53 protein-coding genes, 1 pseudogene and 2 riboswitches (1 of these 56 only partly in view) are annotated in these 56766 nt (G+C 68.4%); of the genes and pseudogenes, 33 read left to right on the top strand and 21 right to left on the bottom strand.

Annotation, left to right across the window (positions count from 1 at the left end; genetic code table 11):
• From AB0B64_RS13120 to AB0B64_RS13070, 11 genes are all read right to left on the bottom strand, one after another.
• Positions 1–615 carry the 5' end (the start) of a N,N-dimethylformamidase beta subunit family domain-containing protein gene (locus tag AB0B64_RS13120; RefSeq protein WP_358177033.1) on the bottom strand. It extends 1452 nt beyond the left edge of the window, so only the first 615 of its 2067 coding nucleotides appear in the window; its start codon is at positions 613–615; its stop codon lies beyond the left edge, outside the window.
• A 4-nt stretch (positions 616–619) separates the two neighbouring features.
• A complete protein-coding gene (locus AB0B64_RS13115; RefSeq protein ID WP_358177030.1) occupies positions 620–1843 on the bottom strand; it encodes an ABC transporter permease in 1224 nt (407 codons plus the stop codon).
• Complete coding sequence (locus AB0B64_RS13110; RefSeq protein ID WP_358177027.1) at positions 1840–2976, bottom strand: ABC transporter permease; 1137 nt, start codon at positions 2974–2976, stop codon at positions 1840–1842. The genes AB0B64_RS13115 and AB0B64_RS13110 overlap by 4 nt, the downstream gene beginning before the upstream one ends.
• 29 nt (positions 2977–3005) lie before the next feature.
• Positions 3006–4025 carry a BMP family ABC transporter substrate-binding protein gene (locus AB0B64_RS13105; RefSeq protein WP_357941670.1) on the bottom strand — a complete coding sequence of 340 codons (1020 nt, stop codon included), beginning with the start codon at positions 4023–4025 and terminating at the stop codon, positions 3006–3008.
• 68 nt (positions 4026–4093) lie between these two features.
• Complete coding sequence (locus AB0B64_RS13100; RefSeq protein WP_358177024.1) at positions 4094–4876, bottom strand: HAD hydrolase family protein; 783 nt, start codon at positions 4874–4876, stop codon at positions 4094–4096.
• Positions 4873–5775 (bottom strand): ATP phosphoribosyltransferase, encoded by a 903-nt coding sequence (gene hisG, locus AB0B64_RS13095; protein WP_357941667.1) that lies wholly within the window; start codon positions 5773–5775, stop codon positions 4873–4875. Before hisG (AB0B64_RS13095) ends, AB0B64_RS13100 begins: the two co-directional genes overlap by 4 nt.
• A 9-nt stretch (positions 5776–5784) precedes the next feature.
• Positions 5785–6270: an NUDIX domain-containing protein gene (locus tag AB0B64_RS13090; protein ID WP_357941665.1), complete on the bottom strand. Its 486-nt coding sequence runs from the start codon at positions 6268–6270 to the stop codon at positions 5785–5787.
• Positions 6267–8045, bottom strand: a complete 1779-nt coding sequence (locus tag AB0B64_RS13085; RefSeq protein ID WP_357941663.1) for an ABC transporter ATP-binding protein — start codon at positions 8043–8045, stop codon at positions 6267–6269. The genes AB0B64_RS13090 and AB0B64_RS13085 overlap by 4 nt, the downstream gene beginning before the upstream one ends.
• A complete protein-coding gene (locus AB0B64_RS13080; RefSeq protein WP_358177021.1) occupies positions 8042–9790 on the bottom strand; it encodes an ABC transporter ATP-binding protein in 1749 nt (582 codons plus the stop codon). Before AB0B64_RS13080 ends, AB0B64_RS13085 begins: the two co-directional genes overlap by 4 nt.
• Before the next feature lie 28 nt (positions 9791–9818).
• A complete protein-coding gene (locus tag AB0B64_RS13075) occupies positions 9819–10868 on the bottom strand; it encodes a Gfo/Idh/MocA family oxidoreductase (protein WP_358177018.1) in 1050 nt (349 codons plus the stop codon).
• Positions 10861–12111: an aminotransferase class III-fold pyridoxal phosphate-dependent enzyme gene (locus AB0B64_RS13070; protein ID WP_357943092.1), complete on the bottom strand. Its 1251-nt coding sequence runs from the start codon at positions 12109–12111 to the stop codon at positions 10861–10863. The genes AB0B64_RS13075 and AB0B64_RS13070 overlap by 8 nt, the downstream gene beginning before the upstream one ends.
• Positions 12112–12413: 302 nt before the next feature.
• On the opposite strand from AB0B64_RS13070, the gene AB0B64_RS13065 reads away from it, so the two are divergent.
• From AB0B64_RS13065 to AB0B64_RS13035, 7 genes are all read left to right on the top strand, one after another.
• Positions 12414–13115, top strand: a complete 702-nt coding sequence (locus tag AB0B64_RS13065) for a phosphoribosylaminoimidazolesuccinocarboxamide synthase (RefSeq protein WP_357941657.1) — start codon at positions 12414–12416, stop codon at positions 13113–13115.
• Positions 13102–13806, top strand: coding sequence for an SDR family NAD(P)-dependent oxidoreductase (locus tag AB0B64_RS13060; RefSeq protein WP_357941654.1), 705 nt, complete (start codon positions 13102–13104; stop codon positions 13804–13806). The genes AB0B64_RS13065 and AB0B64_RS13060 overlap by 14 nt, the downstream gene beginning before the upstream one ends.
• A 16-nt stretch (positions 13807–13822) precedes the next feature.
• Positions 13823–14713, top strand: coding sequence for an ATP phosphoribosyltransferase (gene hisG, locus AB0B64_RS13055; protein WP_358177015.1), 891 nt, complete (start codon positions 13823–13825; stop codon positions 14711–14713).
• Positions 14707–15132, top strand: a complete 426-nt coding sequence (locus AB0B64_RS13050) for a hypothetical protein (RefSeq protein ID WP_358177013.1) — start codon at positions 14707–14709, stop codon at positions 15130–15132. The genes hisG (AB0B64_RS13055) and AB0B64_RS13050 overlap by 7 nt, the downstream gene beginning before the upstream one ends.
• Positions 15133–15146: 14 nt before the next feature.
• Positions 15147–16385, top strand: a complete 1239-nt coding sequence (locus AB0B64_RS13045; RefSeq protein WP_357941648.1) for an MFS transporter — start codon at positions 15147–15149, stop codon at positions 16383–16385.
• 30 nt (positions 16386–16415) lie between these two features.
• Complete coding sequence (locus AB0B64_RS13040) at positions 16416–17876, top strand: cation:proton antiporter (protein WP_358177010.1); 1461 nt, start codon at positions 16416–16418, stop codon at positions 17874–17876.
• A gap of 127 nt (positions 17877–18003) precedes the next feature.
• The gene (locus tag AB0B64_RS13035; RefSeq protein ID WP_358177007.1) at positions 18004–18996 is read left to right on the top strand and encodes an aldo/keto reductase; all 993 of its coding nucleotides are present in this window, start codon (positions 18004–18006) and stop codon (positions 18994–18996) included.
• Positions 18997–19046: 50 nt separating this feature from the next.
• Here the strand turns inward: AB0B64_RS13035 and AB0B64_RS13030 are convergent, their stop codons facing one another.
• A complete protein-coding gene (locus AB0B64_RS13030) occupies positions 19047–20537 on the bottom strand; it encodes a nucleoside hydrolase-like domain-containing protein (RefSeq protein WP_358177004.1) in 1491 nt (496 codons plus the stop codon).
• Positions 20538–20764: 227 nt separating this feature from the next.
• On the opposite strand from AB0B64_RS13030, the gene AB0B64_RS13025 reads away from it, so the two are divergent.
• The 9 genes from AB0B64_RS13025 (at position 20765) to AB0B64_RS12985 (ending at position 30699) form a co-directional block, all read left to right on the top strand.
• On the top strand, positions 20765–21796 hold the full coding sequence (locus tag AB0B64_RS13025; RefSeq protein ID WP_357941640.1) for a sugar phosphate isomerase/epimerase family protein: 1032 nt from the start codon (positions 20765–20767) through the stop codon (positions 21794–21796).
• Positions 21793–22701, top strand: coding sequence for a transketolase (locus tag AB0B64_RS13020; protein ID WP_358177001.1), 909 nt, complete (start codon positions 21793–21795; stop codon positions 22699–22701). The genes AB0B64_RS13025 and AB0B64_RS13020 overlap by 4 nt, the downstream gene beginning before the upstream one ends.
• A complete protein-coding gene (locus tag AB0B64_RS13015; protein WP_357941636.1) occupies positions 22698–23651 on the top strand; it encodes a transketolase C-terminal domain-containing protein in 954 nt (317 codons plus the stop codon). Before AB0B64_RS13020 ends, AB0B64_RS13015 begins: the two co-directional genes overlap by 4 nt.
• Positions 23651–25132 carry an FGGY family carbohydrate kinase gene (locus AB0B64_RS13010; protein ID WP_358176998.1) on the top strand — a complete coding sequence of 494 codons (1482 nt, stop codon included), beginning with the start codon at positions 23651–23653 and terminating at the stop codon, positions 25130–25132. The genes AB0B64_RS13015 and AB0B64_RS13010 overlap by 1 nt, the downstream gene beginning before the upstream one ends.
• The gene (locus tag AB0B64_RS13005) at positions 25129–25779 is read left to right on the top strand and encodes a DUF2291 domain-containing protein (protein ID WP_358176995.1); all 651 of its coding nucleotides are present in this window, start codon (positions 25129–25131) and stop codon (positions 25777–25779) included. The genes AB0B64_RS13010 and AB0B64_RS13005 overlap by 4 nt, the downstream gene beginning before the upstream one ends.
• Positions 25776–27311, top strand: a complete 1536-nt coding sequence (locus tag AB0B64_RS13000; RefSeq protein WP_358176993.1) for a sugar ABC transporter ATP-binding protein — start codon at positions 25776–25778, stop codon at positions 27309–27311. Before AB0B64_RS13005 ends, AB0B64_RS13000 begins: the two co-directional genes overlap by 4 nt.
• A complete protein-coding gene (locus AB0B64_RS12995) occupies positions 27304–28479 on the top strand; it encodes an ABC transporter permease (protein ID WP_358176990.1) in 1176 nt (391 codons plus the stop codon). Before AB0B64_RS13000 ends, AB0B64_RS12995 begins: the two co-directional genes overlap by 8 nt.
• Before the next feature lie 127 nt (positions 28480–28606).
• Complete coding sequence (locus AB0B64_RS12990) at positions 28607–29617, top strand: D-ribose ABC transporter substrate-binding protein (RefSeq protein ID WP_357941627.1); 1011 nt, start codon at positions 28607–28609, stop codon at positions 29615–29617.
• 113 nt (positions 29618–29730) lie between these two features.
• Positions 29731–30699, top strand: coding sequence for a sugar-binding domain-containing protein (locus AB0B64_RS12985; protein WP_357941625.1), 969 nt, complete (start codon positions 29731–29733; stop codon positions 30697–30699).
• Positions 30700–30783: 84 nt separating this feature from the next.
• Here AB0B64_RS12985 and AB0B64_RS12980 read toward each other — a convergent pair whose 3' ends face one another.
• Positions 30784–31338 carry an RICIN domain-containing protein gene (locus AB0B64_RS12980; protein ID WP_358176987.1) on the bottom strand — a complete coding sequence of 185 codons (555 nt, stop codon included), beginning with the start codon at positions 31336–31338 and terminating at the stop codon, positions 30784–30786.
• Between the two features lie 361 nt (positions 31339–31699).
• Between AB0B64_RS12980 and AB0B64_RS12975 the strand changes: the two genes are divergently transcribed.
• Positions 31700–33067, top strand: a complete 1368-nt coding sequence (locus AB0B64_RS12975; protein ID WP_358176984.1) for a M20/M25/M40 family metallo-hydrolase — start codon at positions 31700–31702, stop codon at positions 33065–33067.
• Positions 33068–33130: 63 nt separating this feature from the next.
• Here the strand turns inward: AB0B64_RS12975 and AB0B64_RS12970 are convergent, their stop codons facing one another.
• Positions 33131–33820 carry an alpha/beta hydrolase gene (locus AB0B64_RS12970; protein ID WP_358176981.1) on the bottom strand — a complete coding sequence of 230 codons (690 nt, stop codon included), beginning with the start codon at positions 33818–33820 and terminating at the stop codon, positions 33131–33133.
• A 206-nt stretch (positions 33821–34026) separates the two neighbouring features.
• Positions 34027–34788 (bottom strand): DUF2637 domain-containing protein, encoded by a 762-nt coding sequence (locus tag AB0B64_RS12965; RefSeq protein WP_358176978.1) that lies wholly within the window; start codon positions 34786–34788, stop codon positions 34027–34029.
• Positions 34789–35128: 340 nt separating this feature from the next.
• Between AB0B64_RS12965 and AB0B64_RS12960 the strand changes: the two genes are divergently transcribed.
• Positions 35129–36388 (top strand): ROK family transcriptional regulator, encoded by a 1260-nt coding sequence (locus AB0B64_RS12960; RefSeq protein ID WP_358176975.1) that lies wholly within the window; start codon positions 35129–35131, stop codon positions 36386–36388.
• A 669-nt stretch (positions 36389–37057) separates the two neighbouring features.
• On the opposite strand, the gene AB0B64_RS12955 is transcribed toward AB0B64_RS12960, so the two are convergent.
• Both AB0B64_RS12955 and AB0B64_RS12950 read right to left on the bottom strand, forming a co-directional pair.
• Entirely contained in the window at positions 37058–37483 is a 426-nt protein-coding gene (locus AB0B64_RS12955; protein WP_358176972.1) for a hypothetical protein, read from the bottom strand.
• A 49-nt stretch (positions 37484–37532) separates the two neighbouring features.
• Positions 37533–38477: a C45 family peptidase gene (locus AB0B64_RS12950; protein ID WP_358176969.1), complete on the bottom strand. Its 945-nt coding sequence runs from the start codon at positions 38475–38477 to the stop codon at positions 37533–37535.
• A 751-nt stretch (positions 38478–39228) separates the two neighbouring features.
• Between AB0B64_RS12950 and AB0B64_RS12945 the strand changes: the two genes are divergently transcribed.
• Entirely contained in the window at positions 39229–39660 is a 432-nt protein-coding gene (locus AB0B64_RS12945) for a hypothetical protein (protein ID WP_357941608.1), read from the top strand.
• Between the two features lie 19 nt (positions 39661–39679).
• Here the strand turns inward: AB0B64_RS12945 and AB0B64_RS12940 are convergent, their stop codons facing one another.
• A complete protein-coding gene (locus AB0B64_RS12940; RefSeq protein ID WP_357941606.1) occupies positions 39680–40318 on the bottom strand; it encodes a hypothetical protein in 639 nt (212 codons plus the stop codon).
• A 566-nt stretch (positions 40319–40884) separates the two neighbouring features.
• On the opposite strand from AB0B64_RS12940, the gene AB0B64_RS12935 reads away from it, so the two are divergent.
• The 5 genes from AB0B64_RS12935 (at position 40885) to AB0B64_RS12915 (ending at position 44901) form a co-directional block, all read left to right on the top strand.
• Positions 40885–41235 carry a hypothetical protein gene (locus tag AB0B64_RS12935; RefSeq protein WP_358176966.1) on the top strand — a complete coding sequence of 117 codons (351 nt, stop codon included), beginning with the start codon at positions 40885–40887 and terminating at the stop codon, positions 41233–41235.
• Between the two features lie 61 nt (positions 41236–41296).
• Positions 41297–41956 (top strand): DUF305 domain-containing protein, encoded by a 660-nt coding sequence (locus AB0B64_RS12930; protein ID WP_358176964.1) that lies wholly within the window; start codon positions 41297–41299, stop codon positions 41954–41956.
• A gap of 526 nt (positions 41957–42482) precedes the next feature.
• A complete protein-coding gene (locus tag AB0B64_RS12925; protein ID WP_358176961.1) occupies positions 42483–43427 on the top strand; it encodes a C40 family peptidase in 945 nt (314 codons plus the stop codon).
• Positions 43428–43576: 149 nt separating this feature from the next.
• A complete protein-coding gene (locus AB0B64_RS12920; RefSeq protein WP_357941598.1) occupies positions 43577–43948 on the top strand; it encodes a BlaI/MecI/CopY family transcriptional regulator in 372 nt (123 codons plus the stop codon).
• The gene (locus AB0B64_RS12915; protein ID WP_357941596.1) at positions 43945–44901 is read left to right on the top strand and encodes a M56 family metallopeptidase; all 957 of its coding nucleotides are present in this window, start codon (positions 43945–43947) and stop codon (positions 44899–44901) included. The genes AB0B64_RS12920 and AB0B64_RS12915 overlap by 4 nt, the downstream gene beginning before the upstream one ends.
• 338 nt (positions 44902–45239) lie before the next feature.
• Here AB0B64_RS12915 and AB0B64_RS12910 read toward each other — a convergent pair whose 3' ends face one another.
• Together AB0B64_RS12910 and AB0B64_RS12905 are read right to left on the bottom strand one after the other, a co-directional pair.
• Positions 45240–45971, bottom strand: a complete 732-nt coding sequence (locus AB0B64_RS12910; protein WP_357941594.1) for a CHAP domain-containing protein — start codon at positions 45969–45971, stop codon at positions 45240–45242.
• Between the two features lie 14 nt (positions 45972–45985).
• Positions 45986–46140: riboswitch (cyclic di-AMP (ydaO/yuaA leader) on the bottom strand.
• A 177-nt stretch (positions 46141–46317) separates the two neighbouring features.
• Complete coding sequence (locus tag AB0B64_RS12905; protein WP_358176958.1) at positions 46318–46758, bottom strand: NlpC/P60 family protein; 441 nt, start codon at positions 46756–46758, stop codon at positions 46318–46320.
• Between the two features lie 558 nt (positions 46759–47316).
• A riboswitch (cyclic di-AMP (ydaO/yuaA leader) is annotated at positions 47317–47463 on the top strand.
• A gap of 12 nt (positions 47464–47475) precedes the next feature.
• Between AB0B64_RS12905 and AB0B64_RS12900 the strand changes: the two genes are divergently transcribed.
• Positions 47476–48147 carry a CHAP domain-containing protein gene (locus AB0B64_RS12900; protein ID WP_357941590.1) on the top strand — a complete coding sequence of 224 codons (672 nt, stop codon included), beginning with the start codon at positions 47476–47478 and terminating at the stop codon, positions 48145–48147.
• Between the two features lie 222 nt (positions 48148–48369).
• Here AB0B64_RS12900 and AB0B64_RS12895 read toward each other — a convergent pair whose 3' ends face one another.
• Positions 48370–48777 (bottom strand): four-helix bundle copper-binding protein, encoded by a 408-nt coding sequence (locus AB0B64_RS12895; protein ID WP_358176955.1) that lies wholly within the window; start codon positions 48775–48777, stop codon positions 48370–48372.
• 220 nt (positions 48778–48997) lie between these two features.
• Between AB0B64_RS12895 and AB0B64_RS12890 the strand changes: the two genes are divergently transcribed.
• The 8 genes and pseudogenes from AB0B64_RS12890 to AB0B64_RS12855 form a co-directional block, all read left to right on the top strand.
• Complete coding sequence (locus AB0B64_RS12890; protein WP_358176952.1) at positions 48998–49360, top strand: BlaI/MecI/CopY family transcriptional regulator; 363 nt, start codon at positions 48998–49000, stop codon at positions 49358–49360.
• A complete protein-coding gene (locus AB0B64_RS12885) occupies positions 49357–50307 on the top strand; it encodes a M48 family metalloprotease (protein WP_358176949.1) in 951 nt (316 codons plus the stop codon). Before AB0B64_RS12890 ends, AB0B64_RS12885 begins: the two co-directional genes overlap by 4 nt.
• Before the next feature lie 18 nt (positions 50308–50325).
• Complete coding sequence (locus tag AB0B64_RS12880) at positions 50326–50763, top strand: hypothetical protein (RefSeq protein ID WP_358176946.1); 438 nt, start codon at positions 50326–50328, stop codon at positions 50761–50763.
• Positions 50764–50832: 69 nt separating this feature from the next.
• A complete protein-coding gene (locus AB0B64_RS12875; RefSeq protein ID WP_358176943.1) occupies positions 50833–52074 on the top strand; it encodes a VanW family protein in 1242 nt (413 codons plus the stop codon).
• Positions 52068–52337, top strand: coding sequence for a hypothetical protein (locus tag AB0B64_RS12870; protein WP_358176940.1), 270 nt, complete (start codon positions 52068–52070; stop codon positions 52335–52337). The genes AB0B64_RS12875 and AB0B64_RS12870 overlap by 7 nt, the downstream gene beginning before the upstream one ends.
• Positions 52338–52490: 153 nt before the next feature.
• The gene (locus tag AB0B64_RS12865; protein ID WP_358176937.1) at positions 52491–54929 is read left to right on the top strand and encodes a heavy metal translocating P-type ATPase; all 2439 of its coding nucleotides are present in this window, start codon (positions 52491–52493) and stop codon (positions 54927–54929) included.
• A 171-nt stretch (positions 54930–55100) separates the two neighbouring features.
• Positions 55101–55874, top strand: a complete 774-nt coding sequence (locus AB0B64_RS12860; protein ID WP_357941578.1) for an SDR family NAD(P)-dependent oxidoreductase — start codon at positions 55101–55103, stop codon at positions 55872–55874.
• A gap of 702 nt (positions 55875–56576) precedes the next feature.
• Positions 56577–56766 (top strand): annotated as a pseudogene (locus AB0B64_RS12855) (hypothetical protein); the annotation flags it as partial.

Genomic DNA, 56766 nt, shown 5'->3' with positions numbered 1-56766 from the left:
GTCGAGCAGCGGAGCGCACGTGGTGATCAGGCCGCTCGTCAGCATCGGCAGGGCGATCCGCCCCACGAAGGAGCCCGCTCCGAGCCGCACCTCTCCGGTCCCGTGCGGCAGCGCCAAGCCCGCGGCCCGCGCACTCACACCAGGAGCGCGGCCAACGGCCAACCGCACGGTGGTCGTCGACGGCGTCGCCTCCCAGGCCACCACCAGCAGCGACCAGGATCTCCGCTCAACGGCGGTGTGCCCATGGCAGGTCAGGAGTCCCGATGTCGTCTCCAGACTCGCCTCGGCCCGGTTCTCCTCGTCCAGCGCGAGCAGCAGTCGCCAGCCGGGCGTGCCCAGTTCCGCCACGACCTGGCGGGTGCCGAGCCGGTGCGGGCGAATCCACAGCGCGACGCTCCCCCTGGCGGGCACCGGGACGGAGGCTTCCAGGTGGGAGCCGGTCTTCAGAGGTTGTGGCGCGAGGGAGATCGGTTCGGCCGGGGTGCGGCCGGCTTCGTCTATCAGGTCGACCAGGTCCACGGTCCCGGCTCCCGGCGGGCCTGCGGCGTACAAGGTCAGCTGTTGTCCGGGGACGGCGGACCAGCGGTCGGCGTACCCCATCAGACGCGGTTCCATCCGCTCACGCACCTCCTCGGCGGTACGGGACGCCGACACAGGCCGGCATGCGCAGCCGCTGGGCGACCGTGACCAGCACCAGCAGGGTGACGAGGTACGGCGTGGCGTAGATGAGCTGCGTGGGCACCGAATCGGTGCTCTGGAAGACCACGAAGGCGGCCGCGCCGAGCAGCGCCAGGGTCAAGGGCAGGCGGGGCCGCCGACGGACGAACACGATCGCCGCCGTCCACAGCAGCACGGCGGCCAGGAGCAGCAGTACGTGTACGGCACTCGGCTCCCGCAGTTGCAGGGCGTCGGCGTACCCGAACAGCAGGGCCCCACCCGCCGTGCCGGCCGGGCGCCAGTTGCCGAAGATCATGGCGGCGAGCCCGATGAAGCCCCGGCCGCCGGTCTGGCCCTCCCGGTAGATGGTGGAGGAGACGGTGACCAGGTACGCCCCGCCGAGTCCGGCGAGCGCACCGGACACCAGCACCCCGTAGTACCTCATCCGCTGGACCGGGACGCCGAGCGAGTCCGCCGCGGCGGGGTGCTCGCCGACGGAGCGCAGGCGCAGCCCGAAGGCGGTCTTCCAGAGCACCACGAAGCTGACCGGGATCAGCGCGACGGCGAGCACGGTGAACCAGGAGACCTCGTGCAGGAATCCCCGCAGGATGCCGCTGACGTCGGCCAGGAGGAACCACCGGCTCCGCTCCAGTTGTCCGAGCAGGTCCGGCGTGCCCCAGCCGCCCGCCAGGAACGGCATGCTCACGGTGCCGATGGCACCCGTGACGGGAGGCGACTGGGTGGCTCCCGCCCCCGGCAGGCCGCTGAAGGCGATGACGGACAGGAAGCGGGCGACACCCACGGCCAGGATGTTGACGGCGATGCCGCAGACCACCTGGTCCACGCCGAATGTCACGGTGACGACCGCATGGAGCAGGCTGGCGATGACGCCGCCGAGCGCACCGGCGAGCACCCCGGCCCAGACACCGTAGAAGTGGCCGGCCCAGGCCCCGCACACGGTCCCGATGATCATCATGCCTTCGATGCCGAGGTTGACGACGCCCGCGCGTTCGCTCCACAGGCCGCTGAGGGCGGCCAGCCCGATGGGGACCGCCAGCCGCAGCGCGGCGCCCATCGCGCCGGAGCCGGTGAGGGCCTCGGCTCCGGTGAAGGTTCTGACGGCCGACATCGCGAGCAGGAGGATGAGTACGGCGAGCACCCAGCCGCGCGGATTCTTCATGGTCATGTCGCGGGCCTCACCGGCTCGGGCGTGACGACCGGGACGCTCTCCTCGCGCATGAGCCGGGCGGCGCGCCTGAGGTCCATGCGGCGCACCACTTCATGGGCGCCCACGACGCTGATCACGATGACGCCCTGCATGATCGTGACGATCTCCTTGGGCAGGCCCTGGATGTCGAGGATCAGCGCCGAGCGCTCCAGGAAGCCGAAGAGCAGCGCGGACAGCGCGATGCCGACCGGGGTGTTGCGGCCGAGCATGGCCACGGCGATCCCGGTGAATCCCGCCCCGGAGGGGAAGTCCACGCCGTAGCTGTAGGTGTTGCCCAGCAGGTCCGGCAGCCCGGCCAGGCCGGCCAGCCCACCCGAGACGAGCATCGTGAGGAGGATCATGCGGCGTGGCTCGATGCCGTGGACGTGGGCCGCCGCCGGGTTCAGCCCGCTGGCCTTCAGCTCGTAGCCGTACCGCGTGCGCGTGAGCAGCAGATGCACCGCCACCCCCAGCACGACCGCGCCCAGCGCGGCCCCTCCGAGGTGGGTGCCCGCGGGCAGCGAGAGCCCGAACAGCGACACCAGCCCGTCGAGTTCGGGCAGCCGGGCCGACGGCGGGAGCTCCGGCGTCGATCCGGAGGCGCTGCCGGCCGCGAAGAAGTCGGCCAGCAGGTAGGCGATGACGGCGGTGGCGACGTAGTTCAGCAGGAGCGTGGACAGCACTTCCGAGACCCCGCGCCACACCTTGAGCACCGCGGCGATCCCGGCCCAGAGGGCACCGGCGAGCACGGCGACCAGGCCGACGAGGGCCAGGTGCAGCGGACCTGGCAGGTTCACGGACGCGCCGACGACCGCGGCGAACAGCGCGGCGACGCGGTACTGGCCTTCGACCCCGATGTTGAACAGCTTCATGCGGAAGGCCACGGCCACGGCGAGACCGGCGAAGAAATAGATGGCCGACCTGTTGACCGCGGAGACGAGCGAGTCCGGCCGGAGCCCGAACTCCAGCATCGTCAGGTACGCCCGCCCCGGCGAGGCGCCCACCGCGGCGAGGAGCGCCGTGGTGACCGTGAGCGCGATCAGCAGCGCGAACGCAGGAGCAGTGAGCGCGCTCAACATCCGCCTGGTGAGCGAAGCTGCGCGGGGGGACATCGGGCCTCCTCTCCTCCTGGGTCGGTCGGTCAGGGGACGACGGGGACGGTGATCCCGCCTGAGATGATCTTTTTGCGGATCTCCTCAAGACGCGGCTCGACGTCGGTGAGGCCGCCGCCGCTCGTGGCGTAGCCCACCCCGTCCTCCTTGAGCCCGAACTCGCGCAGCCCGGAGATCGTCTTGCCCCGCACCGCCTCCTGGATGATGCGCAGGACCGCGACGTCGAGCTTCTTGGTGGCGCTGGTGAGGATCACCTGGGAGAGCCCCTGGTCGACCGTCTTGCGCTGGTCGACGTCGACCCCGATCGCCCACTTGCCCGCGGCCTTGGCCGCCTGGAACACCCCGATCCCGGAGGCGCCGGCGGCGTGGTAGACGACGTCGGCGCCGCCGTCGTACATGCCGCGAGCCGCTTCCTGGGCCTTGTCCGGCGCGGAGAATCCGCTGAAGTCGGGCGGCTGGCTCATGAACACGCTGGAGAGCTGGATCTTGGGGTTGGTCGCTCGGGCGCCGGCCGCGTACCCGGCCAGGAACTTCTGCTGAGGCGGCGTCTGCACGCCCCCGATGAAGCCGATCCGCCCGGTGCGCGACTTGAGCGCCGCGGCCACGCCGACCAGGTAGCTGGCCTGCTCTTCCCGGAACACCACGTTGGTGACGTTCGGCAGCTTCACGGTCGCGTCGTCGATGATGACGAACTGCGTGTGGGGGAAGGCGGGCGCGATCTTCGTCAGTGGCTGGGCGTAGAAGAAGCCGACGGCCAGTACGGGGTTGTGGCCCGTCTCGGCCAGCAGCCGCAGGACCTCCTCCAGGTCCGACCCGGCCGAGTTGGGGCTGAGTTCCTTCACCGACACGCCCAGCTGTGCCTTGGCCTGGTCCACCGCGGACCCGACCGAGTCGTTGAAGGACTTGTCACCGCGTCCACCGCGGCTGTAGGCCACGCCGACCGCGATGGCGGAGTCAGCGGCCGCGCCGTTCCTACCGGGAGCCGGGTTCACGGTGGCACAGGCCACGAGCGAACACAGCACAAGGCAGAGGGTGACTAATCGGGACATGCGCACCTCCGAGGGAATCCCGGCTCAGCGCCCATCGTGAATACTCATCAGACAAGTGTCAAGGGTTCTCAGATGAGTTGCTCCAGCCGCTCGGCGACCCCGTCGTCGTCGTTGGACGCGGTCACCTCGTCGGCCGCCGCGAGCACCGCCGCATGGGCGTTGGCGACGGCCACCGCCGTTCCCGCCCAGGTCAGCATGGGCAGATCGTTCGGCATGTCGCCGAACGCGATGACGTCCGCGCTGCCGAATCCGAGCCGCCCCGCCATCGACTCCAGGGCGGCCGCCTTGGTGACACCGGCGCGCATCACCTCGCAGAACACGTCCGCCGAGATGGTTACCTCGCACCCGGAAAGGAGCGCGCGTACGCCCTCGTAGTACTCGCGGGCGTTCCCCTCCAACTGCACCATGAGCTTGCCGACCTCGTGCCGGGCAAGCGCCTCCTCCAGGCGTGGCACCCGCCGCGCGCTCCGTGACAAGGGGTCGGGCAGTTCGAAGGCGTCCTCCAGCAGCAGCTCCATCCGGCACTCCGCGCCCAGACGCACGCCGGGAAACCGGTCGCGCAACACCGACAGCGCCGTCACCAGGCGCGTCTCGGCCAGCGGGCAGTAGTCGACCACCTCCTCCCGGACGAAGTCGAAGGTGATGGAGCCGTTGCCGCAGACCGCGATGGGCGCGCCACCGACCGCCGCCGCCACGTGCCGCGTGTCACGGACCGGCCGGGCCGTCGCGATGACGAACACGTGCCCCGCGTCCTGTACGCGGCGCACGGCCGCCCGCGTACGTTCCGACACCAGGCCACGGGAGTCCAGGAGGGTCCCGTCGAGGTCGCACACGATCATCCGGCGCTTCACAGCGGCTGCTCGGTCAGGTGCGGCGTCACCCATTTCGCGACCTGCGATTCGATGACGTCGAGGGCACCCGCCGTCAGGACGCCGTCGATGGTCTCGGCCAGGTTCCGCCGTGGCGCCAGCCCCTGGAGGACCACCAGGTCGGCGTCCGCGAGGCCGGTGCCGGCCCGCCAGGACGGCTCCGGCATGGATCTGGCCACGCGCGGCAGGTCGCGCGCGGAGGTGCGCACTGTCAGCAGCGCACATGCCGCGCCCGCGCCGACCGAACCCAGGAGCCGGGCGACCTTCTGAATTCTGGTCCGCCTGTCCGCGTCACGCCAGGCGGCCGGACTGGCGATGAGGTGGGGGACGCACGAACGTAGTGTGCAAATAATCCGCATATGGTGGTGCGCCATTGCCGAATCGGGTCCGTCGACGTCGATGACGGCATCGGCGAGTTCGGGAATCTTGGCCTCTCCGGCGCCGAAGGAATGAATCACCTCGGCCGGCAATGACCGGCTCTCGAAGAATTGCCGGGCGATTTTCGGATACTCGGTGACGACCCGGATTCCGGGCAGCAGATCGTCGGCGCTCTCCGCCGGATGATCGCCCGGAACGGCGAGCACCATCCGCCAGGGCGGATCCGCCCCCACGACGTGCGTGAACGCCTCCACGAACTCGACCTTCGCGCCGGTCTCCTCGATCCAGTCGGTGCCGGTCAGGCCGAGGTCGAAGGCGCCGCTCTCGACGACCAGCGGTATTTCGCGCGGTTTGTAGAAGGCCACTTTCAGGCGATCGCCGTACTCGATACTCGCCCGATAACTGCGGTCCGAGGTTCTGCGCACGTCGAGACCGGCGGCGGTGAAAAGGCTCAGGATCGGCCGCTCAAGATACGACCCCTTGGGCAGCGCGAGCGAGACCATGCAGTCCTCCTAAGCCTGTTTCATGAGAGCTCGCAGGGCGAGGTCGATCATGCCGGTGTCGGTGGCGGCCGACGCCATGCGCCGCAGCGTGGCCCGATCCATCCAGCGGGCCTCGACGAACTTGTCCTGCTCGATCCGGGGCCGGGTCAGGTCGCCCGCGACGGTGGCGAGCACGTCGATCTCGCGTCTGCGCGCTCCGTCGCCATCGCTCCAGTCGAAGACGTCCACCACGCCGTCCACCTCGACCAGTCGCCACCTCGTCTCCTCCTCGATCTCCCTCGCGAGTGCCCCGCACAGCGTCTCCCCCTCTTCGACGTGCCCTCCGACGATGTCCCAGCAGCCCGGAAACAGCCGCACGTGGGGCGCGCGCCGCTGCATGAACACCGCACCGGCCGAGTTGACGAGAACGGCGCCCACCACGCACCGCACGCCTTCCGCCGCCGCCTCCCGCTGGACGCGCTCGAACTCCACCGGATGCGGAGCACAGCCGCTCATACCGCCTCCTGGTGCGCGTAGTAGGTCGCGTACAGGGCGGCGAACGGGCCGTCGCGCCGCAATAGCTCGTCGAAGCGGCCCTCCTCGGCGACCTCGCCCTGGTCGAGGACCAGGACGCGATCGGCCCGCCGGATGGTCGAGAGCCGGTGGGCGATCACCAGCACCGTCCGGCCGGTGAACAGCCGGGACAACGCGTCCTGGATGCCCCGCTCGGTCAGCGGGTCGACGCTGGCCGTCGGCTCGTCCAAGAGCAGAATGTCCGGTTCGCGGAGGAACATCCGGGCCAGGGCGATGAGCTGCCGCTGCCCGACCGACACCCCCCGGCCGCCAGCGCTCAGGTGGTCGTCCAGGGACATCGGCATGCTCCGCGACCACACGTGGTGCCCCATGCGCTCGATGGCGCGTTCGGTGTCCGCGCGGCTCGCCCCTGGCCGGCCGTACGCGATGTTCTCCGCGAGCGTGCCCGCGAAGACGAACGGGTGCTGCGGGACGACACCCACCCGCTGCCGGTACGCCCGCAGGTCGAGCGAGCGGATGTCGCGGCCGTCGACCAGCAGCTCGCCGCCTTGGAACTCATAAGCCCTGGCGATCAGCTTGGCCAGCGTGGACTTGCCGCCGCCGGTGTGCCCGACCACGGCGACCGTCTCCCGTGCGGCGAGCCGTACCTCGAAATCCTCGAACACCGTGCTGCCTGGCCCATAACCGAAGCGCAGGCCGCGCGCCTCGATCTCACCGGCCAGGGCGGTCACCGGCTCGTTCCCGCGCTGGACGACGGCGTGCTCGCTGTCGATCAGCGCGAAGACCCGCTCGGCGGCCGCGAGCCCCTGCTGGAAGAGGCTCCAGAAGGCCGCCGCCTGCGTGACCGGCTGCCACAGCATGCCGAGCGCCTGCAGGGCGAAGTACCACTCCCCCGGCGAGAGCCCGCCGAGCACCGCGAACCGGCCGCCCTGGTAGAGCACCACGGCCGTGGCCAGACCGGCCAGCAGCGTCAGGACCGGGAGGATGACCGCGTAGATGAGGCCCTGCCTGACGTAGACCTGGTAGGACAGCCGGTTGACCGCGTCGAAGTCGCGATAGACCGTCTGTTCCCGGCCGAAGCTCTTGGCGACCGAGATGCCCATCATCGTCTCGTGCACGTTGGCGTTGACCCTGGCCATCACCCGGCGCGTGGCCGCCGCCGCCGTCCTGGCCACCCTGCGGAAGGCCAGGGCCGCGGCGAGCAGGATCGGCAGCGCCGCCAGGATGATCAGGCCGAGGTCGACGTCGATCCAGAACACCGCGCCGCCGAGCAGCAGCACCAGGAGCATCTGGCTGAGCAGGTTCAGGGCGAGGGTCATCACCGAGCCGAAGCCCTCGGTGTCGCCGGTGACGCGGCTCAGCACCTTCCCGACCGAGTTCTCGTCGTAGAACGCGACGTCCTTGGCCAGCGCGGCGTCGGCGGCCTCGCACTGCAGGCGGTAGACCATCCTGCCCACCAGCCGGGCGGTGATGGCCTGGCGGGCCCAGTTCATCGCCCAGGCCAGCGCCGCCGCGGCGACCACGAACACGCACAGCTGAAGGCCCAGCCCGGCTCCCCCGCCGATCTGGTCGATCATGCGGGAGATGACGATCGGCACCGATGCGGTCAGCAGGACCGACCCCACGACGAGGACGGCCGAGCCGAGCATGGCGCCGTGCTGGGCCCGCAGGTAGCGCAGGATTCGGGCCAGCAGCCGGCGGTTGCCATAGACGCGGTCGTACTCGTCGGCGTGCAGGCCCGCGAAGAGGTCGCTCACGTGTAGATCTCCCGGTACAGCGCACAGCGCGCGATCAGTTCGTCGTGCGATCCCTGGTCGACAACCCGCCCGCCGTCCAGCAGCAGGATGACGTCGGCGCGCCGGATCTGGCCGGGGCGGTGCGAGACCAGCACGGTGGTACGGCCGGCCGCCGCGCGCTCGATCGCCTCGGTGATGGCCGTCTCGGTCCGGGCGTCGACCGCGCTGGTCGCGTCGTCCAGGGTGAGGACGCGCGGCTCGGTCAGCAGCGCCCTGGCGATGGCCAGCCGCTGCCGCTGCCCGCCGGACAGCGTCGTCCCGCCCTCGTTGAGGATGGTGGCGTAGCCGTGCTCCATCTCCTGTACGAACTCGTCCGCGCACGCCTGCTTGGCGACGCGCAGCACGTTCTCGTACTCGGCCTCGTCCGGCGAGCCGAAGGCGATGTTGTCCAGCACGCTCTTGGCGAACAGGAAGATCTCCTGGTCCACGTGGCCGATCTGGCGGCGCAGCGCGCCCGGTTCCCACTCGCGCACGTCCCGGCCGTCGATCAGCACCCGTCCCTCGGTGGCGTCGTACATCCGGTTGACCAGCTTGACGAGCATGCTCTTGCCGCTGCCGGTGGGTCCGACGACGGCGAGGGTGCGGCCGGCGGGCAGGTGGAAGGAGACGTCGCGCAGGATGTCCTTGCCTCCGTGACGGAAGGACACGTGGTCGAAGGTGATCGCGCCGTTGATCTCCGTCACCGTGCCCCGGGCGTCCTCACGCTCGGCGGGGTCGCCCTCGATGATCTGCCGCATCCGGCCGGCGGCGACGAAGCCCTCCTGGATGACCGGAACGGCCTGCTCGGACATGGTGACCGGCTGCGCGAACAGCACCAGCCAGCCGAGATAGGTCACCACCTGGGCCAGGCCCAGCCCGCCCTGGGAGTAGAGGTAGAGGGAGTGGAGGGCGCCGATCGCCATCGCGAGCGCGAAGCTAAGCGCCGGCAGGTAGACGGCCTGCGCTCTGCCCCGCCTGACGAACGCGTCCCGGTAGGCGGCGGCGGTGTCCCTGAACGCTCGCCGTTCGAGGTCCTCCTGTGTGGACGCCTTGACGGTGGCGATGCCGGCGAGGGTGGCGGAGAAGCGTTCGTTGAGGTCGGCGAAGGTCTCGCGGGTGCGGATGACCAGCGGGTTCAGTCGGCGCAGGTGGTAGTACAGCGCGTACGCGAACACCAGCACCAGCACGCCGGGAGCCAGGAGCAGCTGGGCGTTCAAGGTGGCGATGAACAGGATCGGGACCAGCAGCGCCAGAACGCCGTTGGCGGCGGTGGCGACCCCGGGGCTGAGCATGTAGTCGACGAGTCTGGCGTCGTTGATGGCCCGCGCCAGGATGTCGCCGATGCGCTGCTGGTCGTGGAAGGACATGCGTTTGGCCAGCAGGCTGCGGTACAGCTCGTCGCGTACATCCCGTTTGACCCGCTGGGCGATGATCTCCATCGAGCCGTTGGACATCAGGTCGGCGGCGAACCGGCCGGCCGCCAGCAGGCCGGCCGTGATCGCCGCCGCCCCGACCGCGGCGAGGTCGTGGCGGGCGCCGGTGGCCTCGGCGAACGCCGCGCCGATCTGTACGGGGATGAGCGTCGAACAGAGGTTGGCCGCCACCGCCGTGATCGCGAACAGCAGCAGGAGCATCCTGTGCCGCCGGAGATGACCGGCGACCCACCCCCCTATGCTCCGGGACGCGGCCGGTGGGGCACCACCGGCCGGCCGCGTCTCCTCAGCCATGTCTCACTCCGCTCACCGCGACTTCCGCCTACGCCCACGCCTGGACCGGATGCTTCAGCAGGCCGGAGCCGTTCTCCCCCGCCGCGTTCAGTTCCTCCATCGCCCGGTCGCAGAGCACGGACGCCGCCAGGGCATCGGTGATCGACGGTGCGTCCTTGGCGTGGCCGTTCGTCTGGTGCCCGTCCCGCGTCGCACGGCAGGCGTCGACGAAGGCCTGGAGCTCCGGTCCGAACCCGCTGCGCGCCCAGCCGTGGTCCAGGTTGCGCGTGCTGTGCAGTTCCTGGCCGTACGGCAGGCCGTCGGACAGTTCGAGCGTCACCCGCTCCAGGGAAGGGGCGCTGTAGCGGCTGCCGTCCATGCCCTGCACCTCGACGCCCACCAGGAAACGCTTGACATGGTTGCCCATGCGCAGCGTCGAGAGTGAGCCGTCGTCGTGACGCAGGAAGAGGTTCACCTGGAAGCGGTCGGGCGCGCCGGGGATGGCGTGCGCGTCCACCTGGACGACAGGCGAGGGCACGAACCAGCAGGCCAGGTCGAGGGCGTGCACCCCGTTGTGCCGGATCCACGCCTCCAGGGTCGTGTCCACCCCCCACTGCGGAGCGGACGGGTGGCGGCTGTAGAAGTCGATGGTCACCGAGCACGGACTGGACCGGATGTCGGTGCTCAACTCGTGCAGCCGCTGGAGGGTTTCGGCGTAGCGGAAGTTGAAGCCCACCTGAACGTGCCGGCCGCTGCGGCACACCACGCGCTCCAGATCCTGGAGCGCGTCGGTGGACGGCCCGGCCGGCTTCTCGACGAAGCAGTCGACGCCGCGTTCGGCCAGCTGCCGGGTGAGCCGGTAGGAAGGCTCCGGTGGCACTGCGAGGATCGCCGCGTCCACGGTCTTGAGGTCGATCGCTTCGATGGAGTCGGCGCAGACCGCGCCGCGGGCCAAGGCCTGGACCTCGGCGGCCAGCGACAGGTCAGGGTCGACGCAGGCCACGACCTGGTAGCCACGGATCCGCTGCAGGAAGGGGAAGAGGTTCTGCTGCATCTGCCGGCCGCAGCCGACGAGCGCGAGGCGCAGGAGATCAGCCACGGTCGGCTCCGTTCCAGTCTTGGAAGGCGCGGCGCGCCCGGTCATGGAAGTCGCTCCAGTCGAGGTCACGATGGGCCAGGCTCACGAAGGACGGGTGCCCTTCGAGCAGGAGGATGCCGGCGCCGGTGAGAGCGCCGAGCAGCGCCTCACGCCGCTCCTTGTCGCCAAGGAGCGCTTCGTCGTGATAGACCAGCTCGAACATCCCGCCGCCGAGCACCGGGCGGGCGCCGAGCAGGTCCGCCACCCCCGCCTCCTTGGCGGCAGCGGAGAGAACGGCCGCCACCTCGGTGCCGATCCGGCCGACCTCGGCCCAGCCGTCCGGCGCGTCCTGGGTGGGCTTCTCCAGAATGTCCCTGGTCGCCAGTGCGGCGTAAATGGCGATCATCTCCTTGGAGAACGTGCCGCTGAGCCGGGCCCGCTCCGCGTGGGCGAGCAGGTCGGCGCCGCCCACCAGGATGCTCAGCGGCGCCCCGTTGGCCAGCGCCTTGCCGATCACGATCAGGTCCGAGCCGATGGCGTTGTCATGGTCATAGCCCAGCGCCGAGATCCGGCCGCCGGTCTTGGTCTCGTCGAAGACGGTCAGCAGGCCGGCCTCGCGGCACATCGCGACGGCCTGCCGCAGCACGTCAGGTGTGGTGAACGAGGCCAGGTAGGCGTCGAAGACGAAGCAGCCCAACCGGCCCCGGTGCCGCTCCAGCAGCTCTGACAGTGACTCCAGGCGAAGATCGACCCAGTTCAGTACGGGCTCGGACTCGCCGATCCCGCGCATCCCGTCGGTGTACCGGAGCTTCTCGCGCAGGGGCGAGTGCAGCGGCTCGTGCCACTTCAGGGAGTTGGCGATCTGGGAGTCGTGCCAGCCGACGTAGCCGCTGCGGACGATTCCGAGCCGGCCGGTCCGCATAGCGGCCAGCCGGAAAGCCGCGGTGACGGCCTCCGAGGCGGTCTTGAAGAACGCGCCCCTATCTCCGGGCCGCTCGCCCAGCAGTCGTTCCAGATATTCCTGGTGGAACGTGGTGAACCCCGGCATCATGATGCCGTTGGCCAGATAGCCGCCGAGAATTTCGTTGAAGAGGTCGTCCGAGTGGCCGATTATCACTGGCCCATAACCCATGACGAAGTCGATGTACGGCACGCCGTTCGCGTCCGACACCTCGCCTCTCTTACCTCGCGAGAACAGGAGCTGTTGTCCTTCTGCCCTGAACTTTTTGGTGATCTTCGAGTGAGCGATCCGCTCATATTGCAACAATGATCCTCTCCTTCCGGGCCAGGCTTAATAAGATCGAAATGTAATTCCAGCGACAATACCTTCGCCCGGCCGGACTGCGTCAAGTACTCCTTTTTCCAGGGTCAACCGATATTCCGGGTTCCCCGCGCGATGAAAAGAAAAGAGATCACGCGGCGCCGATCACGCGCGGGCCAGGCGACTCGGCGGCGACATAGCAAGGCTTCGAGAGCGCCGTCAAGTGAACCTTTTTCCAGGGTTGACAAAACGGTCGCCGCATATCAAGTTGTGTGGGCCATTGTCGGCGGTGATGTGGAGGCGACGTGGACCACGAAGCGACCCGGGGAAGCCCGGATATCATCGGGCGCAGTAAGCGTCTGTGGTTACTGCCCGGCGGGCAGTGCCTCGTGCAGATAATCCCCAGCCTGCGCAGTTTCACCTACCAGCGTGATGAAATCGTCGAGCGCACCGGCCCGCTGCGGCTCGCTTTCTACGAAAGGGCCGCGGCCATGATCGAGGCCGCGGGGGTGCGGTGCGCGTTCAGGGAACGGGTCGCCGAGGACTCCTACCTCGCCGACTACTGCCCCGCGCCCCCCTTCGAAGTGATCGTGAAGAACAGGGCCACCGGATCGACCACCCGGAAGTACCCCGGCCTGTTCGAGGACGGCGCGCCGCTGCCCCGCCCGGTCGTGAAGTTCGACTACCGGATCGACCCCGAGGACCAGCCGATCGGCGAGGACTACCTGAGAGTCCTCGGGCTGCCGGTCGAGGAGATGCGCGAACGCGCGCTCGCCGTCAACGACGTGCTGCGATCGTGGCTGCGCCCGCTGGACGTGTGGGACTTCTGCCTCATCTTCGGGCAGGCGGGCAACGGCGAGCTGACCGTCATCTCCGAGATCTCCCAGGACTGCATCCGGCTGCGGCACGAGGACGGATCCCCCCTGGACAAGGACCTGTTCCGGGACGGTGTCGAAGGAGACGAGATCGTCAACCAGTGGAGTCGCGTCCTCGATGTCATCAAGTGACGCCCGGGTCGCGCTGGTCACCGGCACCAATCGCGGCAGCGGAAAGGCCATCGCCGGGGAACTACGCGACCGCGGCTACCGCCTGTTCTCCCTGAACCGGTCCTTGGCGAGGGAGGACTGGCTCGGGGAGCTCCGGTGCGATCTGGCCGACCCCGCGCAGATCAGGAGGGGGGTCGGCCAGGTGCTCGACGAGGCGGGCCGGATCGACGTCTGCGTGTCCAACGCGGTCGAGCGGGTTCTCGACCCGATAGCCGAGTTGACCGAGGCGGACTGGGAGCGGCTGGTCTCGATCAACCTCAGCGCCAGCTTCCACCTGGTCAAGGCCGTCCTGCCCGCGTTGCGGGCCGGCCGTGGCGTCTTCGTCGCGATGGGCAGCCACGCCGGCACCCGCTACTTCGAGGGCGGCGCCGCCTACAGCGCCACCAAGGCCGGGCTGAAGGCGCTGGTCGAGACGCTGCTGCTGGAGGAACGCCGCAACGGGGTCCGGGCCTGCCTCGTCTCTCCGGGAGCCATCGCCAACCTGGACGGCGATGACTCGGCGCACAAGATGAGCACGCGGTCCGTCGCCCGCTGCGTGGGCACCATCGTCGACTCCTGGCCGACGGACCTCGTGGTGGGAGAAATAGAGGTACGCCCGGCCGACCTCGCCGAACCGCCCATCACCGGCATCGACCGTCTTCTGCATGTGTAGTTTCCGAGGAGGAATCATGCTCTCCCTCGTACTGCCGAAGGGGTCGCTGGAGCGGCGGGCCCTGCAACTGTTCGCGGCCGCGGGGCTGCCCATCCGGCGGCCTTCCGAACGGTCGTACCGTGGCGTGATCGACTACACCGGCGTGACGCACGTCGCGTTCTACAAGCCGCGCGAGATCCCCTTGGCGGTCGAGAGCGGGACGTTCGACCTCGGACTGACCGGCGCCGACTGGATCGAGGAGACCGGCGCCAAGGTCGAGGTGGCGGAGTCCTTCGACTACTCCAGGAACACCGAGCGGCCATGGCGGCTGGTGCTCGCGGCCCCGGCCGACCACCCCGCCACCAGCGTGACCGATCTGCCCGACGGCGTCCGTGTGGCCACCGAATACCCGAACATCGGCCGCCGCTTCTTCCAGGCCGCCGGACGGCGGGCCGAGGTGGTCGTGTCCTACGGCGCGACGGAAGCCAAGATCCCGGAGCTGGCCGATGTGATGATGGACGTCGTGGAGACGGGCCATTCGCTCCGCCAGAACAACCTGCGGATCATCGAGACCATCCGGACCTGCGGCGCGCAACTGATCGCCAACCCGGCCGCGTACGCCGAGAAGAGCAAACGCGGCGTGATCCAGAACATCGCGCTGCTGCTGCGTGGCGCCTGGGTCGGCCCCTCCCACGTGCTGCTGACGGTCCGGACGCTGGCCGAAAGCCTGCCCCAGGTGGTCACCGCGATGCCCGGCCGATCGTGGCGCGCCGGGTCGGACCTGGCGGACGAGAATGTGGTCGTGCTCCAGGGAGTGCTGCTGCGCGGGGACGTCCCTGAGACGATCGACGTCCTGCTGTCGGCCGGAGCGGTCGACGTCACCGAATCGGGAATCGGCCTCCTCGCCTCGAACGTGTCGCGATGCTGATCCGTACCACGAACGACCGGCTCGTCCCCGCGGACGGAGCCGGCTGGCGCGCGTCCTCCGGCCTGCTCGAACTGCGTCTGGCCGCCCCCGTCTCCGCCGATTCCGTCGTGGCGGTCACCCGCGGCGTCCTGCTCGCCGTTGACATGGACGGCCGTTCCCGCGTGCTCGACGTCGACCTCATCGGGCTGCCCGCCGAACTGCTGGCGCCACTGAGCCGGTACGCCGTCCCTCCCCGCCCGACCACCGACAGCGGCCCCGTCGCCTTGGATCTGGACGCGGCCTGGTTGTGGATCCATGTCCAGGACGGTCACCGTGTGTCCCGCCATCGCCGGCCCGCCGACGTGCGCTTCTCCTTCGCCGGAGCCGGGCTGGTGGGCATCCAGGCGCGCCTGACCGCAGCGGCGGATGAACCAGATTAGATCGAAGGAGATTCATGGATCGCCAGCCAACGCCAGGCATCTCGGAGCCGGGCGAGCAATCGCCGCAGCGCTCCCAGTGGGTGCTGATCGCCCTCGTCTACCTCGGCGGGGTCGCCGCGGCGATGAGCCTCGGCAAGTTCGCCTCCGTCGGGCCGGCCGTGGCCGGTGAGCTCGGGCTGTCGCTGTCGGAACTGGGCTGGGTGATCTCGGCGGTCGTCGGCGTGGGCGCCGTCGTCGGCCTGCCCGCCGGATACCTGGTCCGCCGCTTCGGCACGGAGCGGTCGCTGATCGCCGGGCTGGTCCTGATCGCGGCGGCGAGCGCGGCGAGCGTGTGGGCGGGCGACTTCGGCTGGTTGCTGGCCGCCAGAGGCGTCGAAGGCACCGGATACGTCCTGGTCACCATCGCTTGCCCGGCGCTGATCCTCCGCCTGGCCGGCGAACGGGACCGCGGCACCGCCCTGTCGATCTGGGCCACGTTCGTCGCCGTGGGCATCGGACTGAGCACCCTTGGGGGCGGCGTGCTGGGCTCCGCTCTGGGCTGGCGGGGCTGGATCGGGCTGATCGCCGCACTGACGCTGGCGATGGCCCTGGTGGTCTGGGTACGGCTGCCGCGCGGGTCCGGCCGGCAGGCGGCGGCCGGACCCGTTCCCAAGATCGGGGCCCTGAAGTGGCCGGCGGCACTCGCCCTCGCCTTCTGCCTGGGCGCGCTGGTGACCATTCCGGTGATCGTCCTGCTGCCCACGCTCCTCATCGAGGAGTACGGCCGCACGGCCACCGCCGCCGGCGCGGTGACCTCGGTGATCTCCCTGCTCAGCGCGCTCGGCGGATTGGCCGTGGGAGTGCTGCTCCGCCGTGGCACGCCGGTCCGCGTGCTCGCGCTGGTCGGACTCCTCACCGTCCCGGCGGCCTGGCTCATGTACGGTGGCGCGGCCTCGCTGACGGCGGCGCAGGTCGGCGCGGCGATCATCTCGATGGAGAACGGCTTCCTGGGCGCCCTCGTCTTCGCCGCGCTCCCGATGGTGCTGGACCGTCTCGACCACGCCGATGTCGGCAACGGCGTCGTCGCTCAGGCGGGCAGCCTCGGATCGTTGCTCGGCCCGCCGATGTTCGGCCTGGTGGTCGCCGGGCCGGGCTTCCAGGCCCTCGTACCGGTCATCGCCGTCGGGATGGTCGCCGCCGTCGGCGCGCTGCTGCTGGTCGGCGGGCGAGCGGCCCGGTCGTCGGCTGAGCCCTTCAAAGCGCAACCCATGTAGCCATCGCAGACCGCCGGAGGGGGCGTCAGCATGCGTGGACAGAACCCGCTCGAAGACACCGAACAACGCCTCCTGCCCGCCCCGGCCTGGGGTCTGGTGATCGCGCTCACGCTGACCGCCGTGGCCGCCGTGTCGCTCCTGATGGTCTTCGGCTGGGGTGTCCACCCGGTGGCGCGCGGGGTGGTGCCATCGCCGGCAGCGGAGGCGACGCCCATCCAGTCGATCCTGAGGTTGTTCCTCGCCGTGGCGGTCATCGGCGGACTGGCCTCACTCGGCGGCATCGCGGCCCGTCGGATCGGCCAGCCCTCAGTGGTGGGACAGATAGTGGCCGGGCTGCTGCTGGGGCCGTCCGCGCTGGGCGCGCTGGCGCCGGCGGCGACCGAGCTGATCATGCCCGCCGCCGCCATGCAGCACTTGAACCTGCTCGCCCAGGCCGGACTGGCGATCTTCATCTTCACCGTGGGAACGGAGTTCGACCACACCGCCCTGGGCAGGCAACGCACCGTCGTGGGCGTCGCCGCCCTGTCAATGGTGGCCGTCCCCTTCGCCCTGGGCACGGTCGCGGCGATCCCGTTCGCTTCCGCGCTCGCCGGCCCGACGGCGGGCAAGACGGAGTTCGTCCTGTTCATCGGGACCGCGCTGAGCGTCACCGCGTTACCCGTGCTGGCCAGGATCCTGCAGGAAGTCGGCCTGACCGGCACCCGGCTGGGCTCGCTGGCCATCCTGTGCGCCGGCATCGCCGACGTACTCGCGTGGTGTGCGCTCGCCGCGGTGATCGCGCTCGCGCACGCCCGCTCACCCGCCGGCGCGCTGACCACGATGCTGCTCTCCGCCATCCTGGTCCTCGTCGCGCTCCTCGTGCTCCGCCCCGCGCTCAAGACCCTGGCCGACAGGTACGCGGCGACCAGGTTGCCCGCGCCCGCCAGCCTCGTGCTCGTCCTGGGCCTGATCTTCTCCCTGGCGGCGGCGACGGACGTCATCGGCGCACACGCGATCTTCGGCGCCCTCCTGGCCGGCGTCGTGATCCCCCGTAACGCCCGCGTCCTGGGCACGGTGCCCGACCGGCTCGCCTCACTCAACCGCGCGCTGCTGCTGCCGGTGTTCTTCGCCTCGATCGGGCTGCAGGCCGACGTACGCATGGCCTTCGACGACCCGACGGTGCTGTTGGGCGGGGCGGTGCTGCTCGTGGCCGCGGTCCTCGGCAAACTCGGCACCGCCGCCGTGACCGCCTGGGCCGGCGGCATGCCGGGACGGCTCGCGCTCGGCCTCGGCGTCCTCATGAACGCGCGCGGCGTCACCGAGATCGTCGTGCTCAGCACGGGGCTCAGCATCGGCGTGATCGGAGCGGGCACGTTCACGGTGCTGATGCTCATGGCGCTGATCACCACCGTGATGACGGTGCCCGCGCTGCGCCTGCTGGGGCTGTGCCATCCGGAGCGGACATCGCCCGCCCCGATGCCACGACCAGCCGAAAAGGAGCGCCTTGCCTGAGCGTCTATGCGGTGTCAACGAATCGTGAATGGCCGCCCGGCAGAATTCGAGCGCGCCTGACGCATTGACCTCGAGTCGCCTCTAGGGTGCACAATCCCGCCCAACGCTCAATTTGGAAGGGATTCCCATGAGGTATCGCACGATCGGCAGTGGTCCGAAGACCCGTCGTCAGGTCAGTGTGCTGAGTCTTGGCGCCATGCTGTTCGGCACCACCATCGACGAGGCGACGTCGTACGCCATCCTCGACCGCTTCGTCGAGGCCGGCGGCACTTTCCTCGACACCGCCAACAACTACGCCTATTGGGTCAACGGCACTCAGGGGGGTGAAAGCGAGGCGCTGCTCGGCCGCTGGCGACGCAGCCGCGGCATCACGGACGAGATCGTCATCGCCACCAAGCTCGGCGGGCGGCCGAACGTTCCATCGTCTGCCCTCAGCCATGACCTTGAGGGCTTGTCGGCCCGGGTGATCCGGGAATCCTCGGAGCGCAGCCGGGAGCGGCTTGGCGTAGACAAGCTGGATCTCCTGTACGCACACGCCTACCTCGAAGGTTGGAAGGTACCGCTGGAGGAGACGGTCGAGGGTTTCGCGGGTCTGGTCGAGGAAGGCACTGTCGGTCTACTTGGGGCGAGCAATCACTGGACGTGGCGACTCGAGCGGGCCCGGAACCTGGCGGCCGCGGCGGGGCTGCCCGGCTATGAGGTCGTGCAATATCACCACACGTACCTCCGTCAGCGCACCGATCTTCCGACGCTGCGCTCTCAGGACGGCAACCTCGGCGTGGTCGGCGGTGATCTGCTCAGCTACCTGCGAGCTGAGCCCGAACTCGCGCTGGTCGCCTACTCACCCTTGCTGAGCGGCGGTTACGTACGTGACGACAAGCCGCTCGGCGACGCGTTCGAGCACGCGGGCACCCCCCGGCGTCTCGCGGCGCTGCGGGAAGTGGCCCAGGAGACAGGAGCGACCGTCAACCAGGTGGTGCTCGCCTGGCTCATCGGCGGCGAGATCCCGGTGATCCCGCTGGTCGGCGCTTCCTCGGTCGAGCAGTTGGAGGAGAGCCTGGCCGCGGCGGACCTGGAGTTGACGGCGGAACAGCGAGCGAAACTCGACGCCGCCTACTGACCAACATCACCCGGCGGGCATGACGGCTCGCCGGGTGATGTCGCGCATCGTCAGACGACCCGGATGAACACGCGGTCGTAGCGGGTGAGGGGGAACGTGCCGCCGTCGGTGCCCTGGAGGATGATCGAGATGGTCTGGCCCGGTGTCGCGTCCGCCGGGACGGTGACGGCGGCCCGGCCGCGACCGCGGTCGGTGATCGTGGCGGTGCCGGGGTAGCTGCCTTCTTCTCGGTACTGCGACCAGCGGAGCGTCACAGAGTCCCGGTCAGGATCGGTGGTGCGGCCGGTCAGCGTGACGACGGAGCCGGGCCGGGCCCGGACAGTGTCGTTGCCGTCAATGTCGACCGTGGGCGGGTGGTTACCGTCGCGGTACTTGGGGGTCAGGGTCCACCGCATGCGGGCCGCGAAGTCGTTCTGCGCGGCTCCGGCCCACCGCAGCGTCGTGTAGTTCTTGACGTCGGCGCCGGTTTCGTCCTTCTCCGCGCCCACCATGGTCCACAGGTTCGGCGTGGTGGTCGTCTGGGTCGCGCGGCCGCCCCAGCCGCCGAGCAGCGGGTTCTCCGGTTCCTGGATGCCGGTGTTGAGCAAGGGGTTGAAGGCCACGTTGTCGCCCTCGGAGAGGAAGTCGTACGGCGCCAGCGGCTTGCACCAGCCGCCCGCGGCACGCTCGGGGTCGCCGAAGATGTCGAGTTGGTCGCCCGGCATCGACTGGCCGTCCAGCCATGACCGGTAGAGCGAGCCCAGCGGCCCGATCTGGATGTTCTTCTTGATCCACGCGCCGCTGAAGTAGACGCGGTCAGCCGGTAGGCCTCGGACGTTGCCCTGCCCGCGCTCGCAGTTGTAACCCCAGGTCGCATAGCCTGCCGCCAGGTTCTCGACGCGGATCTCCGGCCAGACGGGAGCGATGTACTGCGCGTAGGTGTCGTCCTGGAAGCCGCTGGCCAGGATCACCGCCTTCTTCGAGACCGCGGCCTTGACGCGAGGCCATTGCCTCGTGCGGCCGAAGCGGTCCTCGATCGACTTGAGGGCCCGGGCGATCGTGTTGGTGCCGCCCCACGCCTGGAGGTACAGCGGCCGGGAATCGTGGTCCAGCAGCAGGTCGCGGATGAGGTCGGAGCCCTCGGTGTCCTTGGCCATCTCGTTCTCGAACTCGATGTTGCCGATCTTGACCTTGGACAGCAGCTCGCCCGGCGCGGGGTAGTGGGAGTCATGCCTGCGCAGATTGGGGTAGACCTCGGCGTACGCGCGCAGGGCCTGGTCCTGGATGGTCCGCGTCCCGGTCCATCGCCATGAGGTCTGCGGCGTGGTGTACTCCCGGCCGGGGAGGAAGAACGGCGTGCCCTTGCCATCTCCTGACCAGTGGAACCTGCCGCTGCTGTAGATGATCCCCTCGGTGTCGACCTCGTTGGTGTAGAGCAGATAACGGATGAGCGAGGCGTAGTCGTCCTGCTCCATGTCGGTGGTGACGACCGTTCTGGGCAGGTTCCCTTCCGGGTGGATGCTGTCGGCCTCGGCCGCCGCGGGGAGCGTGGCGACAGTCATGCCGAGAGCCGCGATCATGCAGGTCAATGCCCGGATACGTCGCCTGCTCCGGGGGGCGGGGAGTCTGGAGGGGGGCACGGCAACTCCTTCTGCGAATACCTATTCACCGCTGAGTGGCGAAGGGCATGCGCAGTATTCATGCTGCTCCTGGATGTCGTCAAGGTTGCCGACGCATGACCAAGGGCACCCCATTGACACCTCTTTTCATCCTCCCGTAACTTGCTTGCATGTCTGATCGTGATCGCATAAACATTCAGCCCCACGATGAGCCGGTCTACGGGGCCGGCATCTGGCACTTTGCCACCTATGTCGACCGGTATGCGACCGACGGCTACGGCGAGCCGAAGACGGTCTTGGACTGCATCAAGCTTGCCGGGGCAGTGGGCGACCTGTCCGTGGTCGACCTGAACTGGCCGTTTCCGCCCGGCGGCATCAGCACCGCCGAGGTTCGGGCGGCGCTCGACGAGCAGAACCTGCGCGCGATCGCGGTGACGCCCGAGTTCTACACGGGCAAGTTCGCCAAGGGCGGTTTCACCAACCCCGACCCCGCCGTACGCCAGGACGCCATCGACCTGGTGGCGGCCGCGGCCGAAGTCGGGCGTGAGCTGGGTGTCGACTACGTCAAGTTGTGGCCCGGGCAGGACGGTTACGACTATCCCTTCCAGGCCGACTACACCGACCTGTGGGACAAGTCGGTCGGCGCGGTCCGCGAGCTCGCGCAGGCGTTCCCCGACTTGAAGTTCGCGATCGAGTACAAGCCGCGCGAGCCGCGCAACCGGATGGTCTTCTCCTCCGTCGCGCGCACCCTGCTCGCGATCGAGGACATGGGCGTGGACAACGTCGGCATCCTGCTCGACTTCGGCCACTCCCTGTACGGCGGCGAGACACCGGCCGAGGCCGCCAAGATGGCGATGAGCCGCGGAAAACTCTTCGCGATCGACGTCAACGACAACTTCCGCGGCTGGGACGACGACATGGTCGTCGGCTCGGTGCACCTGCTGGAGACGTTCGAGTTCTTCTTCGCCCTGCGCGACGCCGGCTGGCAGGGCGTCTGGCAGCTCGACCAGTTCCCGTTCCGCGAGGACTCCGTCGAGGCGGCGCGGGCGGGCATCCGCACCATGCGCGCCTTCCACCACGCGCTGGGCTACCTCGACCGCGACGCGCTCGCCGCCGCCCAGTCGGCGCAGGACGCCCTCGGCGCCCAGCGCATCGCGAAGCGGGCGCTCTACCGGGCACTCGCCGAGAGCGAGTCCGCATGACCGCCGTGAAGATCGCGTCCAGGCCCCTCGAACTGGACGCGCCCGTCGCCAACGCCTACGTCGAGCGGAGTGCGCTCCTGCGCGCGGCCTCGCCCGCCGAGGCGGCCCCCGAGCTGGCCGGAATCGCCACCCGCATCCGGCGCGACATCCTCACGACCATCCAGGCGGCCCGGATGGGGCACGTCGGTGGCGACCTGTCGGTGACGGACCTGCTGGTGACCGCCATGTGGGGGACACTGCGGCTCGACCCGCACGACCCGGCCAACCCCCTGCGTGACCGGTTCGTGCTGAGCAAGGGTCACTGCGCCGCCGCGCTGTACTCGACGCTGGCCTCCTGCGGCTTCTTCCCCCAGGATCGGCTCGCCGAGTACATGGCGCCGCTGTCGCCGCTGAACGGCCACCCCAACCGGGTCAAGGTGCCCGGCGTGGAGACCAACACGGGCCCGCTCGGGCACGGCTTCCCGGTCGCCACCGGCTGCGCCCTCGGCGCCAAGCTGCGCGGCGAGACCTGGCGCACCATCGTCGTCCTCGGCGACGGCGAGATGCAGGAGGGCAGCAACTGGGAGGCGGCCATGACGGCCGCCCACTACGGCCTGGCGAACCTGACGGCCGTGGTCGACCGCAACCGGCTGCAGCAGGGCGCGCGTACCGAGGACACCAAGTCGCTGGAGCCGCTCGACCAGAAGTGGGCGAGCTTCGGCTGGGAGGTGCGCGTCATCGACGGCCACGACCACGCCGCGATCAAGCAGGCGTACGCGCCGTCGTCGACGGGCAAGCCCGTCGCCGTCATCGCCAACACCGTCAAGGGCAAGGGTGTCTCATTCATGGAAGACCGGGTCGAGTGGCACCACAAGGTGCCCACCGACGAGCAGGTCCAGCTCGCGCTCGAGGAGCTGAGCCGATGACCGCCCTCGCCGAGCAGGCCCCCACGTTCGACTGCCGCGTCGACTTCGGCGAGGAGCTGGCCGCCCTGGCCCGCGCCGACGAGCGGATCGTGGCGGTCTGCAATGACTCGGTCGGATCCAGCAACCTGGTCAAATTCCGCGAGGAGTTCCCCGACCGCCTGATCAACGTCGGCATCGCCGAACAGGACCTCGTCGGCGTGTCAGCCGGCCTGGCCAACGCCGGTTTCATCCCCTTCGTCTCCGCCGCGGCGCCGTTCCTCACCGGGCGCGCCCTGGAGCAGATCAAGGCGGACGTGGCCTACAGCGACCGGCACGTGGTGCTGTGCGGGCAGAGCCCGGGCATGGCGTACGGCGAGCTGGGACCCACCCACCACTCCATCGAGGATCTGTCCTGGATGCGCGCCGTCCCCGGGCTGCGCATCGTCGTCCCGGCCGACCCGTCGCAGACTCGCGACGCCGTCCGCTGGGCCGCGGCGTCCGGTCTCCCCTCCTATATCCGGATCCCCCGCTTCAAGGTCCCCGCGGTGACACCGGCGGGCACGCCCTTCGAGGCCGGCCGGGCGACGCGCCTGGCCGAAGGCGACGACGTGACCGTGATCGCGATCGGCACGATGGTCTCGCGGGCCCTCGACGCGGCCGCGCTCCTGCGCGCGGAGGGCCTCACCGCGCGGGTGGTCAACATGACCTTCGTCGAGCCGCTGGACGTGGCCGAGGTCGTCGCCGCCGCGGAGCAGACCGGCGCGATCATCACCGCGGAGGAGGGCCTGCTGTCCGGCGGTCTGGGCGCCGCCGTCGCCAAGGTCGTCGCGGAGCGCCATCCCGTGCCCGTACGCATGCTGGGCGTCCCGACGTTCGCACCGACGGGAAGCACGTCCTTCCTGCTCGACCACTTCGGCCTGAACGCCGAGGGCATCGTCAAGGCCGCCCGTGAGGCTTTGGGACGGGACTGATGGAACCGCTCGTCCTCGCCATCGATCAGGGCACCGGCTCCACCAAGGCCCTGCTGGTCGACGCCGCCGGCCAGGTCGTGGCCCGCGCCAGTGCGCCGTTGTCCCAGAGCCACCCGGCTCCGGGGCTGGCGGAGCAGGACGCCGAGGAACTGCTCGGCAGCGTCCGCGACGCCGTCGCCGCCTGCCTGCGGCAGGCCGATCCGCGGGCCGTACGCGGGATCGGGCTGAGCACCCAGCGCGAGTCGGTGGTCCTGTGGGACGCGGCGACCGGACGGCCGGTCGCGCCACTGGTCGGCTGGCAGGACCAGCGCGGCGCGGACCGAGCGGCCCAGCTCTTGGACGAAGGGTACGGCGACCTGGTCCGGAGTCGTACCGGGCTCCCGCTGGACCCGATGTTCTCGGCGCTGAAGATGGGCGCCCTGCTCGACCGGCACGACCCGGCGCGCGAGCGCAGCGGGCGCGGCGAGTTGCGCCTGGGCACCGTGGACGCGTGGCTGCTCGACGCGCTCACCGGCGAATTCGTCACCGAGGTGGGCAATGCCTCCCGCACTCAGCTGCTGAACCTCGCGACCGGTGACTGGGACGACGAACTGCTGGAGATCTTCGGCGTCCCCCGCGCGGCGCTGGGCCGCGTCGTCGCCTCCACCGGCCCCTTCGGCACGGTCCGCGACCTGGACCCGCTGCCCGCCGGGGTGCCCGTGCTCGCGGTGCTGGGCGATTCGCACGCCGCGCTGTTCGCGCACGCGGGCTGGCGGCCGGGCGTGGTCAAGGTGACCTACGGCACGGGATCGTCGGTGATGACGGTCGCGGAGTCGCCTGGGCTGGGTGGGCCGGGCAGCCCGGTCTGCGACACGATCGCCTGGTCCACCGGGCAGGGGCCGACGTTCGCCAGCGAGGCGAACATCCGCTCCACCGGCCGGACCCTGACCTGGCTGGCGGACTTGCTCGGCATCTCCGCGGACCAGGTCGTCGACCTGGCGGCCGGCTCCGACGCGGGCGACGTCACCCTCGTACCGGCATTCGGCGGCCTGGGAGCGCCGTGGTGGGACCCCCGGGCGGTGCCGGTGCTGGCCGGGTTCGACCTCGGCACCGGACGGGAGCAGCTCGCGCGGGCGGCCCTGGAGTCGGTGGCGCACCAGGTCGACGACGTCCTGACCGCCATGCCGGGCCTGCGCCGGATCGTCGCCGACGGCGGCCTGACCCGCAGCACCGCGCTCATGCGGCTGCAGGCCGGCCTCAGCGATGTCGAGGTGGCCCGCACCCGTCATCACGAGCTGTCGGCGGGCGGCGCGGCCGACCTGGCCGGTCTCGGCCTGGGCCTGTGGACCACCGCCGACCTCGAACGCCGGGCCGACGGCGACGTGGAGATCTTCACCCCTGACTGGAGCGCGGAGCACCGCAGGGCAGCCGCGGCGAGATGGCACCAGCGCCTCACGGTCGCCCGCGACCTCGGCGCACGCGCGAACGGGAGTACGTCATGACAGCAGTGCAATCCACCCGGCCCGGCTGGCTCACGCTGGGCCGCGGCAGCCTGATCGCGCTCGTGCTCGTGATCATCGCGATCATCGCCAGTACGACGTACCGCTCGGACACCGCGCCGCGCGCCGGCGAGCAGGCGAAATTCGACCCGGCCCGCTACGGCGCCGCGACCTACGGGCCGAAGGTCGTACCGGCGATCAAGAGCAAGGCCGTCGACATCGTCACGCTGAGCAAGGCGATCGCCGACGACACGGACGCGGCCGGCCAGAAGTACGGCCACCGCGCCGGCACCGGGCCGTACAGCTACGCCGTCACGCTGACCGGCACCGCCGGTTCGGCGAAGAGCGGCCTGCTGCCGGTCGAGGTGCCCGGCATCGGCAAGGCCAGGGTCCAGGTGCAGATCGGCCCGGCCATCAACGGCACGGCGCTGCGCGACGCGGTCGGTTTCATCGCGTTCGGCCAGTTCGTCAACCAGGTCGACTACGCCGACGCGGGCACCGCCCTGAACAACGAGGTCAAGGCGAAGGTGCTGTCGTCGCTCGATGTCCCGTCACTCGACGGCAAGAAGGTCACCGTGGTCGGCGCGATGACGCCACTGACCGCCGACGTACTGACCGTCACGCCGATCTCCGTCGAGGCGGCGTCGTGACGGCGACCCCAGTGCTGCGGGCGGTCGACGTCACCAAGGTGTACGGCGGGACGCAGGCGCTCAAGGGCGTCTCGCTCGACATCGTCCCGGGGCGCGTGGTGGTGCTGTTCGGCGAGAACGGCGCCGGCAAGTCGACGCTGATGAAGATCCTCAGCGCGGTCGAGTCGCCCACCACCGGCCAGGTGGAGCTCGACGGGAAGGTCGTCGAGTTCGGCAGCGCCCGCGACGCGGCCGATCGCGGCATCTCGATCATCCATCAGGAACTCAGCCTGTGCTCGAACCTCAGCATCCAGGACAACCTGTTCCTCGGGCGGGAGCGGACTCGCGGCGGCGTCCTCGTCGACCGCGCGACCATGCGCTCGCTGGCGGCCGGCGTGCTCCGCCGTCTGGACGGGGCGCTGAACCCCGACCTGATGGTCGGCGACCTGCGGCTGGGCCAGCAGCAACTCGTCGAGATCGCCCGCGCGCTGCTGCAGGACGCCCGGATCCTGATCATGGACGAGCCGACGTCGGCGCTGAGCGCCCCGGAGGTGGAGGTCCTCTTCCAGGTCATCCGCGAGCTCACGGCCGAAGGCGTGGCGATCGTCTACATCTCCCACCACCTGGAAGAGGCGCTCGACATCGCCGACGACGTGGCCGTGCTCCGCGACGGCTCCATGGTCGCCACGGCCGCCGCCGACGACGTCGACCTCGCCTGGGTCGTACGCAAGATGGTCGGCCGCGACCAGGACGACCTCTTCCCGACCCGCGAGCCCAAACTCGGGCCGGTGGCGCTCGAGATGGTCGAACTGTCGGTCGCCGACCCCGCCAACCCCGACCGCCTGGCCGTCGACGGCGTCTCGCTCACCGTCCGCGCCGGCGAGACCGTCGGCATCTACGGGCTCATGGGCAGCGGCCGTACCGAACTCCTGGAGTGCCTGGCCGGCCGCCTGCACGCCGAATCGGGAGAGATCCGCCTGTACGGGGAGCCGGTCGTCGGCAACGTACGCAGCCGCATCCAGGCCGGGCTGGCCCTGGTCCCCGAGGACCGCCAGCGTGACGGGCTGGTCCAGACGATGAGCGTGGGCCAGAACCTGTCCCTGGCCGCGCTGACCGGTTTCGTGCGCCGCCTCTTCGTGAACCGCACGAAGGAACGCGCCGCCGTCCAGAAGATGATCACCGATGTCACCGTCAAGACCAGCGGCCCCGACGCCCCGATCGGCTCGCTGAGCGGCGGCAACCAGCAGAAGGTCGTCATCGGCAAGGCCCTGATGACCGGCCTCCGCGTACTGCTGCTCGACGAACCGTCCCGCGGCGTGGACGTCGCCGCCAAGGCCGACGTCTTCGAACTGATGGCGCGGCAGGCCGAACGCGGCCTGGCGGTGCTGTTCACCACATCTGAGACCGAAGAGGCGCTGCACATACCCGATCGCCTGCTCGTCCTGGTCCGCGGCAGGCTGATCGCCGACCTCCGAGCCGGCGAGATCACCCGCGACCAGCTGATGAGCCTGGCCGACAGCGCCGACACCACCGAAGAGGTTAGCCATGGCTGACACCCTGACCAACGACCACGCAGCCGTGCTGCGGCAACGCCGCCGGGCGGCGGCGGAGGCGCGCCGCCTGAAGACGCTCAATTCGATCTTCGAGCTACGTGCGTTCATCGCGCTCGGTGTCCTGATCATCGTCTTCGCCCTGCTGTCCGACTCCTTCCTCACCGTCGACAACCTGATCACGATGATCAAGCATGTGGCCATCAACGCCGTCCTGGCGCTCGGCATGCTGCTGGTGATCCTCAAGGGCGGCATCGACCTGTCGGTCGGCTCCATCGTCGGGTTGTCGGGCGTGATCGCCGGCGAACTGCTCCAAGGCGTACATCTGAGCCTGTTCGGCGTCATCGCCTACCCGCCGGTGTGGGCGGTGGTCATCCTGTGCATCGCGGCCGGCACCGTGATGGGCAGCATCAACGGCCTGCTCATCACCAGACTGAACGTCGCGCCCTTCATCGCGACGCTGGGCATGCTGTACGTCGCGCGCGGCGCCGCGCTCCTGATCTCCGGCGGCACCACCTATCCCAAGCTCGGCGGCGACCCCAGCACCCACAACACCGGCTTCGACTGGATCGGCGGCGGCCGGCCGCTCGGCCTTCCGGTGGCGATCTGGATCATGATCATCCTCGCCGCCGTCGTCGCCGTACTCCTGCGCTCGACGCCCTTCGGCCGCTGGCTCTACGCCACGGGCGGCAACGAGCGGGCCACCGAACTCACCGGCGTCCCCGTCCAGCGCGTCAAGGTGATCGTCTACATGATCTCCGGCGCCTGCGCCGCGATGTCCGGCCTCATCATCGCCTCCGAGCTCACCTCGGCCGCGCCACAGGCCGGCGACAGCTTCGAGCTCAACGCCATCGCGGCCGTCGTCATCGGCGGCGCCGCCCTGTCCGGCGGGCGCGGGAACGTACGCGGCACTCTCGTCGGCGCCCTGGTCATCGGCTTCCTCGCCGACGGCCTGGTCATCGTCGGCGTCTCGACGTTCTGGCAGATCTTCATCAAGGGCACCGTGATCATCGTCGCGGTCATCCTCGACCAGACCCAGCAGCGCTTCCAGCGCCGCGGCGCCGCCGCATCGGCGGTCGCGGTGGTGGTCGCCGACGAACCGGCGACCACCGACGACGAACCGGCTGCAACCGACAACGCCCCGGTCAGACCCGGCACCCCCGCCCGCTGACCCTCATCTTTTTCCAAGCGCCGACCCTCACCCCACCTCATTGCCAGATGCCAGACCGGAACGGTTTCAGAACCGGTCCCATCCCCCATCCCGCGTCCACGCCGGCGCGTCTTCCAGGAGGTAAACCATGTCCCACCCCAGCCGTCGCCTGGTCGTCCAGGCCGCGGCGGCCCTGACCACAGGGCTGCTGACGCTGACCGCATGCGGATCATCCGGCGAACCCGCGGCCTCGACGTCGTCGAGCGCCTCCTCGTCGTCGAGCGCCTCCGCGCCCAAGAGCAACCTGATCGCGATCATCACCCCCTCGCCGGACAACCCGTTCTTCAAGGCCGAGGCGGACGCGGCCAAGAAGAAGGCCGAGTCGCTCGGCTACCAGACCTCGGTGGACTCCCACGACGACGACCCGAACAAGCAGAGCGAGCTGATCGACTCGGCCATCTCGCGCAAGGCCGCGGCGATCATCCTCGACAACGCCGGCGCCGACGCCTCCATCGGCCCCGTGCAGAAGGCCACGACCGCCGGGATCCCGGTCTTCCTGATCGACCGGGAGATCAACCAGACCGGCATCGCCAAGGCCCAGATCGTGTCCAACAACGCCCAGGGAGCCCAGCTCGCCGCCCAGGAGTTCGTGAAGGGTATGAAGGAGAAGGGCAACTACGTCGAGCTGACCGGCAAGGAATCCGACACCAACGCCGGCGTGCGTTCCAAGGGCTTCGGCGACGTCATCTCGCAGTACCCGGACCTGAAGCGGGTCGCCCAGCAGACCGCGAACTGGGACCAGCAGGAGGCTTTCAGCAAGATGGAGACCATCCTCCAGCGCAACCCGGACATCCAAGGCGTGATCGCCGGCAACGACACGATGGCGCTCGGCGCCGTGGCGGCGTTGAAGGCCGCCAAGAAGACCGGCGTCATCGTCGTCGGCTTCGACGGCAGCCCGGACGCCATCGCGCAGATCAAGGCCGGAACCATGCTCGCGACGTCCCTGCAGCCGGCCGCGCTCGGCGCCACGACCGCGGTCGAGCAGGCCGACAAGTTCGTCAAGACCGGTGCGACCGGGCAGCCGGAGAAGCAGTCGATCGACTGCGAGATCATCACGAAGGACAACGCCGACCAGTACGGCGTCTTCGCGAAACTCTGAGGCGCCGGAGGCTAGGGGCGACGACATCGCCTCTAGCCACTCCAACGTCTAGCATGCAGACCGGACGCTCCGGGCGACGCGCTCACCGGAGCGAGAAAGGACGGGGAACTCACGTGGTGATCGCTTCGACTCCCAGCCCCGACCACATGCGGCTACTGGTCAAGGTGGCCCGCATGTACCACGAGCGCGGGCTACGCCAGCCAGAGATCGCCGCCCATCTCAACATGTCGCAGCCGCGCGTCTCGCGCCTCCTCAAAGAGGCCGCCGACCGCGCTGTCGTACGCACCGTGGTCGTCTCCCCCGACGGCGTGCACGCCGAGCTCGAGGAAGCCCTCGTGGAGCAGTACGGGCTGCGCGACGCCGTCGTCGTCGAGACCGAGGGCGTGGGGCCTGACGTCATCCCGGCGCTCGCCGCCGCGACGGCCACCTACCTCGACGCCACGCTCAAAGGCGGCGACGTCATCGGCATCTCCTCCTGGAGCGCGACGCTCCTGGAGGCGATCAACGTCATGCGGGCCAAGACGACCCCCGTCGCCGAAGAGGTCGTCCAGATAGTCGGCGGATCGGGCAGCCCCGAAGTGCAACTGCACGCGACCCGCCTCACCAGCCGCCTCGCCGAGCTGACCGGCGCACGGCCCGTCTTCGCGCCGTCGGCCGCGCTCGTCCACAGCCGCGAACTCCGCGACATGCTGTCGAAGGAGCCCGCCGTCGCCGAGGTCATGAAGTCGTGGTCGCGCCTCACGCTGGCCCTCCTCGGCATCGGCACCCTCGAACCCTCCCCACTGCTCCGCCGCTCCGGCAACGCCATCGCCCCCGAGGACCAGCGGCAACTCCAGGAGCTCGGCGCCGTGGGCGACGTCTGCACCCGCTACTTCGACGCCGACGGACGAGCCGTGGAAGCCGACTTCGACGACCGCATCATCGGCATCGCCCCCGACCAGCTGCGCGCCGTGGAGCGCCGCATCGGGGTCGCGGGCGGCGCGGCCAAGCTCGCCGCGATCCGGGGAGCGGTACGGGGGCGCTGGATCAACATCCTCATCACGGACGTCGACGTGGCCCGGGCCCTGCTGGGCCGCGCGTAGAGCACGTGTTCTTCTGTCAGCCGGCAGCGCCCAGGACCTCCCCCAGTGGGAGGTCCTGGGCGCTTCCGGCTGCGAAGAAGTGGATCAGGAAGCGAATCCGAAGGCCGCGGGAGAGTCAGGCAGCCCCCATTGCTGGTCGGGGTGGAGGTGGCAGTCCCAGATCACCAGCGGAGTGCCGTTGGCGGTGCTGCCGTTGTTGGCCAGACCGACACACTTGGCGGTGCTGGCGGCGAAGCTGCGGATGGAGTAGATGTTGGCGCCCAGGGCCGCGAACCTCCATTGCTGATCCGGGTGGAGATGGCAGTCCCAGATCACCAGCGGAGTGCCGTTGGCGGTGCTCCCGTTGTTCGCCAGCCCCACACACTTGCCACTGCCGGCGAGCGTACGGATGGAGCGGTCGTTGTTGCCCTGCCAGATCTGGTCGGGGTGGAAATGACAGTCCCAGATCACGAGCGGGGTGCCGTTGGCGGTGCTGCCGTTGTTCGCCAGGCCGATGCACTTAGCGGTGCCGGCGGCGTTGCTGCGCAAGGCGGTCGAGGAAAGAGCGCTCGCCTGGGCGGCGGCCGGGAGCCCGAGGGCCATGGCGAACATGACCAGGACGGTTAACACGCGGCGCTGGAAGCCAGTCTGGTGGCGCATGTGGTCTCCTTTCGAACGGTGACGGTTCTCCTCTCTAGGGCGTTCCACGGCCGTTCCACCGGGGTGGTGCGCTAGGGGCGATCGGACATCGGCCATAAAGAGCCGCAAGCCTGGAGTATCGCCGCATTTATCACGTAAGCCCTCTATCCCACAGAAACCATGGCTATGATCTTGGATCTGCGCGGATCTCTTGACTCCGATTCGCGAAGTCAGTCATGAACTTGAGAGGGCACACGTGCGCAAAATTGCTATTGGCACCTTAATCGGCTTAGCGGCAACTCTCGGCGCGACACCGTCCGCCAACGCCGGCACCCCGAGCCTCGCTGACCTGGTCCAACTCAAGGACATCCGGACGCACCAGTTGGCATTCCAGACGATCGCCAACAACAGCGGCGGCAACCGGGCTTCGGGCGAGGTCGGATTCGAGAAGTCAGCGAATTACATTGTGGCCAAACTCACGCTGGCCGGTTACAAACCCACGATCCAGCGCTTCGCTTTTCCCTTCTATAAAGAGGTCACACCCTCGGTCTTCGCGCAGACCGCTCCGTCCCCGACCTCTTACACCCATGGCACCGACTACCGCACCCTCGACTACTCGGGCGCCGGCGACGTGACGGCCGCCGCGGTGGCCGTGGATCCCGACGCGGCCGGATTGGGCAGCGGCTGCGAGGCTGACGACTTCGCCGGTTTCACCACCGGCAGCATCGCGCTCATCCGCCGGGGCGGCTGTACCTTCGAGGTCAAGACGGACAACGCCCAGAAGGCCGGCGCGAGCGCGGTCGCCTACTATCAGCGGCCTGATGTCCCCGATGCGCCAGTGGAGGGTACGGCGCTGCGCCCGTTCACCATCCCGCTGATCGGCTTCACCAACAAGCTGGGCGTCGAACTGGTTCAGGCGGCCAAGGCGGGCGACCTGAAACTCCACATCAAGACCGACACCATCAGCGAACAGCGCACGACCTCCAACATCGTGGCCGAGACCGCATACGGCAACCCTGACCGCGTGGTCACCGTCGGCGCCCACCTCGACAGCGTGGCCGCGGGCCCCGGCATCAACGACAACGGCAGCGGCGCGGGGACGGTCCTCACCATCGCCCAGAAGATCGGCGAGATTCGCGGCCGGGTCAACAACCGGGTCCGCTTCACCTTCTGGGGCGCCGAGGAAGGCGGCGATCTCGGCTCCAAGTACTACGTGGCGAACCTCAGCGCCGAAGAGAAGGCGAAGATCGCGCTCTACCTGAACCTCGACATGATCGGCTCCCCCAACGGAGTCCGCGGTGTCCTGGACGGTGACGACTCACTCGGCACCAACAGCTCCAAGCCGCCGGCTGGCTCGGACACGATCGAGAAGACCTTCACCGACTACTACGCCGGGCGCAAGCTCCCGCTCAAGCAGGACGCGTTCACCGGTACCTCCGACTACCAGTCGTTCATGGACGCGGGCATCCCGGCGGGCGGCGTACGATCCGGCACCGACACCGTCAAGACGGCTGAGGAGGCCGCTGTCTTCGGCGGCACGGCCGGGGTGGCCTATGACCCCTGTTACCACAAGGCCTGCGACACCTACAACAACGTCAACACGTCCCTCCTGAACGAGCTCGCGGACGGCGCGGCGTACGCGACTGAGACGTTCGCCAACAGCGTGCCGACGGTGAAGCGCGACAACGTACAGACACCTGGCAGCCAGACGGCCGACAAGACCAGCGAGGGCCACACCTCTGCCAGCTGATGCCGGGGGCAGCCCGGGGGGCTTACCACCGGGCTGCCATGGCCGTTCCTATGGATCGTTCGCTCAGCCGCCGGCGGCCGCCTGCTTGATCAGCGCGACGACGGCCTCCGGCTGGGAGATATAGATAGCGTGGCTACCCTCGGCTTCGACCACGGTGGCTCCCGCACGCGCGGACATCGCCCGCTGCGCGGCCGGCGGGATCGTCTGATCACTGGAGGCGACCAGGTACCAGGCCGGCTTGGTGCGCCAGGCGGGTTCGGTGACCGCGGCACCGGCCGCGCCAACGCCCCACGGCACCTGCGAATCGGCCATGAACGCCGCCAACTCCGCCGGCAGATCGCCCGCGAACGCGCCGTGGAACTTGTCCCGCTCAATAGCGAGGAACCCACCCTCCAGGGGCACGATCGGCGGCGCCGGCGTACCCGGCGGCGAATCGGCGAGCAGCGACTCCACGCTCTCGCCCTTGTCGGGCGCGAACGCGGCGACGTAGACGAGCGCCGACACCCGCGGATGAGTACCGGCCTCGGTGATGACCGAGCCACCGTAGGAGTGCCCGACGAGCACGGTGGGACCGTCCTGGAGATCCAGCACCCGCCGCGTGACCTCGGCGTCCCCCTCCAGCGTCACCGTGGAGTTCTGGACGACGCTGACCCGGTAGCCATCCTGTTTGAGCAGGTTGTAGACACCCTGCCAGCCCGACCCGTCGACGAACGCGCCGTGCACGAGCACGACGTTGACCGCAGTGGAGCTCATGACGCTTTCTCCTCGCGTAGCGGTGGGATGCAGACGTGACTGGGGGTCAACAGCCACCCGTGCGCTCTGACCTCAAGCGCCCGTCAGTTGCATCGCCTCGTCACTCACGTCCGAAGCGTAGGAGTGCGTACTTCCTAGTTTGTGAACGGCGAGTGGAACCAGCGCCCGCAGCACTGACCCGGCTGAAGGCACGCCCCGGTTTGGCGTTATGCGGAACGACCGTTGCCGTTGAGTGCTTCGCGGCGGTATTTGCGGCCGGTGGTCTCGTGCACCCCGAGCGTACGGGCGAGCGCGGCGCCGGTCATGTTGGGATCCTGAGCGAGCAAGGCCGCCACCCGCGCTCGCCGGTCGCTGTCCGCGCGGGTTTCGCCCGCCGATGCGTCTTGGTCTGCCCGTGTGGCAGCCGGTTCGGGCTCGGCGGGCGCTGACCGGCGCTCGCCTGTTTCTTGCGTCGGCTCGCCCGGGTCGATCTGCGGCGTGACGTTCACCACTGGGCCGGGCTGCGGCACCCGCGGCGCCTGGTCTGAGTGACCGCTCGGGGCGCTCGGGGGTGCGGGCTCGGCGAGCACTCGCTCGGGCTGCCCCACGTCGTACGCGCGATCGGCAAGTTCGCGACCCGAGCGAACCACCCACATGATCAGCTCGTAGGAGATCACCAGCGCGATCGCCGGCCACGCGGCCAGCGCCGCGGCCAGGGGTCCCCGCTCAATCCCGTGCAAGATGTTCGCCGCCAGCGTCGCAGCGACTCCCAGTGCCAGCGCCCAGCGAGCCAGCGACGGCACCTTCAGGCGGTAGCGGGCACACCACAGCAGCACCATCGAGGAGGCGTAGATCATGCCGTCCACGGTCGCCGGGACCAGATGCGCCGACATCTCGTCCTCGGCACCGTACTTCTCGATCACCGCCACCGCATGCCAGTACGACACCCACGCGGCCACCGCCGCGACCGCCAACACCACAACCGTCATGGACACACGGATCAGCCGATCCCCGCCCCGAGGCACCTGCTTGACCCTATTCACACCAGAAATGGTGCCATGCCCGATGTATCACTATGTGCCCATCCGTCACTTCTGCCTCAGGCAGGCGGCGTGGATGAGGGCGACAGCCGATCTGCTGGGGTCGAACCTCGGTGGACATGCCAGCCGACACGGTCGAAGATTGGCGCGTGCCTCGAACCCCACCTGGGCGCGTGTTCAACCGAGCGATCGTCGCACTGGTCGCGGCCGCCGCCCTCACGGAGGGACGGGATCTCCCGTGGACCCCGATGCAGTGGAAATGGATTGAAGCAGCCGGGAGACTCGGTTCATGAAGATCACAAAGCCCGGGGCGCCTAATGAGGAGACCCGCCGGAGGAACCTAGGGGCGTTACTACGCCATCTCCACCTGAATGGCCCGACTTCGCGTGCTGTGCTCGGGGAGAAGTTGGGGCTGAACCGCACCACGATCATGGGGCTGACCGCCGAACTTGCCGCCCTGGGCATGGTCGAAGAAAAGCTTCCCCAGGACACCCACAGAGCGGGCAGACCGTCCCTGGTGGTCAGCCCAAACACTGATCGCGTATTCGTGCTCGCCTTTGACGTGGCAGTGGACCGCCTGCTGGCCGCGCGAGTGGGCCTGGGCGGCGTGATACTCGATCGCCGTGAGGCCGTACGCCAACGCAAGTACCCCGACCTGGACGATGTCGTTGGAACTCTAGCCGAGTTCGCCCGCCAACTGCTCCGCGACGTCCCAAGCGATGCCGTGTGCGTCGGCATTGGCGCGTCGTTCTGCGGCATGATCCGGCCAGCGGACGGCACCGTACGATTCGGACCAAATACCGGCTGGGTAGATCAGGCGTTCGGCCCGGAACTCGAGCGCCGTTTGGCCCTGGGCCTGCCTGTGCGAGTTGGCAACGAAGCTCACCTGGGCGCAGTCGCGGAGAACCAGAGGGGCGCTGGGATCGGATTCCGGAATCTCATCTATCTGCACGGCGATGTTGGCGTGGGCGGCGGCATCATCGTCGACGGCAAGCGCCTGGACGGCAATGACGGCTACGCCGCCGAAGCCGGTCACATGATCGTGAACGCACACGACGGGCGGCCGTGCGGGTGCGGTTCGCGCGGCTGCCTGGAAGCGGAGGTCGGGGAGGACGCACTGCTCAGTGCGGCCAACTGGCCCCCTGGGTTGATCGGGCGGGACGCGGTGGCGTCCGTGGTACATGCCGCTGAGCGAGGCGACGAATCCGCCAAGGCGGCGCTGACCCATGTGGGAGATTGGCTGGGTGTCGGGGTTGCCAATCTGATCAACCTGTTCAACCCGGGTGTCGTGGTCTTCGGCGGGATACTGCGCGATATTTACCGAGGGGCCTCAGCACAGGTGCAGAGTCGTATCGCCGCCAACGTACTGCCAGTTTCCCGCGAACGAGTGAAACTGCGGATCGCAGCGCTGGGAGATGACACCACCCTTGTCGGCGGCGCTGAGCTGGGGTTCGCCGAGCTGCTGGACAATCCGGTTGAGGTCGTCAGCAGGGGGTATCGTCGCCAGGCTGACGCCAACATGAAATCGCAGGCTACAGGCCTTGCTTAGTGTCTCCGCTCTACCCCGGACGAGAGGCCCCGTGAATGCAGAGCGTGATGCCTCCCGAAAGGGTTGCCTCTCAGTCGTGAGTGTCCCTGGCCAGCGCCCCCCGCAGATATTCCATGTCGGTGCCAAGGGCCTTCCGGGTCGTCAGCCGTAACACCGGAACGAGCAGCGGACTGCGTAGATCCAGGTCGATGCGGTGGAGGATACGGCGCGATGGTCATCGCCTCATATCCCACGCCGACCGGCGCGGTCGACAGCGGGACCACCTCCGCGATACTGCGGTCCCAGCGGGGCGCGGTCAGCGGATCACCGAGGAAGCGCCACACCTGCCGGATGTCCTGCGGGACGACGATGGACGAGTTGAGCTGCATCAGACGACTGCCTCCTTCACAGGATGGGGCGGAACACCGCGCAGCGCGACTGCCCGAGCCGCAATATCTGCTTGGCACAGAGGCTGCCGCACTCGATCCTGCACCGCCTGGCCGCCAGGTCGTGACCGGAACGGGGGCGGGTTGGCCGAAGTAGTTGGCGAGAACGAGCTTCTCCATGGCTATGAGCGGGTCACCTTCGAGTGGCAACGGGACCGAGAGCCGGGCGGGCATGCGCACCGCTTCAGCCCAGGCGTCGCCTACTCTGGCCTACGCGATTATCGGCAACGGGGACGACACCGGCTCAGGCCGGGGCGGGCAGCTGGATCGAGGCGAGTTTGGCCGGGTCGACCACGATGTGGATGCCAGTGATCCGGCCTTCGGCGACGGTGAAAGCGATGACCGACAGCGGCGTTCCGTCCGAGCGCCAAGACATGTGCCCCGGGATGCCGTTGACCAGCACGGGTCGTTGGCGGGCGACCTCACCGGAGAACACGCGGGCACCGGCGGCGACCTCGGTGGCGCCGAGGGTGACGACCATGCCGTCGGGGGTGTCAACTGTCAGCTTCACGTTCGGATCGAGGACCCGCAGCAGCGCTTCGAAGTCGCCACTGACTGCGGCAGCACGGAATGCCTGGACGACCTGCTGGTGCTCGCGGCCGGGGCACGCCGGCCGGTCCGTGGCGTGGACCTTGCGGCGGGCGCGGCTGGCGGCGGCGGGTGAAATCACGTTCTTGCAAGATCTTCGTGTAGGGGTGAGCAGGAGTCCGGAAAGCCTCTCAGCTGGCCCGGCCCAAGGTCACGGTGCGGGTTCCGGGTGTGAAGTCGCCGAAGGACTGTTGCCAGGACTCACCGGGCCAGTAGTACGTCACAAGGCCCTCGGCGGGCCGGTAGTGGGCGGTGTAGAGCGTTACCGTCCCCTGCTCGTCGACGGATCGATACAGCGGCGGCTTGAGCATTGCCGCCACGTCCGTACCCGCGGCGCGGATGGCTCGCAGCCGTTCCTGCGTCCGCATGGCCCGCTCCTGCTCGTCGGTTACCGGCAGGTGCTGGTGATTGGCGGCGCAGGCGTCCGGTGCCACCGTCGGGGACATATCCGGTCCCACGAACACCGTCATCGCCTTGGTGGGATCGACAAGGGTGAGGTTCTGGGGGACGGCGACCGGCAGGGACCGCAGCCTGTCGACCGCCTCATCGACGGTGTCGCACGTCTCCAGCAAGTAGCGCATGAGGATGAGAATGGCGAAGCCGCGTCCGTAGACGGAACGTCCGCCCCAGGTGAGCGAGACCGCGAGACCGGCGTCGTTCATCCCGTCGAGTAAGCCCCACAGCAGGTCCTGCATCCCGATCACGGGGCGCAGGAAGCAGGAGGAGACGATGGTCCCCTCGCATTGATCGGGCCGTAGGTCATAGTTGCGCAGCAGAGTGCCGTTCTGGCCGATCTGGGTGCAGGCCTGGGAGAACGGCCGCAGTGCCGCGTGGGTGAGGAAGACTTCCGCCTCGGGCCGGTCGAGTTGGCCGGCCAGGCGGTCCAGCACCGGGACCAGTTCTGGCATGTGCGCACGGAACAGCGCCCGAACGCGGTCCGCGCCCTCCGGGGTCCGGCCCTCCTCGGTCAGCAGGCGCTCCATGTCCTGCCACAGGGCCCGGGCGTAGGCGGCCCACCGCCCGTCGCCGCCGTCGCCGACCTCGATCGCCTGGAAGGTCTTGTGCTGTTGCCGCATGGCTGCCACTCCCTGTGAGAATCGGACGAGGTGGGGGCAACCTAGCTACTTGGGCAGGTGTTCACCAGGTGGCCGCCATCGGCGACGGCCAGGCGCTGGATCTGATGAAGCCGCTGAACGCGAGCGTGGCCGATTCCAAGTAGGCGATCATGTCCCGCGTTGGAGAAGCCGGGAGTCAAGGGCGAGAAACGACATGTCGAGCGGTCGAGGCTGAAGCGGATCGCCACGAGGGACTGGCTGAGCGAGAGCGAGCCGGGAGCCTTCGCCTTGACCCGGCAAGGGGTCCGGCAGCCAGGCATCATGATCGCAAGCGGCGAGGCTCTTCGCCGCGCTGGAGGGTGTCAACCACCCCCTGTAGAGAGAAGAGCCCGCATGTCACGCTACGCCGACCCGCCATCCTCGTAGGGGTTATCGAGGGGATCGAGGGGGTTGCCGCCTCCGCGAGCCTGTTCGCCGCGCCGGCGGACCCCGCCGGCGCGGCGATGACCCACGATGAGCTGGAGAATCTCCTCCCGGCCCTGATCGCAGGAGCGGCGATGGCGTTCTCCAGCGTGTTCGTGGTCAGCAACGGCCTTCGGCTGCGGAGTTTCAAGGAGAGCTGCGCAGTTTCAAGGAGAAGGGCCTTGGGCGGACTCGGCTCCGGTCCTCATTCTCTGGCTCGGCGCCCTCCAGCTCCCGCCTTGACTTATGGTGCTGCGCCCCCCCACCGTAAGTCGTACATATCTGTTCGAGTTAACGAGAATCGAGGGTAATGGTGGTGGTGCTGAGCACGGAAGCCAAGCTGGTTCTCCTGGCGGCCGGACTGATCTTTCTGTTGGCGTTAGTGCTCGGCGTGTGGAAATACCGCCAGATGGCCGTCTCGGCCGAACACATGGCTCATCCCTACGTCGACATCGCGCATCGAGCCGCCTTGCTCTACTCGTTCGCTACGCTGCTGCTCGCAGTCTTTGTCGCCCTGAGCGGCTGGTCGGCGTGGGTGAACCTGGCTGCGGCGGGCATCGTGATCTTCTTCTTCGTAGCCGCAATCGGGACCTACGCTTACCACGGCTGGCGCCGCGACACCGACAACCAGTTGTGCCATCCGGTACGCGGCACAACCGCGTTCATGGTCTCGCTGATCGTCGGCGAGATCGGCGGCTTCGCCGTACTTCTGGCCGGTTTCGTGCAGGCACAACTGCTGTGACGCGGGCGGCGTTTAGAGATCATTCGTCGGGCAGCAGATAGCGCCAGGAGACCGCGAGCGAGGCACCCGACCGAGCACGGAACACCCGCCACCCGCCACGCTGGTCCGCGTCGCGCGGAATCAGTCGGATGGCGGCCATGGCGGCCTTCCCGGACAGGTCGCGGGTGCGAACGGGTGAGCCCGCGGCCCGTGGTTCAGGCACCCCCCTCGGCCAGGGTCGGGCCTTGCCACCCCTCAATGTCGTCTGCTCCGCGACCAGCCGTACGCGTCTGGACACGTAGTTCTGGCCCTTGGCCGTGATGCGCCGGGCGAGACGGTCGAAACGATCGCGTGCGTCGTACAGGGCCTTCGCGTAGGAGCCGCGCGTCACGTCAAGGGCCGGGATCCTCACCTCTCGCTTGCCTCCCGCCGTACGGACGCCCAACACCGTGGTGGGTGCGTCCATCACTACGGGAGCGCCGGGCCGGGGCGTGGCCGTCGCCGGCTGGCCCGACAGATCGCGATCAAGCGCCGCGAGCAGCTTGTTCAGATCGGCCTTCGCAAGCCGCAGGGTTCGGGCCGCATCCACGATCGCCCACCCGTCGGCGTACACGACGACCCGTGGCGGACGGATCGCGAGCAGTCCCGGGGGGAGGAAGCCGCCCTCCAGGCGCCACATGGCCACAGGCCCTTTGTCTGTCGCGACAGGTAACGCGGAATTCCATCCCGCAGGCGACGCCGAAGCGGTGGGGGTGTCGGTCCGGCCGCACGATGTGGTCACGAGCAAGGCGGCGAGGATCAGTGCCAGGGGCCTGTACCTCATACCGCCCATCATGCGAGCGACGGGCGCAAGGTTCAAGCCGATGCTGTGGCTGGCGGGTGCCCGTACGTTCCCCTCTGCCACAGCGGCTGAAGCGGACATGGTGCTCCGGCGATCGGCGGGCCAGGCGGCCACTGTCATGTCAGTCCGGCCATCGCGACGGCCCAGCAGTTGGGGAGAGATAGGGGCGTCGTCTCATCGATACATGCATATTGCAACTTCGACATGTCTTCCAGAGGGCAAGCCTGCTACGACAATCCGTCGTACAAGCTCACCCCTCAGAGACGAGATTCCGATGACGGTGAACCCGAGGCCATCAGCCCGCGTACCCAATAGCACCCGCCTCCTCTAACGCCTGCGAGGTGCCCGCATTGGGACGGCGCCTGACGCGGGGTGAGGCGGAAGATTCCCGATCGGGAGGTGACATGAGCTGGACGGGCCGACGCTGGATGGTCTGGCTGCTGCTCGTCACACTCACCTCCGGCATCGTCGCCGGGCACGTTCTGGAATGCCAGGATCGGTCGGGGCACACGAGTTCGCAGCTTGTCGCATCTGGTTCTCCAGGCGATGGCGCCAGGGTGGCCTGCGCCGCAGCTCACGGACCCGCGTCGATGTGCGTGGCCGTACTGACCACGGCGATCGCCTTTCTGCTGGCCCTGGCATTGCCGAGCGAGCGGCGCAGTGACGCCCGTGATGGTCGCGGCTGGAGGCTGGTACAGCGAGGGAGGGAGCCACCGGCGGCCGATCTGGCTTTTCTTTCGGTTCTGCGGATTTAGGAGGGTCGTTCCAATCCGACCCGTCCTATCCGATCCCCCATTTCCGAAGGAGAGATTCCCCATGACCGTCGCACACCGGATCACCATGCTCACCGTCGCCGGAATCGGCGCCGTCGCCCTGCTCACCGCCTGCGGCTCATCCACCCCCACGACCACCGCCGCCGGTGCGGGAGCCGCTCCGGCCGCCTCGTCGAACGACGGGGCCAGCGCAGATGTCACGAACATGGACGGCATGGACATGTCCTCGTCGAAGCCCAAGGCGGACTTCAACGATGGCGACGTGATGTTCGTCCAGATGATGCTCCCGCATCACCAGGAGGCCCTGCGGATGGCCAAGTGGGCCCAGACCAACGCCTCCAACGCCAAGGTCAAGGATCTCGCCATGAAGATGCAGATGGAGGCGCAGCCGCAGCTCAGCAAGCTCAACAACTGGCTCACCGCCTGGGATAAGGAGCCCATGGCCGACGACGACCCGATGATGACGTCGACGCCCGGCATGATGTCCTCCGCCGAGATGGCCAAGATGCGGCAGATGAAGGGTGGCATGTTCGACCGCATGTTCACCCAGATGATGATCAGCCACCATCAGGGCGCCATCAAGGTGACCCAGAACGAGATCGCCAGGGGCAGCAACGCCAAGACGAAGACGATGGCCAAGACCATCCAGACGAGCCTGCGCAGCGAGCTCGCTGAGCTGAAGCAGCTGCTCCCGACGCTCTAGCCGCGACGGATCCCGTACGGCGCCCGGCCGTACGGGGCCGAGGCATGCCAGATTCAACCAGCGGCTTTGACCCCGGAGGTCACGAAGCTGAGTTTCACTCCGCTGACCTGCCCAGTGACCTCCCAGAACCTTCCCTTCCGAAGAACGGACCGAGCGTCTGGCCAGAGGGCCGGGGAGCGCTCGGCAGCGTCACAGAACAGCCACCGGAGGTGGCGGCCGTGCGCGATGGGATCGTGGACGTGGACGACGTGGCTACAGGTGGCGCCGTTGTGGCCCGTGATGTGTGTCCGCGATGGACGAACAGCCCGCCGACAGCAGGGCAAGTTGAGCACCTGAACACTCCGGAGATGGCGCGCGTATCCATACATGGGCGGCGGCCTTCCGCTATGCCGGGTAGTACGTCCCGCCCTCGAGGCCAATCGACTCGAACAGGCTAATAAAACCCTTCACTTCGGTACTATTCGCCCCAGATCTTGGATGTTTACGAGGAGGCATCGTAGTGGCTGCGCCGACAAGGCTTGGGCAGATGGCAGGGGCCACAGCGCTGGCATTGGTCACATTAGTCTCCGCCCCCGGCACCGCCGCCGCCGCGCCGTCACCTGCCAAGGCCAGGGCCAAGTTGGTGAAGCTGAACGAGCGGGCCGACAAGGTGGTCGAGCAGTACAACCAGGCCACCGAGGCGTACAAGAAGGCCAAGCAGAAGTACGACGCGGCCAACGCCGACCTCGGCCGCAAGACGGTGCGCTCGGACGCCCTGCGCGCGGATCTCGTCACGGTGGCGGTCAACCAGTACCAGTACGGCGGCTTCGAGAACTGGCAGACCTACGCCGGCCAGGGCGAGACGCTGAGCAGCATGGCGGCACTGGGCCAGATCGCCACCGAGCGGTCGGCCAAACTACGGGCGTACGAGGACAGCATCAAGGACCTGCGCGACCGGCGCAACGAGGCCAAGAATGTCCTGGCCGAGGCCGACAAGGCGCGCGAGAAGGTGGACGACGACAAGACCGAGGTCGAGAAGCTGATCGCCCAGCAGACCAAGATCCTTCGCAAGCTCGGCGCCTTCAAGTCGGGCAATCCCAACAGCACGGGAATCAAGTACACCGGCCCGGCCTCGGGCAACGCCCGCATCGCGCTGCAGTTCGCGTTCGCGCAAGTGGGCAAGCCGTATGGGTACGGCGCCAATGGGCCGAACTCCTACGACTGCTCCAGCCTCACCCAGGCCTCCTGGCGTACCGCCGGGGTCGCCATTCCCCGCACGACGTACACACAGTGGGCCTGGGGCGCCAGTCGTCGCGTCTCGCTGGACGCCCTCCAGCCTGGGGACCTGCTGTTCAGCAAGGGCCTGGGACATATGGGCATGTACGCGGGCAACGGGAAGATGGTCCACGCGCCGCAGACCGGAGACGTGATCAAGGTCGTCGAGCTCGACGACTACTGGCGCAACCGCCTCCTCGGCGCAGTCCGCCCATAAAGCCGCCGCCGAGCCCCGCACGTCGAAATGGCGCTGGAAGTACTGGCAACGTGGAGCTATGTGCGTTGTCCACAAGGTTGCACACTGTGGCCCCGTATCAACGATCCCAAGTAGCATGAAAACAAATCGCGGCAGGAGGCCACAAGAAGATGCGGACGTTGGGCGACCTGGAGTCGGTGATCATGGACCGGATGTGGTCGTACCACCGCCCCGCCGCGGTGAGAGACGTGCTGAAGGATTTGCGACAGGATCGCGAGATCGCCTACACCACCGTGATGACCGTGATGGACAAGCTCTACAAAAAGGGCCTGCTGAAGCGCGAGCCGGTGGGTAAGGCGTACGTGTACAAGCCAGTCGGCACCAAGGAGTCCTACACCGCCGAGCTGATGCGCGAGACGCTGGCCAGCGGCGGTAACCAGGCGGCCACGCTGGTTCACTTCCTTGAGCGGCTGACCCCGGAGGAGGCTGCCGCGCTGGAATCCGCCCTTCAGGTGTTCCCGGCGCACACCCGTCGATCATGACGGTCGCCCTGGTCCTCGTCGTCTACGCCGTGGGTGCCGCCACGGTGTTGCCGCGACTGCTCGTCAAGGCCGCCTGGGCCGAGCGGGCCCCCCGATTGGCGATCTCCATGTGGCTGGCCGCGGACATCTCCGCGGTCCTCTCGGCGGTGATGGCCGCGCTGAGTGCCGCGATCCCCGGCGACGCGGTCGGGCACGGGTTGGCCAGGCTGTTCGAGGTGTGCAAGCAGTTTCTCGGCCACGGATCCGACGTCGACGTGGCCTCCGCCGGATTCCGGCTGGCCGTCCTGGTCAGCGGGTTCATCACCGCACGGACTGTGTTCTGCGTGATCAGGGTGCTGCTGACCTCACGGCGCGAGCGTGCCCGGCACTCGGAGATGCTGAGCCTGCTGGGCCGGCGTGACGGCGAGTTGGACGCGGTGGTCCTGGAGTACGACAAGCCGCTCGCGTACTGCCTGCCCGGCAGGGCGAACAAGGCCGTGATCACCACGGCGGCGCTCCACGCCCTGCCGCCCGAGCATGTGGCCGCGGTGCTGGCGCACGAGCGAGCCCATCTCCGAGGACGCCACCATCTTCTCCTTGCCCTGGCTGAAGGCCTGGCCAAGGCATTTCCTGCTCTCCCGCTGTTCGCAACGGCCAAAGCGGAGGTGGCCCGCCTGGTGGAGTTGCGGGCCGACGATGTGGCCGCGGGACAGCATCCGCGCCTGCACCTCGCCGCGGCTCTGGTCGGTCTGGCCACCGGGCGGGTGCCCGCGTTCGCGCTGGGCGCTGCAGGCGAGAACGCGTTGAGCAGGGTGCGCCGCATGCTCAATCCGGCCGCGCCGCTCCACCGCCGCGAGCGGCTGGTGGGCACGGTGGCCGTCACCTTGTTCCTCGCAGGACCGGCGGCTCTGGCGGTGTTTCCGGGGGTGAGCGCGCTGATCGCGCATCATTGCCACACGCTCTCGCTGCTCTGAGCTCAGGCGTACAGCAACTCCTGATCGATCACGACGGCCGCGGTGACGCCCTGACCGGCGGCGATGATCACCTGGCCAGCCGGGGAACGGCATGGACGCCCGCCTGGCCATGTCGCCGGCCGCGAAGACTCCCTTCACCGAGCACTGCCCGAACTCGTTGACCTCCACCAAGCCGTCCTCCAACATGGCGCAGCCCAGTTGCTTCGGCAGGTTGCTGCGCTGGCGGACACCCGACCCGCAGCGACTGGTAGCCGCCACCGAGGACGGCACGGTCTATGGGTCCAAGAACGGCGGGCCGGACTTCACCGTCGCCTTCCGCCCTGCCAGATCATGAACCGCTACGCCATGATCGAACGGTGACGGCCGGCATACCGCTGCTGCCTGCCTCTGGCAGAGCTTCGACGTCTCACCTGCCTGACCACGACGGCAACGCAGAGCACGCCCGCGAACACGACCCCAGACACCGCGATGCTCTCCGTGGAGGCCGTCGGCAGGACGACATCGGTCTCCTGCGCCTTCCCCGCCGCCTGCACGACCCCTTTCCGGACCAGAGGCGTCCGCGGGTTGCCGCCCGTCAGGACGAACGTCTCACCCTCCCCGAACTTCTCCTTGACCTTGCGGGGAAGGCCGTAGCCGACGACCTTGCTCTGGTCCCTGTCCTTGCGCTTGAGCCACACCTTGTCGACGTTGGCCTCGATCGTGGAGATCTGGTCTCCCTGTACCTTCTCGACGATGCCCGCATGGTCGATCCGCTCCACATCGCGTGACCCGCTCCAGTCGTAAAAGACGATGGCGCCGGGCTCCGGCTTGTCACTCCAGGCGTCCTGCTCCTTGAACCACTTGGCGTGGTCGACGGTGTAGGCGAAATCCCCCACGTACTTCTCGACGCCCGCCTGGTTGGCGGCCCAGGTAATGAACATGTCGCACCATGGGGCGGTCTTGAAGTAGGGGTCGCTGTTGTCCACGTTGGCGTAGTACCAGTTACCGAACTTGCTGTAGCCGTCGGTTTTCTCGCGATAGCCGAGATTTTTCTGGGCAGCGTCGAGCAGCCCGTCCACAATGGATGGCATAGGTCCGGGGTTTGACCCTTTCTCCTTATGGCCTACCGGGTTAGCTGACGGGTTCGGGCCAGGAGATGACGCCCTACCGCCGCATCCGTGGCGGATTCACCCCATGCGTGGATCGCTCCAGGCTCTGGTTCCCCGGTTCCCGCGGCGCGGGCCTCGGCACCAGCCGGCCGCCTCCACCGCGAAGGCAAGTCACCGGCAAGTACGAAGGACTGTAGTAGGTAGAAAGGGTGGCTGGTTACCGAAATGAGATTTTTGGCATAAAAGATCTATCCAACGCAGACCGATCAATACCGTGCGCTACACGTTGTTATACGCAAGGCAAGCACCGCAGCGGGTCAACGCGTGATCACTCAATCACCCTCACCACGCCTGCGAGATTGCGCGTGTGGGCGGGCACCAGTTTGACGACGTCCCCCGTCCGCCGGGCTTGGATCATCTTTCCGTCGCCCCAGTAGATCGCGGCATGGGAAATGTAGCCCGGGTTGGTGGGGTCCGGCCGCCAGAAGATCAGGTCACCCGATCGCATCTGGGAAAACGGGACCCGGGGTCCACTGGCGAACTGCTGATGCGTCACCCGCGGCAGCCGAATGCCCGCCCTGCCAAAGGCCCACTGGATCAGGCCGGAACAGTCGAAGGCGTCAGATCCCTCGGCGCCCCAGACATACGGGGCGCCCAGTTTGCTCTTCGCCGCCGCGCACGGTCGGCTTGGGCGTGTAGGCCCGGAAGGCCGATGGTTCCACCCCCACCGTTCCCACCCTCCTACCGCCGAGCGGTATCGCCGCCGCATCGACGATCTCCATGGAGCTCACGCCTTTGCGTACTCGAACCCGCTCGATCATTTGTTCAGGCAGCGGACGATTCGCGGTCACAAGCAGGTGTGGCTCCCGCAGACGGTCGAGGGCCGCCACAACGGGCGGTTCAGGCGCCGGCGAGGCTTTGCCCGGCTTCCCGGGTCCAGCCCGAAGACGCCGGGGCGGCTTCGCCGGTCGCTCGTAGTCGACGAGGGCTAACATCCCCGCTACCAGCGTTGCAACCACGAGTCCGGCCACTAGGTACACCGCTCGGGGCAGCACGCTACTACGGTTCATAGTCACTGCGACATTATGCACAACCCGAACAGCGACACAGCGGCCCACCGCTCAGGCACGGCACCACGCCGTGGTAAAGGTAAAGGATTAATGGCTGAACCCTAGGCCACACAGGGCCTTCGGGTCGGCTTCCAAAGGTTTCGCTTGCGCTGGCCATTTGGCTTGCATACCTTTACAGGCCCAAGGCCGCAGCGTTCCGATGGTGGCCTGTAATGCCGAGACCGCGTCTCGTCTGCACCGGCGTTGTGTGCAGATCGTAGCCGCGGCCGCCGAGTCCGCTTTCTCGCGGAGCCGGGGATCCACTTTCTTGGGGTGAATCGGTGCGCCCGTCCCAACGGGGCTCCGTAGGGCACTTCCACGCCCGAACCCGTCAGCTAACCCGGTAGGCGGCATGGAAGCAAGGAGCAATTCCCCGCATGTCCAAACACCTCTTGCCGAGCTACGGCAGGTCCGCCCGTAAGCACGGCCTCACCCTCGCCGCAGCGGCCGTGGCCAGTGCGCTCATCACCAGTACGCCCGCCTTCGCCAGCGACCACGCCAGCGAGACCCAAACTGGCGTCTCGCGGTCTGCGACTTCCTCCCAGCCCCAGCGCCAGGTCACAGCGGACGCCGTGCTGAAGCTGGCCCAGCAGCAGGTGGGGACGACGGAGAACGCCAGCGGCGGCGGCACCCGATTCCACAGCTGGTACATGACTTCCCCCAGGGCCCAGGAGACTCTGGCCCGCGACGGAGGAAGCCTTCAGGCCTACGCCAACGCTCCGTGGTGCGCCATGTTCGTCTCTTGGGTCGGTGAGCAGACCGGCGTTAGGCCGACGATGGGATGGGACGCCTATACGGTCACATGGGCGCGGTGGTTCAAGAACAACGGACGCTGGGGCACCCTTGCCAAGCCCGGAGCCGTCGTTTACTACGCATGGGGCGGCGACAAGAGCATTACTTCCATCGACCACATGGGCCTGGTGAAGAAGGACAACCGCGACGGCACCATCACCGCGATCGAAGGCAACACCGGCAATGGGAAGGTCGAGGAGCGGGTGCGACCCAAGTCCGACGTCGTCGGCTATGGCTATCCGCAGTACAAGTCCTGACATCAGGGAAGCCGCTTCGGCAATTGCCGTAAGAGAGCTGCTATGCGGCTATCCGCGCATCAGCCTTAGCGGCCGATCCTACTATGTCATATAGTGAAAAGTCGGCTGGCTGGTCCTCCCGGGAGGGGACAACCGCAGCCATCCGTTCGGACGTACTCGGCATTCGCCCCCGTGATGCCGGGCACGTCTTCCTAAGAGATCGACTTCCGGTCGTGCCGAGGCCTAGCCGAGAACCCCAAGCAGGTCCCGGCAAGCGCGTTCGCAGTCACGGCAGGCCTGTGCACAGATGCCACAGTGGGCGTGCTTGGTGTGCCGCCCGCACTCGTCGCCGCACGCCTTGCAGGCCTGGACGCAGGCTTCGAGGACCACACGCGTCATGTTCGCGTCATAGCCCGTGTGCCGCGAGAGCACGCGCGCAGTGGTCTCGCAGATGTCCGCGCAGTCCAGATCGCTGCGTATGCATTTGACCATTTCGGCCACCATGTCCTCACTCAGGCAGGCGTCCGCGCAGGCCGTACACGTTTGAGCGCACCGGAGACACTCTTCGATGCATTTCGTAAGCTTCGCCTGGTCGACATCACCAAGGTCCTTGGGGTAGGCGGAGAGCATCTCCCCGACTTGCAACGTCATCTCTCGTCCTCGCTTTCGCTGCACCGGCCACCGCGACGGCGGCTCAGACCTCCGTTACCCATCCCCCCGCGCACGTAACACCTCTCCCACTACACGAAGCAGTAGATAGTCGACCGCTCCGGACGGAGATGAATGCAGGGAGACGGGCCACATCCGAGCAGCAGTCTTCGCGCCGTCGCCAACCATCGCTACTATGATGGATAGGATTAGGAGGGGCGGGATGGCGCGCGGTCTTGGTGAGCTGGAGTCCGCTGTCATGGGCCACATCTGGTCATGCGACGGCCCTGTGTCTGTTCGTGAGGTGCTTCAGGCGCTGCAGCGCCGCCGGGTCCTTGCCTACACCACGGTGATGACGGTCATGGACAACCTCCACAAGAAGGGCTTGTTGCGCCGCCACCCATCCGGCCGGGCCTACCTGTACGAGCCCGTGATGAGCCACGAGGCTTACAGTGCCCAGATCATGCAGGAGGCCCTGGCCAAGGGCGGCAACCAGGCCATGACGCTCGTCCATTTCCTGGAGCGGCTCACCCCTGAGGAGCACGCTGCCCTCGATGCCGCCATTCACCGAAGCGACCAGCAGTGATCGTCGAGGGCGCCCTTGTTGCGCATGCGGCGATCACGGCATGGGGACTGCCACGACTAATCATGCGCAGCCAACGGCTTCGCGACTCTCCCCGGCTGTCGATCGCCGCGTGGCTGGCCGGCTGTGCATCGGTGATCGCGTCGGGAGCCTTGGCCGGGCTGCAGCTCGCCTTCCCCGCCCACGCCATCGGGGACGAGGTCGCCGCGCTGATCATGGCCTGTGGTGAGATGCTGTCGGGTCATGTTTCTCCGTTCACGGCCCGCCCGCTGGCCGCGCTGGCGGGCCTGTCCATCGCCGGCGGCATCGCCATCAGGGTCGGCTGGGCCAGCCTGACCGTGCTCTGGACCGGACGGCGTTGCCGAATCAGGCACCGGAAGGCTGTCCGGCTGATCGGACGCGAGCGGCAAGAGCTCGGCGCGCTCGTCGTCCAGCACGACGAGCCCGCTGCCTATTGCGTCCCAGGCCGCCGCGCTGTGATCGTGATCACCAGTGGAGCACTCGCGGCGCTTGATCACCGTCAGGTGGCTGCGGTGCTCGCCCACGAACGGGCCCATGTGACCGGCCGTCATCACCTCCTGCTCACGGCCGCCCAGGTCGCCGCCAAGGCATTTCCCGGACTTCCCGTGTTCGCCGCGACGGGAACCGCGGTGCCCCACCTTGTAGAGCTGCTGGCCGATGACGTCGCCGCACGGAAGCATGCGCGCGGCGTAATCGCGTCGGCGCTGATAGCCGTCGCCAGGGCATCCACCCCCGCGGCCACCTTGGGAGCCGGCGGCGAGTCGACCGTCACCCGTGTCAAGCGCCTGCTCAGCCCCGTCACGCCGGCCTGCGGGCGCGACAGAGTGCTTGGCATTCTCGGTGTCAGCGGGCTGTTGGCGGCGCCGGGGTTCGCGCTGATCGTCCCCTCCTTGATCACCTTTCTGATTTCCTGCCCGGTCATCGGGTAGTCGAAAGGACCTCTCGCGATGCGTATCTGGACCAGGAGACAGTGGCTCGTTGGATTCGTGGCCGGGTGCGTCACCGCAGTGATCGTCGGCGTTCCCACCGGGATCATTCCCACCTCGTACTTTTCTCGCATGACGCCGGTGTTGTGGTGGAACTACCCGGTGTGGCTGCTCACCGCGATCCTGAGCGGTCTGATCGTCGCCACCTATGTCGCCCCGGTTCAGCCCCCGCCGAGCCAGCAGAAGAAGACGCTGAGCGGAGGGTTGCTCTCTGCCTTCGCCGTCGGCTGCCCCATATGCAACAAGCTCGTCGTCACCGCTCTCGGGACGAGCGGCGCACTCACCTACTTCGCTCCGGTGCAGCCTGTACTGGCGATCGCCTCGGTGTTCATGCTCGGCGAGGCGCTCCGCCGCCGGATGCGCGCCCTCAAGATTTGCCCTACCTACTATGAACGTTAGTAGAGAGGGCTACACTCTTCCCATGCGCGATCCACGGCTAGGGATGTCTGCCTACCGTCCCGCGACGCCATGAACCGCTCGACGAGCACCCAGCCAAGCCCGCCGGTGTCCCGGAGCGGCTCCCGGCGTGCCCTGCGGAGTCGGCGGGCCCGGTTGGCCGTCGTCGTGACCGCCGTCATCGCCGTTCCAGTGCTGGCTTACGCCCTGCCCGCCATCGCGCTTGCCGGAGAGGTTCCGCCGGGCACACGTGTCGACAACGTCGACATCGGCGGTCTGTCTCCGGCCGAAGCCCGCTCGCGCTTGGAGCGGGAGTTCGGCAAACGGACCGCGCTTCCGCTCGCGCTTGTCGCGGTCGGCAAGACCAGACGGGTGACTCCCACCGACCTGGGCCTGGCCTTCGATGCAGAAGCAACCGTACGGGCCGCCCTCGACGGCGCGACCACGCCGGCGGGCATCCTCCGATCACTCTTCGGCAGCCGTCAACTCCAGCCAACGGTCACCGTGGACGAGCAGCGCCTCACCACCAAGCTCGCCGACCTGGCCAAGAGCATCGATGCCACGCCCCGCGAGGGCACCGTACGATACCGCGGGCTCGAACCTCAGGTCGTACGGCCCAAAGCCGGACGCGCTCTCGACCGTGAAGCCGCAGGGAGAGCCATACGCGCGGCCTTCACCAGCAAACGCCAGTCAGTCGACCTGCAAGTACGTGCGCTGCCCCCTCAACGCCCCAGGGACGCCTCGTTCAAGATCTCGAACGGCAAGCCGCAGATCATCCACGCCCGCGTTGGACGCGGTATCGACGTCAACGCCCTTGGCACGGCGATCTCCGCCACTCTGGCGGCGGGCGGCCGACGTGTGGACGTGCCCGTCGCCCAGACACAACCTCGGGTGACCACCGAGGCGGCCAAGAAGCTCGGCATCAAGGAGAAGGTCAGCTCCTTCACCACCCGCCATCCCTGCTGCGCGCCACGCGTGACCAACATCCACCGCATCGCCGACATCGTCGATGGATACGTGGTCAAGCCCGGCGAGACGTTCTCGCTCAACGGCCTGGTCGGCAAGCGGGACAAGGCACGCGGCTTCGTCGAGGCACCCATGATCCTTAACAACCGGTTCGTCAACGACGTCGGCGGCGGCGTCTCGCAGTTCGCCACCACCATGTTCAACGCGGTGTTCTTCGGCGGCTTCCAAGACGTGCAGCACACTCCGCACCAGTACTACATCTCCCGATACCCGGCCGGACGTGAGTCCACGGTCTCCTTCCCCCAGCCCGATTTCCGCTGGCGCAACGACTCCCGTACGGCGTGCTGATCAAAACCTCGTACACGGGCACCTCGATCACCGTCCAGTTCTGGAGCACCAAGCGCTACGACATCGAGTCGCAAAGCTCATCCCGCTACCAGGTCAAACCCATCACCACGATCACCGACTCCGGCCCCGAGTGCATCCCGATGGGCGGCGCCGAGGGCTTCACCATCGACGTGTGGCGCATCTTCAAAGAGAACGGCAAGACCGTACGCAAGCAGCAGTTTCACACCGTGTACGCCCCCGAACCCCGCCTCACCTGCACTTAAGGGCTCTTGGGGTGGTCGGTGCGATCCGCGGCGTGGAGTCGGCGAGCGCCATGACTGGGCGTGAGCCTCAGTCCGGAGCCAGGAAGAGTGAATCTACGATACGTGATAGGAGAGTGCCTGCCGGGCACCCTCCGGCGTGAAGGAGGCAGGCCCGTGACAGGTCCCATGCATGCCCACCACGATCATCACAAGGGCTCCCGCACCGCGATCCTGGACGTGAGCGGCCTCCAGTGGGCGTCGGAGCAGAACGCCGTGGCCGCCCGGCTCGGCCGCCGGCCAGGCGTGCTCGACGTCGAGGTGAATCCGGTCGGCCAGACGGCGACGGTGGTGTTCGACCCGTCCCGGACGTCGCTGGCCGACCTCCGGAAGTGGGTGATCGAGTGCGGTTACCACTGCGCCGGGCAGGCGGTGCCGTCTCACATCTGCGACCCGATGGCCGAACCCGGCCAGCCTCGTCAAAACATACCGGGGAGCCACGCAGCGCCCGCACACGTAGAGCATCAGGCAGAACACGGCGACGGCCGGGAGCCATCCTCTCCGCACGAGATGATGGGACATGGCGGGCACGCCGGCATGTCGATGGCCGCGATGGTGGCCGACATGCGCAACCGGTTCCTGGTGGCGGCGCTGCTGTCGGTTCCGATCGTGGCGTGGTCGCCGATCGGCCGAGACGTGCTGGGCTTGAACCTGGCGGTGCCGTTCGGGCTGCGCATAGACGTCTGGGCGTTGCTGCTCAGCCTGCCGGTGATCTTCTATTCGTGCTGGATCTTCTTCGACGGGGCAGTGCGGGCACTGCGGGCGCGCACCCTGGACATGATGGTGCTGGTCGCCGTCGCAGTGGGCGCAGGCTGGCTGTACTCGGTGGTGGTGACCCTCACCGGCGGTGGGGAGGTGTTCTACGAGGCGGCCACCGTGCTGGCCTCGTTCGTGCTGCTGGGGCACTGGTTCGAGATGCGCGCCCGGGGCGGCGCCAGCGACGCCATCCGTACCCTGCTCGACTTGGCCCCGCCCAAGGCGGTCGTTATCCGCGACGGACAGCCGGTGGAGGTGCCCACCGCCGAAGTGGCCGTCGGGGATCTGCTGCTGATCCGCCCGGGGGCCAAGGTCCCCGTCGACGGCGTCGTCGAGGAGGGCGAGAGCGAGGTGGACGAATCCATGGTCACCGGCGAGAGCCTCCCGGTGCACAAGCGGCCGGACTCGGCCGTCGTCGGAGCGACCATCAACCGCAACGGCACGCTGCGGGTGCGGGCCACCAACGTCGGCGCCGACACCGCGCTGGCCCAGATCGTCAAGCTCGTCCAGCAGGCCCAGAACTCCAAGGCCCCCGGGCAGCGTCTGGCCGACAGGGCCGCGTTCTGGCTGGTGTTCGTCGCTTTGATCGGCGGTGGACTCACCTTCGCCGTCTGGTTGCTGGCCGCCGGTCGGCCGTTCAGCGCCGCGATCCTGTTCGCCATCACGGTGGTGGTCGTCACCTGCCCGGACGCGCTCGGCCTGGCCACCCCTACGGCCATCATGGTAGGCACCGGGTTGGGCGCCAAGCGCGGCGTACTGTTCAAGAACGCCATGGCGCTGGAGACCTCCGCACGTATCCAGGTCGTGGTCATGGACAAAACCGGCACCCTGACCAAGGGCGAACCCGAGGTCACCGATGTGATCACCGACGGCTGGACGGAAGACGAACTGCTGCGGTTGGTGGCCGCCGTGGAGCGCGAATCCGAGCATCCCCTGGCCGAGGCGATCGTCCACCATGTCGACGCGCGTGGCCTGGGCATCGTGCGCGCCGACCGGTTCGAGAACGTGCCGGGGCATGGTGCGATCGCCGAAGTGACCGGACACACCGTGGTCGTGGGCAACCGGCGCCTGCTGGAGCGCGAGGGAATCGAGTTGAGCGAACTCGGTCCGCGCCGTGAGGAGGTGGCCGCCGGCGGCCGGACGGCGGTCATGGTGGCCGTCGACGGCACGGTGGCCGCGGTGATCGGCATCGCCGACGCGCCCCGCGAGACCTCCGCGGCGGCGGTGGCCGCCCTGCACGAACTCGGCGTCGAGGTCGTCATGCTCACCGGCGACAACGCCGCCACCGCCCAGCGGATCGCCGAACGACTGGGCATCGACACCGTGATCGCCGAAGTGCTGCCCGGCGACAAGGCCGCCAAGGTGGGCGAACTGCAGGCGGGCGGACGAAAAGTCGCCATGGTCGGCGACGGCGTCAACGATGCGCCCGCCCTGGCCCAGGCCGACCTGGGCATCGCCATCGGCGCAGGCACTGATGTGGCGATCGAGACCGCCGACGTGGTGCTCATGCGCTCCGACCCGCTGGACGTGCCCACCGTACTGCGCATCGGCCGCGGCACCCTGCGCAAGATGCGTCAGAACCTCGGCTGGGCGATCGGCTACAACGCCATCGCCCTGCCCATCGCCGCGGGCGTCTTCGAACCCGCCTTCGGCCTGGTGCTGCGCCCCGAGATCGCCGCGCTGTCGATGTCCGGCTCCAGCGTCATCGTCGCCGTCAACGCCCTGGCACTCAAACGCCTGCGCCTGCCCGTCCCAGGCAAGGTCGAAGCCGCAGACGCCGAACCTCTCCCGGCCCGATGAGTCGCCCATCCCTCGCTCGCGCTGCACAGCACCTTCCAGGCAGCGATGTGATTGAGGCGTACCACCAGATCTATGAGGACGCGATCATCGCGGAAGCGACCCGGCAAAGTCTGTTCACGGGGCGGTTGCTACTGTCTCCACGCATTTGTCCTCAAGATCGGCGGTCATGGCATGAGGTTCGCGCAGAAGTACGGGAAGTGGGCGGTGATCGCCGGCGCCTCCGAGGGCATCGGCGCCGCGTTCGCGGGCGCGCTGGCCGAGCGGGGGCTCAACCTGGTGCTGGTCGCCCGGCGTCCGGAGCCGCTGAGCGAGTTGTCCACGCAGCTGGGCGTCCAGACGATTACCGTCAGCGCCGACCTGTCCACCGCGGACGGGCTGGCTGAGGTGTTCGCGGCCACGGAGGACCGCGAGGTCGGACTGGTGGTGTGCAACGCGGCATACGCGCCGGTCGGTTCGTTCCTGGACCTCGATCAGGCCGCGCTGACCGCGATGCTGGACCTGAATTGCCGCACTCCCCTCCTGCTGGCGCGGCACTACCTGCCGGCGATGGCGGCCCGGCACCGTGGCGGGCTCGTGGTGATGTCCTCACTGGCCGGCAATCAGGGCTCGCCCGGCATTGCGGCGTACGCGGCGACCAAGGCGTTCGGCGCCGTGCTGGCCGAGGGGCTGTGGTCGGAGCTTCACGGCAGCGGTGTCGATGTCCTCACCTGCGTCGCCGGGGCGGTCGCGACACCGAACCTGCGCGAGGCCATGGCCAAGCCGGCCCCCGGCACGGTCACGCCCGACGTCGTGGCCGCCGCCGCCCTGCGGGCACTTGGGCGAGGACCACGTATCGTCCCGGGTGCACTGATGCGTGCCTGCGCGCCGCTGATCAGCCATCTGCTACCGCGCCGGACCGCCATCACCCTGATGGGCCGCGCATCGCGGGGCCTCTCGGCACCCTGAGTCTCGGATTGGCAGCGCCTACGGATTGACGGCAGGCCACAGTATGTACGATCTTGTGCAGTAGATACTCATCTCGACCGAACGTGAGCCCAAGATACGGCGCCTCTTAGGTCATTTGCCACGTCGCCGTCGATCGCGTGACGGCAGGTCACAGACTCTGCCTTTGATTACTCAACGTCTACAGGTGATTTACAGTTAGCGATGTAGCGGTGCGTCTGTGATCGTCGGCGGCCGCGCATCCAATCTCACGCCTCGCGTGCGTGCGCGGCTATGGCTTGGCGGGCTCGCGATCATCGCCGTCCTCCATCTCCTGATGTGCGGTCTAGGGCACCATGCTCACGGCAGCCCGCTGTCATCTTCACGTCACGCTCACTCCACCGCGCAGGCGAACGAACTGCCGGACCCCGGCACGGGCGGCGATCGGCACTCGACGTCGTGCGAGTGTCTCTCCGTCCAACCGCCGTCGGAATTCACACCTGCTGGTGCCGAGCGTTGCCGGGTGACCGTGCCTGTCGCAGGCGTGGTGGCTGGACTCTCGCGTTCAGTTCTGTCTGCCGGTCTGTCACGAGCTGATTCGCGTGCGGGCACTTCCCTGCTGTCTGTGGTGTGCGTTTCTCGGGTGTAGTCGTCCCTGGCGTGTGCCTTGTCTGGCCGCGCCTGCCGTACATCCATGTGTAGCCATCAGGGGCGAGGACTTACATCATGAACACCATCTATTGGCGTCAGCCTGCCCGAATACGGGCGGCCACCCGGCGTACCTCTCTCGCGGGACTTGTCGGCGGTACGCCTGTCCTGCAGATCCCGGAGCTGTGGGGCGGCGGTTCGCACCGCTTCTGGGCCAAGCTGGAGGGTCACAATCCCGGGGGGATCAAGGACCGACCTGGACTGTACA

The sequence above is a fragment of the Nonomuraea sp. NPDC049129 genome (assembly GCF_040648495.1).
Lineage (GTDB): Bacteria > Actinomycetota > Actinomycetes > Streptosporangiales > Streptosporangiaceae > Nonomuraea.
This window is presented reverse-complemented; position numbering and strand designations above follow the sequence as displayed.

Excerpts from the sequence above, each read along its gene's own strand:
- AB0B64_RS13115 (WP_358177030.1), bottom strand. The coding sequence starts at position 1,843 with ATGACCATGAAGAATCCGCGCGGCTGGGTGCTCGCCGTACTCATCCTC.
- AB0B64_RS13110 (WP_358177027.1), bottom strand. The coding sequence starts at position 2,976 with ATGTCCCCCCGCGCAGCTTCGCTCACCAGGCGGATGTTGAGCGCGCTC.
- AB0B64_RS13105 (WP_357941670.1), bottom strand. The coding sequence starts at position 4,025 with ATGTCCCGATTAGTCACCCTCTGCCTTGTGCTGTGTTCGCTCGTGGCC.
- hisG (WP_357941667.1), bottom strand. The coding sequence starts at position 5,775 with ATGGTCTCGCTCGCGCTGCCCAAGGGGTCGTATCTTGAGCGGCCGATC.
- AB0B64_RS13090 (WP_357941665.1), bottom strand. The coding sequence starts at position 6,270 with ATGAGCGGCTGTGCTCCGCATCCGGTGGAGTTCGAGCGCGTCCAGCGG.
- AB0B64_RS13080 (WP_358177021.1), bottom strand. The coding sequence starts at position 9,790 with ATGGCTGAGGAGACGCGGCCGGCCGGTGGTGCCCCACCGGCCGCGTCC.
- AB0B64_RS13060 (WP_357941654.1), top strand. The coding sequence starts at position 13,102 with ATGTCATCAAGTGACGCCCGGGTCGCGCTGGTCACCGGCACCAATCGC.
- hisG (WP_358177015.1), top strand. The coding sequence starts at position 13,823 with ATGCTCTCCCTCGTACTGCCGAAGGGGTCGCTGGAGCGGCGGGCCCTG.
- AB0B64_RS13050 (WP_358177013.1), top strand. The coding sequence starts at position 14,707 with ATGCTGATCCGTACCACGAACGACCGGCTCGTCCCCGCGGACGGAGCC.
- AB0B64_RS13045 (WP_357941648.1), top strand. The coding sequence starts at position 15,147 with ATGGATCGCCAGCCAACGCCAGGCATCTCGGAGCCGGGCGAGCAATCG.
- AB0B64_RS13040 (WP_358177010.1), top strand. The coding sequence starts at position 16,416 with ATGCGTGGACAGAACCCGCTCGAAGACACCGAACAACGCCTCCTGCCC.
- AB0B64_RS13035 (WP_358177007.1), top strand. The coding sequence starts at position 18,004 with ATGAGGTATCGCACGATCGGCAGTGGTCCGAAGACCCGTCGTCAGGTC.
- AB0B64_RS13030 (WP_358177004.1), bottom strand. The coding sequence starts at position 20,537 with ATGACTGTCGCCACGCTCCCCGCGGCGGCCGAGGCCGACAGCATCCAC.
- AB0B64_RS13025 (WP_357941640.1), top strand. The coding sequence starts at position 20,765 with ATGTCTGATCGTGATCGCATAAACATTCAGCCCCACGATGAGCCGGTC.
- AB0B64_RS13020 (WP_358177001.1), top strand. The coding sequence starts at position 21,793 with ATGACCGCCGTGAAGATCGCGTCCAGGCCCCTCGAACTGGACGCGCCC.
- AB0B64_RS13015 (WP_357941636.1), top strand. The coding sequence starts at position 22,698 with ATGACCGCCCTCGCCGAGCAGGCCCCCACGTTCGACTGCCGCGTCGAC.
- AB0B64_RS13010 (WP_358176998.1), top strand. The coding sequence starts at position 23,651 with ATGGAACCGCTCGTCCTCGCCATCGATCAGGGCACCGGCTCCACCAAG.
- AB0B64_RS13005 (WP_358176995.1), top strand. The coding sequence starts at position 25,129 with ATGACAGCAGTGCAATCCACCCGGCCCGGCTGGCTCACGCTGGGCCGC.
- AB0B64_RS12995 (WP_358176990.1), top strand. The coding sequence starts at position 27,304 with ATGGCTGACACCCTGACCAACGACCACGCAGCCGTGCTGCGGCAACGC.
- AB0B64_RS12990 (WP_357941627.1), top strand. The coding sequence starts at position 28,607 with ATGTCCCACCCCAGCCGTCGCCTGGTCGTCCAGGCCGCGGCGGCCCTG.
- AB0B64_RS12980 (WP_358176987.1), bottom strand. The coding sequence starts at position 31,338 with ATGCGCCACCAGACTGGCTTCCAGCGCCGCGTGTTAACCGTCCTGGTC.
- AB0B64_RS12970 (WP_358176981.1), bottom strand. The coding sequence starts at position 33,820 with ATGAGCTCCACTGCGGTCAACGTCGTGCTCGTGCACGGCGCGTTCGTC.
- AB0B64_RS12965 (WP_358176978.1), bottom strand. The coding sequence starts at position 34,788 with ATGACGGTTGTGGTGTTGGCGGTCGCGGCGGTGGCCGCGTGGGTGTCG.
- AB0B64_RS12960 (WP_358176975.1), top strand. The coding sequence starts at position 35,129 with ATGAAGATCACAAAGCCCGGGGCGCCTAATGAGGAGACCCGCCGGAGG.
- AB0B64_RS12950 (WP_358176969.1), bottom strand. The coding sequence starts at position 38,477 with ATGCGGCAACAGCACAAGACCTTCCAGGCGATCGAGGTCGGCGACGGC.
- AB0B64_RS12945 (WP_357941608.1), top strand. The coding sequence starts at position 39,229 with ATGGTGGTGGTGCTGAGCACGGAAGCCAAGCTGGTTCTCCTGGCGGCC.
- AB0B64_RS12940 (WP_357941606.1), bottom strand. The coding sequence starts at position 40,318 with ATGTGGCGCCTGGAGGGCGGCTTCCTCCCCCCGGGACTGCTCGCGATC.
- AB0B64_RS12935 (WP_358176966.1), top strand. The coding sequence starts at position 40,885 with ATGAGCTGGACGGGCCGACGCTGGATGGTCTGGCTGCTGCTCGTCACA.
- AB0B64_RS12930 (WP_358176964.1), top strand. The coding sequence starts at position 41,297 with ATGACCGTCGCACACCGGATCACCATGCTCACCGTCGCCGGAATCGGC.
- AB0B64_RS12925 (WP_358176961.1), top strand. The coding sequence starts at position 42,483 with ATGGCAGGGGCCACAGCGCTGGCATTGGTCACATTAGTCTCCGCCCCC.
- AB0B64_RS12920 (WP_357941598.1), top strand. The coding sequence starts at position 43,577 with ATGCGGACGTTGGGCGACCTGGAGTCGGTGATCATGGACCGGATGTGG.
- AB0B64_RS12915 (WP_357941596.1), top strand. The coding sequence starts at position 43,945 with ATGACGGTCGCCCTGGTCCTCGTCGTCTACGCCGTGGGTGCCGCCACG.
- AB0B64_RS12910 (WP_357941594.1), bottom strand. The coding sequence starts at position 45,971 with ATGCCATCCATTGTGGACGGGCTGCTCGACGCTGCCCAGAAAAATCTC.
- AB0B64_RS12905 (WP_358176958.1), bottom strand. The coding sequence starts at position 46,758 with ATGCGGCGGCGATACCGCTCGGCGGTAGGAGGGTGGGAACGGTGGGGG.
- AB0B64_RS12900 (WP_357941590.1), top strand. The coding sequence starts at position 47,476 with ATGTCCAAACACCTCTTGCCGAGCTACGGCAGGTCCGCCCGTAAGCAC.
- AB0B64_RS12895 (WP_358176955.1), bottom strand. The coding sequence starts at position 48,777 with ATGACGTTGCAAGTCGGGGAGATGCTCTCCGCCTACCCCAAGGACCTT.
- AB0B64_RS12890 (WP_358176952.1), top strand. The coding sequence starts at position 48,998 with ATGGCGCGCGGTCTTGGTGAGCTGGAGTCCGCTGTCATGGGCCACATC.
- AB0B64_RS12880 (WP_358176946.1), top strand. The coding sequence starts at position 50,326 with ATGCGTATCTGGACCAGGAGACAGTGGCTCGTTGGATTCGTGGCCGGG.
- AB0B64_RS12875 (WP_358176943.1), top strand. The coding sequence starts at position 50,833 with ATGAACCGCTCGACGAGCACCCAGCCAAGCCCGCCGGTGTCCCGGAGC.
- AB0B64_RS12860 (WP_357941578.1), top strand. The coding sequence starts at position 55,101 with ATGAGGTTCGCGCAGAAGTACGGGAAGTGGGCGGTGATCGCCGGCGCC.